This window comes from Streptomyces shaanxiensis, assembly GCF_039537145.1.
Taxonomy (GTDB): domain Bacteria; phylum Actinomycetota; class Actinomycetes; order Streptomycetales; family Streptomycetaceae; genus Streptomyces; species Streptomyces shaanxiensis.
This window is the reverse complement of record NZ_BAAAZY010000008.1, coordinates 195,275-244,109: the sequence shown is the minus strand read 5'-3', so window position 1 is coordinate 244,109 and position 48,835 is coordinate 195,275. Positions and strand designations below refer to the sequence as shown.

Genomic DNA, 48,835 nt, shown 5'->3' with positions numbered 1-48,835 from the left:
TCGACGGCCGACGTGCCGGAGCCGTCGGCCGGGGCCTGGCTCCACCAGGCGTCGGCCGGGTGGCGCCCGGCGCCTTCAGCGGGATGGTGACCCGCGCTGTCGGCCGGACGGCGACCCGTGCCGTCGGCCGGATAGCGACCCGAGCCGTCTGCCGCCCCACGCCCCGCGCTGGCTCCCGAGGACCGCCCCTCCGCATACCCCGCCGGGTCGGCCGGCCCACGCCCCGCGGCTTCTTTCCCCGCGTCCGCCGTGCCCGCCCCGCCCGTCGAGGGCTCGGTGACCAGACCCCGGGCCAGCCGGCCCGCCAGTTCCGGAAGCAGGTCCTGGCAGTCGATGTCCAGCAGGTCCGCGATCCGCAGCAGTGCGAGGGGGCGGCCGGCGGCCGGCTCGCGCTCGTCGGCGATACCGGCACGCAGCGCGGGCGCCAGATCCCGGGCCAGCGCGGCCTGGGCCTCCGCCGTCAGCGACCCGGCACGCAGCGCCGGAATCGGCCCACGCCCCCGTATGGCCGCGGCCAGCACCCGTGCCGCGAGCGGCGCTGTCACGACGGTCGGCACCTGGCCCTCCAGCCGGGCCAACAGGGCGGCCAGCGCGGCCTGTTCGGCGTCGTCCGGGGCGGACGACATGCTGCCGTGGAGGTCCGAGCGGGCTCCGGCGTGGCCCGCACCCCGGCCGTCGAAGGGCTCGCCGCTCTCGCACAGGGCTCCCACCAGCGCGGTCAACGTGTCGTCGGGGAGCGTGCCCGCGTGATCGACCGCCCACCGTGCGGCCGCCGTACGCCCGACCGCACCCAGCTCGATCCCCGCGACCAGCGCCGCCACCGCCAACGGCCCGGTCTCCGCGGACGTGTCGCGGAACAGGTCGGGTCGTCCGGCACACCAGATGTGCGCGCAGATCCGCGCCCACACGTCGGTCACCGGTGGTGTCGCCGGCGCCGGTCCGGTCGTACAGTCGTGGACCCGGTAGCGGTGGTCGTGGGCGACCGGCTCGGAGGACGGCAGGACGCCGATGATCTGCTGACGGGCCTGTTGCGGGCGGCGGGTGTAGGTGGTGAACGTCAGCCGGTGGGCCTGCTCGCGCGGCAGCACCGCGCAGGCGAGCGCGATCCACTGGGCGACGTCCGCGCTGTCGTGCTCGACGATGACGATCTGGCCGGCGGTGTCGGGCTCCTCCGTCAACGCCCGCAGGTCGGCGAAGAACGCCGCCAGGCGGTCGGACCGGGACACGGCGAACGCGATCAGACCGGCCTTGCGGAGCAGCCCCGACGGCTCGAAACGGTCGACCGGGCCGGGCCGGCCGTCCGGCGGTGTGGTGTCGGCCCAGCGCGGCGACTCCCACGCCGTGATGGGCAGCGCACCGTCCGGCAGCCTGGTGCCCGGCGGCAGATGCAGCGCGTGCGCGTGGAAGTTGCCCCAACGGCCGCTGTAGTCCGCGCCGGTGTAGACGGAACGGCTCAGCAGCCGTCCGCCGTCGGCGAGTTCGGAGAAGCTGAAGGCCTTCGGGAAACTCTTGAGCTGCTCGGCGTCGGGGCGGGCCGGGAAGTCACGCGGGGGCTCGTAGCCGATGAGCTGCTCGGCCTCCCGCAGCAGTCCCTGCGGGACCCCGGCGGTGACCGCCGTGAACCGGAACCCCGAACCGTCGGGCCCGGGCGGCGCCGAGGTGTAGTGCAGCTGGGCGAGGGTCATTTGACACGCCCCTTTCCTACGCGTCCCTTCGCGGTGGACCGCACGGGCAGCACGCCCCTCCGGGCCAGCAGCCACAGCAGCGGGTCCTCCACCCGCACCGGCTGCGGCCCCGACTTCGGTACGTCGGCCGGCGCCTCGGCGGGCGGCGGCGCACCGAGCGCCGACAGGCCGAACAGCGACAACTCGGCGAAGTCCAGCTCGAGTTGCCGTACCAGCGCCCCCGAGTCCCAGTCGGCCATCAGCGACCGGATCTCCTCGTGCACACCGAGCCGGTCGTCCTCGTCGAACCGGCCCTCGGTGTGGGGTGCGTTGCGCAGCAGCGGGGAGTGCGGGTCGAGGAGCGACCTGAGCATGTCCGTCTTGGTGACGGCCACCGCGATCGGCGTGGACACCCGGCCGCGGGAGCCGCCCTTGCCGTGGGCGCGCAGCTGGGCCGCCAGGTCGGCGGCGATCTGCTGCGGCGGGGTCTCGACGACGGGCAGCGGGGGGCCGTCGTGCACCGGCAACCGGTCCCGCACGGAGCCGAGTTGGAGCGGATCGACCAGCATGACTATGCCGTCGGCGGCGCTGAGATAGCGGGTGTAGCGGTCCATCGCCTCGGCGCCGGCGAGGTCCTCGCCCGCCGCGTCGAAGAAGACCAGCGTGGTGTGCCGGGTGCCGGAGCCCGGGCGGCCGCGTCTGGGCACGCTGAGCCGGTACAGGAGCGGGTCGTTGAAGCCGAGCGCGGCCGGGCGGGTGGCGTCCGGCAGCCGCAGCCGCTCGTAGAGGTCCTCGGCCATCTCCTTGTCCCGCTGCTGGGTGGTCTGCCCCATCGCCGCGAGCGAGGCGTGGTAGGCCTGCCCGACACGCTGGTTCAACTCGTTGAGCAGAACGGACACGTAGGTGCTCTTGCCGGAGGCCTTCGCGCCGACCAGGGCGATGATGCGGCTGTCCTGGTCGCAGTAGTCGCTCGGCAGGTCGTTGTGGCAGCCCCGGCACACCCGCACCGGCGTGCGCACCCCGCAGTCGGGACAGGGCACGCTGCTGCCGCCGCGCGGTCCGACGGGCACGGGCAGTGCGGCGAGCCTGCGGGCCGGGGTGAACACGGGGCCGCGCATCCGGGCCGCCGGGGGAGCGCCGGGCCCCATGAACCCCGCCCATATGTCGTCGCGTTGCGGGCCGCAGGGGGTGCCGCCGCGGACGCCGCTCGGGGTCATCAGACAGCGGTAGGGCAGCTTGGCCGCGGACGAGCGGTCGAAGCAGTAGGGGCAGATCACGGTCGTCATGGCTCAGCGCACCACCAGGGTCGCGGGGGACGGTTCTTCGAGACGTACGGCGGTCGCGTGCTCGCCCAGCAGGAAGCCGCGCAGGGTGTAGGGGGCCGGGCAGGGCGCGGCCGGCAGCTCCTGCTCGACCGTGCCGAGGCGGGCCAGATCGGTGCCGGGGATGCGCAGCACGGTGGTGCCCTCGGTCGCGCTGCGCGGGCGGATCGTGCCGCTGCGGGCGACGCACACGAACTCGGGGAGGCCCATGTGGCCTCGGGGAGCGGTCAGGGTGACGCGCAACAGGGTTCGGCCGCGGCCGAGCAACCGGCGTGGTGCGCGTACGAGTTGATAGCCGATCGTGGTGTCCGGCGGCAGCACGACCTCGGCGTCCGCGGCCGGTACGACGACCGCGCCGGGCGCCTGCGGAGCGGTCGAGGCCCGTATCAGCACGCCGCCCGGTCCGACGGGCAGTCGCAGTCCGCTGCGGCGGTAGGCGTGGGCGGTGACGGTACGTCGGCCCCCACTGGCGGTCACGGTGGCCGTGCCGGTGCTCGTGGCCGTACCGACAGTCGTGGCTGTGCCGGTACTTGCGGCGGTGCCGGTGCCGGTGGCCGTGCCGCCGATCTGAAGCCGGCCGCCGGCGTCTCCCGCCCCACCCCCGTCCAGGTGCTCCCAGCTCACGAGCAGATGGCCGACGCCGTCGGGCCAGTCGAGCGTGACCGCGGCGTGTCCCTCCGGGAGGCGCTGGGCGGCGAGCCCCGTCACCGGGCGCAGCACCTCGACGTCGACCGCGGGACCGGCCAGCGCGCGTTCACCGAGTACGGCGACGGCGGCGACCCGCGTGAACCCGGCAGGCGGCGGATCCAGGACCCCGGCCCGCTCGGGCCGGTCGAGCCGCGCCGGAAGTCGGTCGGTGTGCAGCTCGCTGCCGGGGGCGGGGGCCTCGCCGGGCCACCGCACCAGCCGGACCTCGGTGTCCCGCGCGCCGGTCCAGCCGAACCGCAGTGCCGTGCCGTCGGGGTGTGCGGTGAGGGTGCGGACGGCTTCGGGCCAGGGGTGGACGGTGCGGGTGGCGTGGACGCCGGGGGAGGGGACCAGGGCCCCGCCGGGCGCCCGGTAGTGGCAGACGACGCGGAAGGTGTGGGCGCCGGTCGCGAGGCCGGTCGCGGTGAACCCGTCGGCGCGGGGCGGCAGTTGACCGACGGTCCCGTCCGGCCCGGTCCGCTCGACCGTCACCTCAGCGGCACCGCCCGGCCGCCGCCAGGCGGCCTCGATCCGCTCGGGCCCGTCCGTGAGCGTCAGCCCCTCCACCTCGGGCGCGACGAGCACCCGGCGCGAGACGAGCGGCGGCCCGGCGACGCGACCGTCGCGCAACGGGAGCGCGGCATACCGGACGGCGGACCCGAGGGCGACGGAGGTGTCCCGCGCCGCTCCGGCATCCTGCCCCGCCACCTCGCGGACCTTCGGTGTCCCCTTCTCGTCCCGGTACAGGCACAGCAGCAACCAGTCGCCGTTGCCGTCGGCGTCCGTCTCCGGCCAGGTCAACTCGACGTGTTCTGAGGCGAGTTCGGCGTGCAGGGGGGCGTGCCGCCCGGAATCGGGACTGTGGTGACGGACCAGGGCGCGCAGGGCGCGCCGGTCGTCGGCGGCCTCGTGGAGCGCGCGCAGCAACTCCTCGCCCGCCCGCTCGGTGTCCCCGCGCCCCTCGGCCTCTCGAGCCGCCCGCAGCGCCGCCTCCACCACCGCCAACCGGGCGGTCAGCGAGCCCCGCAGCGCATCGAGGGCCGGGTCGGTGCGGTCCTGCGGCAGCCGCTCCAGCAGTGCCCGCACCCGGTGCAGCCGGTGCCGTGCCCAGGCGTCGGCGAGGGACTCGGCGGCGTCGCGCTGCTGCCGGGTGAGGGCGGGCCGCAGCCGGGCCGCCGCCACGAGACCGGCGACCTCGTCCGGGTGCACCCCCAACTCGACGGCGACACGCGGGCGTTCACCTCGGTCCCGGTCCTGCAGCAGGCCGATCAACTGGTACAGCACGACCCTGCGCGGTGCCTGTGGATCACGGCGGTGCAGTGCGGCGAGCAGCCCCGCGAGGGACGCCGTCGGGGTCGCGGCACGGGCGAGGCCGTCCAGCAGCGCGCCGTCCACCCGCTGCCGGCCACGGGGCCCGGAGGGCACGTACAGCCCGTCGAGGACGCGTAACCCGCCGCCGCCCGGGGGCAGCAGCGCCGCGCCCATGTGCCGTAACCCTGCCGCGTGCTGGGCCGTGGCGAGGTCGGCGTAACCGGGTACGAGCGGACTCAACGGCAGCCCGGACAGTGCCCGTGGCAGCCCCAGGTGATGCCCGAACTCGCGCCCAGCCACGTGTGCCGCTCTCCCCCGATAGAACTTCGAGGGACCATCCCAGCAGATCCCCGTGCTCGGGGAGGCGGTTTTTTCGGAATCCGACCAGGTGGGACCGGCAGAGCCCGCCGTCCCGACCCGGCCTCAGGCCCCGACGGCCGCCAGCACCGGCAGCCCGGCCGCGTCGTACCGGTCCAGCAGTACCCGCGCCACCTCGGGCGCCGCTCCGAGCACGTCCGCCAGGACGTCAGCATCGGCCGCGCCCCGCGCGATGCGGTCCGGGAGAAATCCGGGAGCCAGGACGTACGGGGCGACGGCCACCCGCTCGCAGCCGAGTTCGCGGAGCTCACGCACCGCGTCCTCGGTACGGGGGAACCCCGCGGGAGAACCGGCGGAGGCGAACGCAGGCCGCACGGCGCACCAACCGGTGTGCCGCCACTCCCGCGCGATTTCTGCGATCACTGCGATCGCCTCCGGGTCGGTGGACCCCGCCGAGGCCAGCACGACCCCGGTCGAGGACTTGTCGGCGGGCGTCAGCCCGGCCTCGTACAGCCGCCGCTCCAGGGCGGCCAGGAGCAGCGGCGACGGGCCCAGCACCTCCGCCTGCCGGATCCGCAGCTGCGGGGGCGCGGCCCGCAGGACCGCCGGGATGTCGGCCTTCGCGTGGAAGGCGCGGGTCAGCAGCAGGGGCAGCGCCACGACATCCCGCACGCCCTCCGCCGCCAGCGACTCCAGCACGCCTTGCACCGACGGGATGTTGAAGTCCAGGAAGCCGGTCTCCACCCGTACGTCAGGACGCAGCGAGCGCACCCGCCGCACCAGGGCATGCACCGTCGCGGCATGCCGCGGGTCGCGGCTGCCGTGGGCGATGACGAGAAGGACCGGCTTCATGGACATGGGACGTCAGCTCCTTACCGGCAGGCCGCGGCTGCGCAGGACCCGTCGCTGCAGTGGGCTGAAGATGAGCGGGTGGGCACCGGAGATCTCAGAAGTCCCACCCGTCGTCCTCGGCCTCGTCCTTGACCGGCTCCGGCGAGGCGAAGGACTCGCCGACCATGCCCGCGGTGAGCGTGGTGCCGTCGTTCGGGTCGATGAGGATGAAGGAGCCGGTGCGGCGCGAGTCGGCGTAGGAGTCCACCGGCAGCGGTTCGGCGGTGCGGATCTTCACCCGGCCGATGTCGTTGGCGACGAGCTGCCCCGGGTGCGGGTGCAGGGACAGGTCGTCGAGCGTGAGCCGGGACGGGATGTCCTTGACGATCGCCTTGACCGTGCGGGTGCCGTGCTTGAGCAGCACCCGGTGGTTGACGGTCAGCGGCTGGTCGGCGACATGGCAGACCGTGGCCTCGATGTCCTGCGTGGTCGCGGGCGCGTCCTTGGTCGGCACGAGCAGGTCGCCGCGCGAGATGTCGATGTCGTCCTCCAGGAGAACGGTCACCGACTGGGTGGTCCACGCGATGTCGACCGGCTCGCCCAGCAGATCGATGCCGGAGATCTTCGACGTACGGCCCGAGGGCAGCACGGTGACCGACTCGCCGACGCGGAACGAACCGGCGGCGATCTGACCGGCGTAGCCCCGGTAGTCCGGGTGCTCGGCGGTCTGCGGCCGGATCACGTACTGCACGGGCAGCCGGGCGTGGCAGTGGCTCAGGTCGTGGCTGACCGGGACCGTCTCCAGGTGCTCCAGGAAGGTCGGCCCGCCGTACCAGTCCATGTTCGCGGACGGGTCCACCACGTTGTCGCCGGCCAGCGCCGAGATCGGGATCGCGGTGATCTCCGGGACGCCCAGCTCCAGCGCGTACGCCGTGAACTCCTCGGCGATCGCGGCGAAGACGGACTCCTGGTAGTCGACCAGGTCCATCTTGTTCACGGCGAGGACGACGTGCGGCACCCGCAGCAGCGCGGCGATGGCGGCGTGCCGGCGGGTCTGCTCGACGACACCGTTGCGGGCGTCGACGAGGATCACCGTCAGCTCGGCCGTCGAGGCGCCGGTGACCATGTTGCGGGTGTACTGCACATGGCCGGGGGTGTCGGCGAGGATGAACCGGCGCCGGGGCGTGGCGAAGTAACGGTACGCCACGTCGATCGTGATGCCCTGCTCCCGCTCGGCACGCAGGCCGTCCGTCAGCAGCGCGAGGTCCGGGGCCTCCTGCCCGCGGCTCGCCGAGGCGCGCTCCACGGCCTCCAGCTGATCGGTGAGGATCGACTTGGAGTCGTGCAGCAGCCGTCCGACGAGGGTGGACTTGCCGTCGTCGACGGAGCCCGCGGTGGCGAACCGCAGCAGGGTGGTGGCCGAGAGCTCCTCGGTCGTCGTCGTGCTCATGCTTAGAAGTACCCCTCGCGCTTACGGTCTTCCATCGCGGCCTCGGAGAGCTTGTCGTCGGCGCGGGTGGCGCCGCGCTCGGTCAGCCGGGAGGCGGCGATCTCGGTGATGACCTGCTCCAGGCTCACCGCGTCCGAATCGACGGCACCGGTGCAGGACATGTCGCCCACGGTCCGGTAGCGGACGAGCCGCTTCTCGACCGTCTCGCCGTCCTTCGGCCCGCCCCACTCGCCGGCGGTCAGCCACATGCCGCCGCGCTTGAAGACGTCGCGCTCGTGAGCGAAGTAGATCTCCGGCAGCTCGATGCCCTCACGGGCGATGTACTGCCAGACGTCCAGCTCGGTCCAGTTGGAGAGCGGGAACACGCGGACGTGCTCTCCGGGTGCGTGGCGGCCGTTGTACAGGTTCCACAGCTCGGGGCGCTGCCGGCGAGGGTCCCACTGCGAGAACTCGTCGCGCAGGCTGAACACCCGTTCCTTCGCCCGCGCCTTCTCCTCGTCGCGCCGCCCGCCGCCGAACACGGCGTCGAACTTCTCGCTCTGGATCTTCTCGGTCAGCGGGACCGTCTGCAGCGGGTTGCGTGTCCCGTCGGGACGTTCGCGCAGCACACCCCGGTCGATGTAGTCCTGCACCGACGCGACATGCAGCCGCAGGTTGTGCTTCTCGACTGTGCGGTCCCGGTACTCGATGACCTCGGGGAAGTTGTGCCCGGTGTCCACGTGCAGCAGCGAGAAGGGGATCGCCGCGGGGGCGAAGGCCTTCAGCGCCAGGTGCAGCATGACGATGGAGTCCTTGCCGCCGGAGAACAGGATCACCGGCCGCTCGAACTCGCCCGCCACCTCACGGAAGATGTGCACCGCCTCGGACTCCAGCGCGTCCAGGTGCGAGAGGGCGTACGGGGAGTCCGTGCCATCTTCGCCCCCCTTCACCGTGGCGACGGTCGCCGTCATGCCAGTCCCCTTTCGCTGAGCAGGGCGTACACCGACGCCGCGGACTCCTGCACGGTCTGGTTCTGGGACTCGATGCGCAGATCGGGCGACTCGGGCTCCTCGTACGGGTCGTCGACCCCGGTCAGGCCCTTGAGTTCGCCCGCGGCCTGCTTGGCGTACAGACCCTTCACATCGCGCACGGAGCACACCTCGACCGGCGTGGCCACGTGCACCTCGAGGTACGGCGCCCCGCCTTCCTGGTGGCGCTTGCGCACCGCGTCCCGGCTGTCCTGGTAGGGCGCGATGACCGGGACGAGCGCCTTGACGCCGTTACGGGCGAGCAGTTCGGCGAGGAAACCGATGCGCTGCACGTTGGTGTGCCGGTCCTCGCGGCTGAAGCCGAGGCCCGCCGAGATGAACTCGCGGATCTCGTCGCCGTCGAGCACCTCGACGCGGTGGCCCTCCTCGCGCAGCCGGCCGGCCAGCTCGTAGGCGATGGTGGTCTTGCCGGCGCTCGGCAGACCCGTGAGCCAGACGGTGGCTCCGCTCGTCACGTGGTTCTCCAAATTCGTAGCAAGCTCGGTCATGGTCAGCCGTGCAGCCCGCACTCGGTCTTGCCGCGGCCCGCCCAGCGGCCGGCCCGCGCGTCCTCGCCCTCCAGCACCCGGCGGGTGCAGGGCGCGCAGCCGACGGAGGCGTAGCCGTCCATCAGCAGCGGGTTGGTCAGGACACCGTGCTCGGCGACGTACGCGTCCACGTCGTCCTGGGTCCAGCGGGCGATCGGCGAGATCTTCACCTTCTGCCGCTTCTCGTCCCAGCCGACGACCGGGGTGTTCGCCCGGGTCGGGGACTCGTCGCGGCGCAGACCGGTCGCCCAGGCCACATAGCTCTTCAGGCCCCGCTCCAGCGGCTCGACCTTGCGCAGCTTGCAGCACAGGTCGGGGTCGCGGTCGTGCAGCTTCGGGCCGTACTCGGCGTCCTGTTCGGCGACGGTCTGGACGGGGGTGAGGGTGATGACGTTGACGTCCATCACGGCCTCGACCGCGTCGCGGGTGCCGATGGTCTCCTCGAAGTGGTAGCCGGTGTCGAGGAACACGACGTCCACGCCTGGCATGGCGCGGGAGGCGAGGTGGGCGACCACCGCGTCCTCCATGGACGAGGTCACACAGAAGCGCTTGCCGAAGGTGCCGACCGCCCACTGGAGGATCTCCAGCGCGGAGGCGTTCTCCAGATCACGGCCAGCCTGCTCGGCCAGCGCCTTGAGATCCGCCGTCGTGCGCTCTTCCTGTGCCGTCGTCATATCTCGTCTCCCCCTGCGTCGGTGCGCTGAAGACCGCGGGCGAGCAGCCCGAGGAACTTCAGTTGGAAGGCCCGATTGCACGCCGCGCATTCCCATGCGCCATGGCCCTGCTCACCCGGACGCAGGTCCTCGTCACCGCAGTAGGGGCAGTAGAAGGGGGCGGCCCGCTCGCTCATGAGAGGGCCTCCTCGGAGGCGCGCGCCGCCCAGGTCGCGAACCGCTCGCCGTCCTCGCGCTCGTCCTGGAACCGCTTCAGGACGCGCTCGACGTAGTCGGGCAGCTCCTCGGAGGTGACCTTCAGGCCACGCACCTTGCGCCCGAACCCGGCCTCCAGGCCGAGCGCGCCGCCCAGGTGCACCTGGAAGCCCTCGACCTGCTCGCCCTTGTCGTCGAGGACCAGCTGCCCCTTGAGACCGATGTCCGCCACCTGGATACGGGCGCAGGCGTTCGGGCAGCCGTTGATGTTGATGGTGATCGGCTCGTCGAAGTCCGGGATCCGGCGCTCCAGCTCGTCGATCAGCTGGGAGCCGCGCGCCTTGGTCTCGACGATGGCGAGCTTGCAGTACTCGATGCCGGTGCAGGCCATGGTGCCGCGCCGGAAGGGGGACGGCCTGGTGGTCAGGTCCAGGGCCTCCAGGGCCTCGGACAGCGACTCGACCTGCGCCTCCTCGACATCGAGGATGATCATCTTCTGCTCGACGGTGGTACGGACCCGCCCGGAGCCGTGCGCCTCGGCCAGCTCGGCGATCTTCGTGAGGGTCGTGCCGTCGACGCGGCCCACGCGCGGGGCGAACCCGACGTAGAAACGGCCGTCCTGCTGCCGGTGCACACCGACGTGGTCCCGCCAGCGCTCCACGGGCTGCGCGGGCGCGGGGCCGTCGACCAGCTTGCGCTTGAGGTACTCGTCCTCCAGCACCTGACGGAACTTCTCCGCACCCCAGTCGGCGACCAGGAACTTCAGGCGGGCGCGGGTGCGCAGCCGCCGGTAGCCGTAGTCGCGGAAGATCGAGATGACGCCCTCGTAGACGTCCGGCACCTCGTCCAGCGGAACCCAGGCGCCGAGCCGCACGCCGATCTTGGGGTTGGTGGACAGGCCGCCGCCGACCCACAGGTCGAAGCCGGGGCCGTGCTCGGGGTGGTTCACGCCGACGAACGCGACGTCGTTGATCTCGTGCGCCACATCGAGCAGCGGCGAGCCGGAGATCGCGGACTTGAACTTGCGGGGCAGGTTGGAGAACGCCTTGTTGCCGACGATCCGGCGCTGGATCTCGTCGATGGCCGGGGTGCCGTCGATGATCTCGTCCGCGGCGATACCGGCGACCGGGGAGCCGAGGACCACGCGGGGCGTGTCACCGCAGGCCTCGGTGGTGGACAGCCCGACGGCCTCCAGGCGGTTCCAGATCTCGGGCACGTCCTCGATCCGGATCCAGTGGTACTGGACGTTCTGCCGGTCGGTGATGTCCGCGGTGCCGCGCGCGAACTCCTGCGAGATCTCGCCGATGACGCGCAGCTGCTGCGTGGTCAGCCGCCCGCCGTCGATCCGCACGCGCAGCATGAAGTAGGAGTCGTCCAGCTCCTCCGGCTCCAGGATCGCGGTCTTGCCGCCGTCGATCCCCGGGCGACGCTGGGTGTACAGCCCCCACCAGCGCATACGGCCACGCAGATCGTTCGGGTCGATGGAGTCGAAGCCGCGCTTGGAGTAGATCGTCTCAATGCGTGTCCGCACATTGAGACCGTCGTCGTCCTTCTTGAACTGTTCGTTGCCGTTGAGCGGGGTGAAGTGCCCCGCGGCCCACTGGCCCTCACCGCGGTGACGGCTCACCTTGCGGCGGGGAGTCGCGGCGGCAGGCTTCTGCGGGGTGGCGGCCATGGTTGTTACGTCCTTCGGGACAGGCGGGAAAGCGGCTCTGACCTGCGCGTACGGGCGCATGGGCATACATGCGCTTCATTGCGCAGGAATGAGACGAAAGGGGAGTGTCGGGCGCGGATGGACTGTACTCAGCGCGCCGGACAGATGGCGCTGGACATGCGGCCGAGGTCGACGTGCCGCCGACTCACCAAGGCAATTCCAGTTCCAGACATGACGGAAGCGTGGCACGGAGATCTGGACACAGTCCAGCTTTGTCCGTCATGCGGACACCCTTGTCCCGAAGAGCGAGACAAGGGTGTCGTCGGTCACATGGCCCGAATCGGCCGTTTCTGCCCTGGTCAGCCAGGGTACGCCCCCGGCCACGGACCGGGCGTGGCCGTCTCGGCCTCCTCCTCGACCTTGGTGTCGAAGAGCTTGAAGCCGCGCCGCAGATAGTTGTCCATGGCGTGCTCCCCGTCCTTGCTGCACGTATGGAGCCACACCCGCTTGGTCTGCGGCAGTCCGGGCCAGCGCTCCGCGAGGTCCCAGGCGCGGGCCGCGCCGTACGCCAGCAGATGCCCGCCGATCCGCCGTCCGCGGAAGGCCGGGATCAGGCCGAAGTAGACGATCTCCACGACCCCGTCGTCCTGCGGATCCAGCTCCACGTACCCCGCCGGGGTCCCCCGGTCGTAGACGACCCACGTCTCGACACCCGGACGCTCCAGCTGCCGCTGCCACTGCGCGTACGTCCAGCTGAGCCGGTCGATCCACTGGATGTCCCCGCCGACGGAGGCGTACAGGAACCGGCTGAACTCCGGCGAGGGCGCCTCGGCCCGGACGATCCTCACGTCCCCTTCCGGGGCGGCGGCCGGGAGGAGGTCGTCCGGCGAGGTCTGCTCCAGGGACCAGGTGGTCACGGGGATGTTGGTCATGGCCGTCAGGGAATCATCCGAACGGCCGATCTGTCGATCGGCGGCCGGTGCGCCTTCGACGCGACAGCCTCCGCGTCCCTCGGTGGCTACCCCAGCGCCCTGTCGATCGACGTCAGCGGCACCGCGAACAGCGTCCGGCCCGACTGGGACCAGACCTCGCCGGTCGCCTCCCAGTAGGAGAGCGGACCCGCCTGGACACCCCAGCAGCGCGGGGCGTTCTCCGAGCCGCAGCGGGTCGCCTCGGCGCCCTCGGTGTCCTGGCGCCACAGGCTGCCCTGCCGGTCCGTGGCGCCCGGGGCGCGGCCCAGGTACCAGTCGGAGCGGTCCGTCCCGTCGGCCCGGTGCGACAGCAGGCCCCGGATGCCGGACGCCTCCGTCTCGTACGCCTCGACCGCGGACGCGGAACCGGTGGCGTCGGTGGCCGGCAGGCCGGCGCGGGCCGGGTCGTTGCTGAAGTCGTAGCGCCACAGACGGGAGTGCTCCTCGCTGTCCGCCGGCGTCCACTCGCTCGCGACCAGGCTGTCGGGCGCCGTGCTGCGGTCCAGGGAGACGGCCCCGAGGCGGGGTGCGGTGCCCGCGTTGTTCAGGCGGTACGAGCCGACGGCCGGCAGGACGAAGCGCTGCCCGTGCGCCGACCAGCCGCCCCCGACGCGGCCCACGGCGGCGCTGTCGACCGTGGTGCGCTGGACGCGGTTCATGTCGTACACGTACAGCCCGTCGGCGGCGGTCACCAGCAGCTTGTCCTGGTACCAGACCATGCCGGTCAGCCGGGAGGACAGGGCGCGGTAGTCGCGTCCGCCGTCCACCGGGACGACGAGGAGGGCCGAGGCGTACCTGAGGTGGCCCAGGTCGTTCGCGTCGACGAAGGCGACCCGGGCGAGGCCCCGGTCGGCGGTGCCCCGGCTCCAGCCGGAGAGCAGCACGCGGTTGTCGTTCCACCAGCCGTCGTCGTCGGCGTCCCCCGAGGTGGTGACCGCGCCCGCCCGCCAGTTCCGGGTGTCGGCGGCGTCCCAGCAGTACGCGCGGGTGGCGGCCGGCGCGACCGGCAGCGCCGTGCGCTCGTCGGCCGTACAGCCGGACGCGGCACGCAGAGTCCGGTCGGCGCTCTCCAGGACGGCGCGTACACCGACCGGCTTGCCCATCCCGGAGGCGAGTTCGTCGAGCGTGGTCTGCGGGACCAACTGCTCCTGGAGCCGGAGCGCGCGGGTCTCGGCGTCCCTGGTGAGAGGCTCCAGCGCCCCGGGGTTGTCACCGACGGTGGCCTGTGAGGCGCTGATCATCGTGGCGGCGGCGGTGAGTGCCAGGGCGGTTCCGGCCAGGAACGCGCGTACCGCACGCCCCTGCTTTCGTCGACGGTGTCTGCCGCGGTGCTTCATCAAACCTCCCGAGGCGAGCCAACTGCCTCTATTGGTCCGTAGGTTGACCAAAGGAGCAGGTGGGGTGGCTCGTAGAGGGATGCTACGGCAGGTGAGCACGCTTGCGGACTAAGACCCCGCAAATATGCGGATTCTTCGAAACGCCGGTTCGGTCACACCTCGGCCGACGACCTCCCCCTCAGCACCGCCGGTGCCGTCGAATGCGGCAGCAACTCGCGCGGGTCGTCCGGCAGCAGCACCCCGACCTCCGCGTCCTCGCGGAAGCGGTACGGCCGGTGCTCCAGGAACGCCCCGAGATAACGCCGTACGCGGGACATCTCGGCCCGCACCGTCACCGTACGGCCCGCGTCCCCGAACATGTCCTCGGCCAGCCCCGCCGCGCTGCGTCCCGTGCGGTGCAGGGCCAGGAGGTAGAGCAACTCGGCGTGCCGGGGGCTCAGTTCATGGCTCCAGGAACCCGCGCTGCCGGACACCGTCACCGACCAGCGGCGCGGCTGCGTCAGGTCCAGCGCGATCCGCGTCGCCCCGGCCGGCACCGGCTCGTCGGTGGGCCGCAGCAGCCAGCCGCCCGCCAGCGGCTCCACCGAGCACAGGCCGAGCGGCGGCAGCCACCGGCGGCCCGGCGACAGGGACTTGGGCAGCGCGACCCGGTTCGCGTACGGCATCCCGGTCACCGCGGCGGTCCAGCCGTCCCGGTCCACCACGACCGCCCGCCCGGGGATCCGGGCCAGCACCGGCGCCGCCACCGCGCGCAGCCGCTCCAGCGAGGTCAGATGCAGCTCACGCAGCCGGGCCTCGGCCAGCTTGGCCACCGAGTCGACCCAGGCGAGCGTGGCCGGGTGCATGGTCTCCAGCGGCCCGCTGACGTCCACCACACCGATCAGCCGGCCGTCCCGCGGGTCCGTGATGGGGGCGCCGGTGCAGGTCCAGGAGGTCTGGGAGCGCTGGAAGTGCTCGGAGGCGAAGACCTGCACGGGTCGGCGCACCACTGCCGGGGTGCCTACGCCGTTGGTGCCGACGACGCTCTCCCGCCAGTCGGCGCCGAGTTCGAACCCGAGGCCGTCGGCCTTGCGCAGCACGGCGGAGCTGCCCTCCCGCCACAGGACCCGGCCCTCGTCGTCGGCGACGACCATGATGTGGTGGGTGACGTCCGCGACCGACAGCAGCCCCTCCCGCAGCACCGGCAGCGCATGCCTCAGCGCGGTGGTCTCCCGGCGCCGCTGCACCTCCTCCCGGGACAGCAGCCCGGAGCGGACGTCGTGGTCCGGATCGACCCCGCTGCGCAGCATGCGTTCCCAGGACTGCTCGATCACCGGGCGCGGCGCGACGGGCGCGCGCTGCCCCGCGAGCGTGGCGGCGCGGACCTCGCTGAGCACCCGGGCCGCCCGTGCCGAGTCCACGGCGGCCAGCTGTGTCACGTCCGTCGGCGAGAGCGCCAAGGGTCCTCCCGGTTCGGGCTCACACGGGCTGTGTGTCTCATACTGCCGTCCGCCTCTCGCGGAGGCACACACTCCGCACACAGACGCCAACAAGTTGCAACCCCTTGCAACCCTGGTGGTCCGCGCCGGCCTGATTGAAACTTGAGCAACGCCGTCCCGAGCGGCGTTCGAGGGCTCGAACGGGCCTGGGTGGGGGTGGTGCCGTGTCGGCGCAGCACCACCCCCTACCTCCGGTGGTTCAGCCGTTGCGCCTCAGGGGGTGCCGCTTGATGTGCGTTGGCGGCTGCCGGCCGGTTTGTGGTTGGTCGCGCAGTTCCCCGCGCCCCTAGGTTGGCAGGGCTCGGTCCACGATCGATGCGAGGGCGAGGCTGTGGGGCAGCGTGCCGAAGGCCGCGCCTCCGTCGCCTCCCAACCTCGACGCGCAGAACGCGTCCGCGACCTCCGGTGGCGCGAACCGGACCAGCAGGGAGCCCTGGAGCACCAGGGCGAGTCGCTCGGTGAGCCGTCGGGCCCTTGCCTCGATGCCCTCCAGGTCGGCGAGTTCTGTCAGCAGGGCCCTGATCGCGTCGTCGAGCCGGTGGTCGGCGCCCCGTGCCTTGCCGACCTCGCGGAGATAGGCGTCGAGCGCCGCGGGCTCCCGCTGCAACGCCCGCAGTACGTCCAGCGCCTGGACGTTGCCGGCGCCCTCCCAGATCGAGTTCAGCGGTGACTCGCGCACCAGCCGGGGCATCCCGGACTCCTCGACGTACCCGTTGCCGCCCAGGCACTCGGACGCCTCGATCGTCACCGGCGCACACCTTTTGGTCACCCAGTACTTGGCGGCCGGCACCGCGATCCGCAGCAGCGCCCGCTCCTGCTCGCCGCCGTCGTCGTAGGCGGCCGCGAGCCGCAGCGCGAGGGTCGTCGCCGCCTCGGACTCGACGGCCAGGTCGGCCAGTACGTTGCGCATGAGCGGCTTGTCGACGAGCTTCCCGCCGAACGCCTCGCGGTGGGAGCAGTGATGGACCGCCTGTGCGACCGCCTGACGCATCAGTCCCGCCGAGCCGAGGACACAGTCGAGCCGGGTCGCCGCCACCATGTCGATGATGGTGCGCACCCCGCGGCCCTCCTCGCCGACCCGGCGCGCCCATGTCCGTTCGAACTCGACCTCGGCGGAGGCGTTCGAGCGGTTGCCGAGCTTGTCCTTGAGGCGCTGGATCAGGAACACGTTGCGGCTGCCGTCCGCCAGGACGCGCGGCACGAGGAAGCAGGTGAGTCCGCCCGGCGCCTGCGCCAGCACGAGGAACCCGTCCGACATGGGGGCCGAGCAGAACCACTTGTGCCCGGTCAGCTCGTAGGACTCGCCGTCGGGGAGGGGGTGCGCCGCCGTCGTGTTGGCGCGTACGTCGCTGCCGCCCTGCTTCTCCGTCATGCCCATCCCGAACAGCGCCCCGGCCTTCTGCCCCGCGGGCCGCAGCTCGTGTTCGTAGATCCTGGACGTCAGCAGTGGCTCCCACTCGGCGGCGAGGTCGGGCTCCGTCCGCAGCGCGGGCACGGCCGCGTGGGTCATGGACAGCGGGCAGCCGTTGCCGGCCTCGACCTGCGTCCACAGCAGGAAGGCGGCCGCCCGTCGCACATGCCCGCCCGGCCGGCCCCAGGCCGCGGTCAGCCCCGCCGCGACGCCCTTGCCGAGCAGCCGGTGCCAGGACGGATGGAACTCGACGTCGTCGATACGCCGGCCGTAGCGGTCGTGCGTGCGTAGCCACGGCGGGTTCTCGTTGGCCAGGACGGCCCACTCCTGCACCTGCCGCGAGCCGCAGGTCCGGCCGAGCGCGGCCAGCTCGCCTCGGGCCTCGTCCAGCAGTTCCGGGGCGAGATGACGTTCGACGGCCGCGGTCAGGGCCCGGTCGGAGGTGTAGACGTCGTGGCCGATCAGGGGTGGGGGCTGGTTGGTCACGGTGTGCGTGCTGCCTGCCATGCCTGTGAACCTATCCCTCGGTGGGGCGGTGGTTTCCACCCTGACACGTCGGCGGCGCGGGGGACCGGGCAGGTGGCTACGGTGTGCGCACCCGGCGCCGCTATGAATGCGCCCCCATGGGGCGGATACCTTTAGGTCGTGCAGCAGGCAAGTGAATCCCCCCAGCCGAACCCCGGCCGCCTCCACCGGGCGCGTGTCCTCTACCGGAACGTCTCGAAACGCAGGACCGTCTGGCTGTTGCTGAAGGACACCGTCAACTCCTGCATCGAGTACCGCATCCTGGGTCTCGCGGCAGAGGCCGCGTTCTTCACGCTGCTGTCCGTCCCGCCACTGCTGCTCAGCCTCATCGGCCTCCTCGGTTACGTCGACGACTGGACCGGCACCGACACCATCAGCAGCCTGGAGGCCAACCTCCTGGAGGCCTCGCGCACCGTCCTGTCCGACAAGGGCGTGCGCCAGATCGCCCAGCCGATCCTGGACGACGTGATGCACGGCGGCCGCCCCGACGTCATCTCCGTCGGCTTCCTGTTCGCCCTGTGGTCGGGGTCGCGCGCGGTGAACGTCTTCATAGACACCATCACCGTGATGTACGGCCTCGACGGCGTCCGGGGCATCGTCAAGACTCGGCTGGTGGCGTTCCTGCTGTTCATCGCGGCCCTGCTGATCGGCTCGGTGGCGCTGCCGCTGATGGTGGCCGGACCGGACGCGGTCGTACGGATCGTGCCCTGGTCGGAGACCCTGGTGCAGGTCCTGTACTGGCCCGTCGTGATCGTCCTGTCGATCGCGTTCCTGACCACGCTGTACCACGTGTCCGTGCCGGTCCGCTCCCCCTGGATCGAGGACGTGCCCGGCGCGCTGGTCGCCCTCGGCATGTGGGTGCTGGGCAGCTTCCTGCTGCGCATCTACCTGACGAACACGATCGAGGGTGCGTCGATCTACGGCTCCCTCGCCGCCGCCGTCGCCGTGATGCTGTGGATCGGTGTGTCCGCGTTCGCCGTGCTCGTCGGGGCCGCGGTCAACGCCGCGATCGACCGGGTCTGGCCGGCCGCCGCGACGGCCGCGGCCCGCGCCGCCAACGAGCGGCTGCGCGAGGCCCAGGTCGCCGAGTACGTCGCCCGCCACGCCGCCGGCCGCGAGCCCGGGCTCGAGGACCCCGACGACCCCGACATGCCGTCGGAGTTCCCCGAGCGGTGGTCGCGCTTCCTGCCGCCGGAGGACGTGTCGTCACGGCTGCGGACCCATGTGAAGAGCACGCACCACACCCCGCACAAGCCGGAGGACTCGGAGCGGCCCTGAGCGGGTCGGATCCGGGTCGCGAGCAGGACCGGCGACGGAGGACGGACGGCGGAGGGCGGACGGCGGAGGACGGACGACAGCCGCTCAGACCTTCCACGCCCCCGCCGCCGCTGCCTCCCGCACGAAGTCACCGAAGTCGCGCGGCTCACGGCCGAGTACCTCGCGGACGTCGTCCGTGACATGGGCGTTGCGGCCGTCCGTGACACCTGCGAAGACCTCGATCAGGAGCTCCACCTCCTCCGGCGGCAGCCCGAAGCCGGCCAGGACCTCGCCGTAGGCCCGGGTCGGGACCGGTGTGTACGTGATGGTGCTGCCCGTCGCCGCGGAGATCTCCGCGACCGCCTCCCGCCAGGACAGCAGCCGTGGCCCGGTCAGCTCCAGCGTCCGGCCCGCATAGCGGTCCCCGGACGTCAGCACGGCCGTCACCACGTCCGCGATGTCCCGCACGTCGACGAACGGCTCCCGCACCTCGCCCGCCGGGAACACCAGCTCCCCGTGGAGCATCCCCTCCACCAGCGGCCCCTCACTGAAGTTCTGCGAGAACCACGTGGCCCGTACGATCGTCCAGTCCGCGCCGGACGACCTCAGCGCCTCCTCGGCCGGCAGCGCCTGGTCCTCGCCGCGCGCCGACAGCAGCACGAGCCGCCGTACGCCCAGCCCGACCGCCTCCCGGGCGAGTGCCCCGATGCCCTCGGCCGCCGCCGGAAAGCCGATGTCGAACGGGTACATCAGGTACGCCGCGTCCGCGTCCCGCAGGGTCCGAGCCCACGTCGTCGGGTCCTCCCAGTCGAAGCCCTGCGCCCGGGACGCGGCCCGCACCGTGAGCCCCGCCGCGTGTGCCGCCTGCGCCACCCGGCTCCCCGTACGACCCGAGGCACCGGTCACCACTACCGTCATCTGCTGCGTGTTCGCCTTGTCGGCCGCGTTCTGAGTCATGCCTCCAGTCAACGGTCGCGCGCCTCAACGGCCCATCGCTGAACGGCTCATTCCCATGCGCGCGCGTCTACGCTGGCGGCATGGATGCCCTTGCAGGCCTGCTGGAGGGTCCACGCGCGCGTGGCGCCTTCATGATCCGCGCGTGTTTCGAGCCGCCGTGGTCCATCCGGGTCGAGGACCGCGCCCCGCTCACCGTCATGGTCATGGTCCGCGGCGAGGCCTGGGTGATCCCCGACCAGGACCAGGGGGAGCGAAGCGAGATGGGGGTCCCCCCGGCCGAAGGCTGGGGGAGGATCCGGCTGCGCCCCGGCGACCTCGCCATCGCCCGCGGCCCCGACCCCTACACCTGCGCCGACGACCCCGGCACCGCACCCCAGGCCCTGATCCTGCCGGGCGCCGAGTGCCGCTACCCCGACGGACGCGCCCTCAACGGCTCGATGGATCTCGGCGTGCGCACCTGGGGCGACCGGATGGACGGCTCGGCCGTGCTGCTGATCGGCACGTATCTGTGGGAGGGCGAGATCAGCGGGCGGCTGCTGAACGCGTTGCCGCCGCTGCTGGCGCTCACGGCCGACGTGTGGAACTGCCCCCTGACGCCGTACCTCATGGAGGAGATCGTCCGCGACGAGCCCGGTCAGGAGGTCGTCCTGGACCGGCTGCTCGATCTGCTGGTCATCGCCGCGCTCAGGGCCTGGTTCTCCCGTCCGGAGGCGGAGGCGCCGGCCTGGTACCGGGCGCTGGCGGACCCGGTCGTCGGGCGGGTCCTTCGGCTGGTCCAGGACGATCCCGCGCATCCCTGGACGGTCGCCTCGCTGGCCGCGAAGGCGGGGGTGTCGCGGGCCGCGCTGGGGCGGCGCTTCACCGAGCTGGTGGGGGAGCCGCCGATGACGTATCTCACGGGGTGGCGGTTGGCGCTGGCGGCGGACGCGCTGCGGGACACCGGGGACACGTTGGATTCCATTGCGCGCAGGGTCGGCTACGGGAGCGCGTTCGCGTTGTCCAGTGCGTTCAAGCGGGTGTACGGGGTGAGTCCGCAGGAGCATCGGGGGCGGGTGGTTGTGGGGTAGGGCGGGGATCGCGGTGGGGGTGCGTGTCGTCTGCGGGCTGCGCGTACGTTGTGGCTGGTCGCGGTGGCTGGTCGCGCCCACGCGGCGGAGCCGCACATTGACACAGTCCCGCGCCCCTTTGGCGCGTTGCAGCGTAGCCTTGCCTTCGTGTACGCGGAACGGGCGTCCCGGCTGGCTGGTGCTGTGGTCTGGACGAACACCCCGGGTGAGGCCGGCGTAGGGCGTGTCCTCCCTGACGGCTGCATGGATCTGCTCTGGAACGACGGCAGGCTGCTGGTCGCCGGGCCCGACACGCGCGCGCACGTCCCCGAAGGGGAGCCGAGTACCTGGATCGGTGTCCGTTTCCATCCGGGGACCGCGCCCGCCTTTCTCGGCGTGCCCGCGCATGAACTGCGTGACCGGCGGGTCGAGCTCGCGGATCTGTGGCCGGCCTCGGACGTACGGCGACTGCGTGGTCGTATCGGGGCCGCGCCCGACCCCGTGACCGCGCTCGAAGACCTGGCGCTGGAGCGCGCCGCTGACGCCGGGCCGTCCGATCCGCTGCCGCGGCGGGTCGTGGCCGCCCTTGAGGCGGGGCAGCCGGTCGGTGTCACGGCCGACGAACTCGGCCTCGGCGCACGGCAGTTGCACCGCCGGTGTCTGACCGCCTTCGGCTACGGCCCCAAGACGCTGGCCCGGATCCTGCGGCTGCAGCGAGCCCTCGCCCTGGCGCGGGACGGTGTGCCCTTCGCGGACACGGCCGCCCGGGCCGGATTCGCCGATCAGGCCCATCTGGCGCGGGACGTCAAGGAGTTGGCGGGCATGCCGTTGGGTGAGCTACTCGGTCGGCCCGGCGGCTAGCGGGGCGAACAGGTCGACGCCGTTTCCGTCCGGGTCTTGCACGGTGGCGTAGCGCTGGCCCCAGAAGGCGTCCCACGGCTTGAGCTCGCCGTGGTAACCGGCGGCGACCAGTTCCTCGTACACCGTGTCCACCTCACCCGGATCCGCGCACCGCAGGGCCAGCCCGGCCCGGCTGCCGCCAGTGGGCGGCTGCCAGCCGGCATGAAAGGACCGTACGGTCTCCTCGGTGTCGAGCAACAGCCGCAGCCCGCCCGGCAGTTCGGCCTCGGCGTGCGGCTCGGACTCGGAGCCCTGGGGGAAGGCGAAGCCGAGACGGCGGTAGAAGGTGACAGAGGCGGCCATGTCGGAGACGACGAGGCCGATGGCATCGAATCGTGGAGTCATGCGGCCACCGTAGGCAGCCGGGGGGTGGCCGGTCTTGAAGGAATCGGACGCCTCGAGGCCGCCGCTTCAGCGGAAGGTCACCGGGCCTCGGGGTGTGTCCACCGTGAACGACATCCCCACCGGGCCCCTCGTGAGGTCAAGGCTCGTGCCGAGTGCCGTCAGCAGGGGCCGGATCTCGTCCGGGTCGGGGGCGCTCGCGGAGAGGGACAGCAGGGGTGTGCTGGGCAGGCCCGAGGCGGTGGGGTGGAGCGAGGTGCCCCAGTCGATGAGGAACGGGACGAGGCCGGAGGGGTGGGCGTCGTCGCCGTCGGTGAGCCGCCATTCCAGCAGGGTGCCGTCGGGTCTGCGGCGGCTCATCGCCTGCGCGGAGCCGGGGTCGTAGCCCTGGGCTCGGGCGTTCTCGATCGCCGCGTCCAGGTCCGGCGGGCTGATCGCCCAGGTGACCGTGCGCGGGGCGGTGATCCCGTCGACGTCGAAGGGGCGGGGCTGCCCGGGCTCGGACTGCTCGGGGTCGGGGCCGATGATCTCCAGATAGCAGGCGCCACCCAGGGACACCAGATAGTTCCGGGTGCCGAGCCCGATGTGCGTGCCGCCCGGGGCCGGGGTCACGCCCGTGCGCCGGGTGAAGTCGGCGACCGTGGCGGCCAGGTCGGGGGTCGCGAGGACGAGATGATCCAGGAGCGCGGGAATGGCGTTCATCGCAGCCGAGGCTACGCAGAACGGCCCGCGGAATGGAACACCTGTGCGCCGGTAACGGGGCGGGAAGCCCGGTCACTCCTCGTGGATGACCGTGCCGTCGTCCAGCAGCTTCGGGTGGATCTTCATCGGGCCGTACTCGTCGACGTCCGAGGGACGCGGGGTCTCCGGGCCGTCAGGGCCCATACGGAGCATGCGCTCGACACGGCAGACCCGGAGCGTACGCCCCGCCACCCGGGTCTCGTCGGCGCGTTCGAGCGCCCGGAACTCCTCGGCCGCCTTCTCGTAGACGGCCTTCTTGTCGTCGTCGTACTGGTACAGCAGGGGCCACAACTCGACCATCGCGTCATGGAGCACCCGCCGGGCGTCGTGCGGAGTGGACTGGAGCGCCAGGGCCGGTTCCCACCCGGTCCGTTCGCGCTCGACCACGCCGAAACAGACGGGCAGCAGCACGATCCGCGGATGCGAGCGCACCGCACGCTCCGAGTCCCGGCGCACCTCGGCCGGGAACCGCACGCCCCGGTACACGAAGCCGCGCAGCCCCGCCCGCAGGGCGCCCGCCATCGGACCGTCGTCCCCGGAGTCCGGGTCGAGGACGAGGTCGAGGTCGGGGGAGGGGGTGGGAGCGGCGCGCCGCTCCCAAGTGCGCACTGCGGGCTCCGGGTCGGTGGGGCGGGGCGGCTCCAGCCGGTCGTCGCCGTCGCAGCGCGTGAACTCGTCCCCGCGCACGATCCGGTACCGCACCCCGCACGCCTCGACCTCGTTCACCGGCTCCCGCTCCAACACGTCCACGGCGGCCAGCAGTTCACGTCGTACCGCCGGATCGTCGGTGTCGTCCTTCGCGCGGAACCACAGATGGCTGTTCAGCGAGTCCCGGCACATCTGCGGCATCCCGCTCACGACCGGCTTCAGCACCCGCCACTCGGGCCCCACCGCCGGTTCCTGCGCGGCGACCCCGAACACCGGCCCACGCAGGGCGAACCCCGGATAGCGCACCGAGGCGTCCACCGCGTCGGCCTCCCGCACCCAGGCAGCGGGGTCGTCGCGGCGGATCAGCTCGTCGTGGAGCGCGTGGATCTGTTGCTGCCAGTCATGGGTCATGCACGCATTGTCGCGAGGTCGGGGGTGCGCGTGAGGGTGAACCGACCCAACAACGCGGGGTGTTGGGCGGCTCCCGTCCCAGGTGATCCGAAACTTTCGGATCACCGGCGGCAGTGGGCCCCCGCCCCCGGCTCACCTAGGCTCGACCGCATGTCCGCACGGCTCCTCGTCTGCACCCGCACCACCGGCTACCGGCACGAATCCATCCCGGCCGGCGTCGACGCCGTACGCACCATCGGCGACTTCGAGGTGGACCACACCGAGGATCCGCAGGCCTTCGAGAGGTCCCTCGACGGTTACGCGGCCGTCGTGTTCCTCTCCACCAGCGGCGAGGTGCTCACCCCCGCCGGGCGCGAGCGGCTCGCCGCGTACGTCGAGTCGGGCGGCGGCTTCACCGGCGTGCACGCGGCGGCCTGCACGGAGTACGACTGGCCGTACTACGGCGAGCTGCTGGGCGCGCGGTTCGACCGGCACCCCGAGTACCAGCCCGGCAAGGCGGTCGTCGAGGACCGGGACCATCCGGCGACCCGGCATCTGCCCGCCGTATGGGACTTCGTCGACGAGTGGTACGACTTCCGCAGCAACCCCCGGGGCGCGGTACGGGTGTTGGCCTGCGCCGAGGAGTCGTCGTACGACGGAGGCGGCATGGGTGAGGACCACCCGCTGGTGTGGTGCCGCGAGCAGGGATCCGGCCGCGTCTTCTACACGGCCCTGGGCCACGCCGCCGAGGCGTACGACGACCCGGACTTCCGCGCGCATCTGCTGGGCGGCATCAACTGGTCGGCAGGGCTGGGCTAGACACGACGCTGGACACGACGGAGGGCCGCTCGCCGGAGCGGCCCTCCGATCCCTTGCCGTACTACGAAGCGCGTGGCGGCCTGGGGAGTGCGCGGAACTGGGGGCCGTAGGTGTGGCCCGGGGCGTAGGGGATCGGGGTCTCCATCAGTTCCACGGCGGGGCGCTCCAGCCCGCGCATGGCGTGCTCGGCCGCGTTCAGCGCGCGGTGGCCGCCGCCGGACCAGGCCGCGTCGAGGGTGTCCAGCACGGTGCTGTAGGTCGCGTCGAACCGGTACAGGAGCCCGCGGACATGGGCGTCCTGGGGGGTGGGCCAGCCGCCGACCGGAACCGGGGCCATGGGGCGCACGTCGGGGAAGGGCACGGGCCCGCCGACGTACCGCCAGCCTTCTTCGGTCTCGCGCAGCTCACGACCGTGGTAGATCTCGCCGAAGGCGTAGTAGTGCGCCCGCTCGTCGTCCTCGTAGGGGTCGGCCGGGGAACCGGAGGTGCCCTCGCCCTGCTCCCTGATGATCTCGATGGCGCGCTCGACGTGGTCGAGGTTCTCGATCGGCCGCAGGTCGTCGCCGCCGACGTGCTCGGACACCTGTCCTCGCACCGACAGCTCCGGCCGCACGGTCAGGAACGCCTTGAGCATCCCGGCGTAGAACTCGCCGACGGTGGGGGAGGTCTGCGCGTTGCGGGTGAGGGGTTCCTCAGGGGCCTCGATCGCCATCATCACATCGCGGACGTAGGGCTTGCTGAGGCCCGAGAGGTAGACGTTCACGCCGGCCCGCACACCGCCGGGCAGCGGGCCGGGGAAGACGGGCGCGGCGGCCTTGATCTGCGGTCTTCCGCCCACGGCCACGAGCAGGTTGCTGACGATGCTCAGGTGGAACATCTCGTCGCCGACGATGCGCCGGATCATCCGCGCGACCTCGCTGCGGCGGTCCTTGACCGACCACCAGCCGCACAAGTACGGCGGGATGGTGGCGAGTTCGAGTCCCACGGCGACCTGCAGGGACGACCTGAGCCACTCGACGCCGCGCCCGGTCTCGGGAACGGCCATCAGCCGCGCCACGGACCCGAGGGCGGGCTCGGCGAGCGGCCCGCTCTCCGGCAGTGCGGCGGCCTGGGCGGGACCGGCGACCACGGCCGGCGCTCCGGCCGCCACCGCGGCCGACGCCAGGAAACTCCTGCGCTTGAACGGAGCCACCGCCGGCCTGTCCGGCACTTCGCTCATACCCGTCACCCTCGCCTCAGCTCATAGCGATGGTCCCGCCTCGGCTCGCACGCCCCCGGGACCCCTCCGACAGCTCGCGAAGCTAGCAGTCAAAATGATCGCTACCGGGGTATACGGGCCGATAAGCCCAGCGACCACTCTGTCGGTCCAACGTTTGGGTTCCGTTACGGCGTTCGGAATCGGGTTCCTACCGGGCGAGCGCGGCCCGGCGGAGGGTGTCGACGACGCGGAGGACGTCGGGGTTGGCGTCGGCGCCGGGCCGCTGCACGAGGAACAGCGTGTTGAGCGGGGCCTTCTCCGGGTCGCGCAGGACGGCCAGGGGTTTCCGCGGCGAGGTGGTCCTGGCACAGGGAGCGGGGCAGGACGCTGTAGCCGGCGGCCGCGGCGACCGCGGAGACGACCGCGTACAGGTTGGGCACGGTGACGGCGGCCTGGGCGGTGAGCTGCTTGCCGAGGACGAGCCGCCAGCAGCGGCGCACGATGGGCAGGTCCTCGGCGTGGGTGACGAGCGGGACGTCCTTCAGCCGGGCGCAGAGGGCGTCGGGTGCCGGGGCGCCGCCGGTGCGCGGCGTCCATTGCGGCGCCGCGACCAGCACGTACTCCTCGTCCGCGAGCGGCACGAAGAGCAGGGCGCGGCCCCGGGGCGGCGGGTGGCGATCAGCAGGTCGTGCCGGCCCGCGCGCAGCTCCTCGAGGAGCGGTTCGAGTCGAGCGGGGCCGACACCTGGGCGTCGAGTTCGTGGGCGAACGGGGTGGGTTCCACACCGCGCGGGAGCCGGGTGAACAGCTCCCGTCCGGTCTGCTGCTCCAGTGTGCACGCCTGGCTGGTGGAGGACCTGCCCGGCGACCGCGGCCGCGTCCTGACCCAGGAGACCCAGATCGGTCGGCCCGCCGCAGCGCTGGCCGAGGAGCGCCCCACCCCGATGCTCAACGGCCACCAGGCATGGCTGGACGGCCTCGTCCGCGCCGCGTCCGGGAAGATGGAGCCCACACGTTGATCTTGACCGAGCTCGGGGGTGCGCCGGATGTCGATGACGCTCTTCGACGAGAGTGAGCGACTGGTGTGGGCGGGCCGGGGGACCGCTTATGCCGGGAGCTACGCCAGACTGTGCGCCCATCCGGTGCCGAGGCTGCTCGATGTCGCTGAAGTCGGGCAGGGCGTACGGCTGTTGGACGTGGGGACCGGGCCCGGTACGGTCGCTGCCGCCGCGTGCGCCCGGGGTGCGCGGGTGACGGCCGTGGACGCGGAGCCGACCATGGTGGAGCTGGCCGCGCGAGCCGCACCCGAGGCCGATGTGCGGGTCGCGGTCCTCCCCGAACTCCCCTTCGCTGACGGTGAGTTCGACGCGGTCGTGGCCAACTTCGTGCTGAACCACGTCGGCCGGCCCCGGCTCGCCCTGGCCGAACTGCGCCGTGTCGTCAGGCCGAACGGCTGGGTCGCCCTGACGATCTGGGCGGCGCCACCGGCCCCGGGCCAGACTCTGCTCGGCCGCGCGATCCAGGCCGCCGGCGCCGTATGTCCCCCGCACCTCGCCGCCGGACTGGCCCCGGAGGACGACTTCCCCCGTGACGAGAGCGGCCTCACCGGCCTCATGGGCGCGGCAGGACTGCGCGGGGCTGTCTGCGAGACCCTGCGCTGGGACCACCGGGCCAGCGCCGAGGAGTGGTGGAGCGGCCCTGCGGCCGGCGTGGCGTGCGGCGGCCGCACGGTACAGAGCCAAACCCCTGCGATCCGCGCCGAGATCAAGCGCCACTTCGACCTCTTCAGCGAGGAGTTCGCCGACGAGGACGGTGTCCTCACGTTGCCCCACGCCGCGTTGCTCGCCCGAGCACGTGGCTGAGCCACGGGTGGGAACACCTCAACCGGACCACCCCTGGCGCGGCACCGCCGTGCTGCTCCGCTCCACCAGCCGCGTCGACAACTCCGTCCGCGTACTCTCCGGCCGGTCCCCGTCCATCATCCGCACCAGCAGCCGTAGCGCCGTCGCCGCCATCTCCGACAGCGGCTGGCGGACCGTGGTGAGGGCCGGGCTGATCCAGCGGGCCTCCGGCAGGTCGTCGAAGCCGACCACGCTCATGTCGTCCGGCACGCTCAACCCCCGTTCCGCCAGCGCCTGGTAGACGCCGAGGGCCATCCGGTCCGAGCAGACGAAGACGGCCGTCGGCGGGTCGGGCAGGTCGAGGAGGTCCAGCGTGCGGCGGTGGGCGACGCTCTCGTCGAAGCCCGCGTGCCGGACGTACTCGGGACGGTGCCGTATCCCGGCCGAGGCCAGCGCGGAGCGGTAGCCGGCCACCCGGGCGTTGCTGCACATCTTGCGCTGGTGCCCGGCGACGACGGCGATGCGTTCGTGGCCGAGCGCCAGGAGGTGCTCGGTCGCGGTCACCCCGCCGTGCCAGTTCGCCGCGCCCACCGACACCACACCCGGCGGAGGCTCCAGCACCGGGTCGATCATCACGAACGGGATGCGGTGCTGCTCCAGCCACGCGTACTGCGACGCCGTCAGCTCGGCCAGATTGAACAGCACCCCGGACGAACCGCGCGCGATCAGCTTGTCCAGCCAGCCCCGCTCCGGACGGGCGCCCCTGGTACGGGTCAGCCCGGCGGAGACCACGATCTCCAGCCCCGCGTCGTGGGCCGCCGCCTCCACCCCGTGCAGCACCGCACCCGACCAGGAGGTGTCCAGCGAGTGCACGACGAGGTCGACCAGGCCCGGTGTCTTCGCCGCGTCGAAGCGGGGTCTGCGGACATAACCGAGCCGGTCCAGCGCCTCGGTGACCCGGCGGCGGGTCTCCGGGGCCACGTCCTCCCGGCCGTTGACCACCTTGGAAGCGGTCGGCACGGACACCCCGGCCTCGCGCGCGACGACCGCCAGGGTAGGCCCGGCCGCCACGCTCGCACTGCCCGTACGGACCATCGGGAACCACCTCTCCGGCCCGCCCGAGGGCCATGAAAAGTTTCGACCAGCGCGGAAACAGTAAGCGCTTCCTACCCTAGGTTCACCGCGATGAGTCGGGAAGAGGCTGGAGTTCGCAAGGTCCGCACGCACTCTGGCTTTCGAAACTTCGAACGGGGCCGACGCTGCCCGGACTTCGAGCAGGGTCGGGGCTACCGGCAGGTGAGGCGGAATCCCGTGAAGTCGGCCGTGAACGCGGCGTCGACGAGATCCACGGCATGGATGCCCGCCATCGCCCCGGTGAAGCGCAGCTTGGAGCCGTAGTCGTCGGACAGCCTGGTGAAGTCCAACGGCGGCCCGACCGGTGTGCGCACGCCCTGGCGGACGTACCAGAACCGGGCCCGCCCGTCCTCGACCGTCACGCCCAAGGTCAACGGCGCGCTCGCGTCCACCTCCACGACCGCCGCCCGCCGGGTGCCGAACTCCTCCCGCTCCACGAGGCTGAGCACCGTACGGCCGCCCCCTCGCCACTGCTGTCCGTGCTGCCCCTCACCCTCGGGCTCCGCCCAGGTGAGGTCCAGGCTCAGATACGCCTCCGAGTCGTACCGCAGGACCAGCCCGGCGGCCTGCGTGAACGTGCGCGGACTCGCCTCCACCGTGACCTCCGCCTCCGCGCGGTGCTCGGTGATCCGCCGGGCGAGCAGACTGTGCGCCCACCGCGACTCGGGACCGTGCCGGCCGGTCAGCCGGATCCAGCCGGGCCGGGAGGTGGTGTCGGCCCAGCTGGGGTCGGCGTATCCGCGCAGGGTGCTCCAGGGCCATCCCAACGACTCGTCGGGAGCGGCCGGTGGTGGCTCCGGCTCCGGCTCCGCGGACGGTGTCGGTACGTCGACCTCGACCGCCGGCTGCGGGCCCCCATGCCGCAGCCGGGGCCAGCCGGCCTCGTCCCAGGTCACCGCCTGGATCGCCGTCTCCCGGCCGAGGGGGCAGCGCGGGCCGTCGGGAGTCTGCAGCGGACGGGCGGCCAGATGACTCAACACCCAGTCGCCGTCCGGCGTTTGAATCAGCTCACCGTGACCGGCCTTCTGCAACGGCAGCGACGGATCGTCCCGGGACGTCAGCAGCGGGCGGTCGTCGAGATCGTACGGGCCGGTGATACCGCGGCTGCGTGCCACCCGCACTCCGTGCTCGAAACCGGTTCCCCCTTCGGCCAGGACCAGGTGGTACCAGCCGTCCCGGCGCACCAGCTTCGGGCCCTCGATGAGCCGTTCGTGCTGCAGCAGCAGGTGGGTGTCCGCAACCTGGCTCAGGGTGTCCCGATCCAGCTCGGTCAGCACGATCCCGGCGAAACGCCGGCCACCGGGGCGATGGTCGTTCTGGAGGTTGAGCAGCCACAGCCGCCCCTCTTCATGGAAGAGCGCGGGGTCGAATCCGTGGCTCGGGAGTCGACGCGGCGGCGTCCACTCGCCGCCGGCCTCGGTGGCCGTACTGACGTAGGTGTCCACGTCGAAGTAGGGCGTGCCCACCGAGCGCACCACGGAGTAGACCATCCAGAACCGCTCCCCGTCCCAGCTCAGCGACGGCGCCCAGATGCCGCCGGAGTCGGGGACCCCGGCCAGGGAGTCGCCGGGGACGGCGCCGCGCACATGACCCGCGTACTCCCAGTGGGCGAGGTCCCGGGAGCGGTGGATGGGGATGGTCGGGAACCACTCGAACGAACTCGTCGCCACGTAGTACAAGTCGCCGACCCGGACCAGGGAAGGATCCGGAGCGAAACCGCGGATGACGGGGTTGTGCAGCAGGGTCACTTCAGGGCTCCCAAGGTCACGCCGCTCCGCCAGTAGCGCCGCATGGCGACCATCATGATCGCCATCGGGATGATGGACAGCAGCGCACCCGTCAGGACGAGACTGGTCACGTCGATGCCCGACTCCAGGCGTTTGCCGGACCAGTTGTACAGACCGAGATTCAGCGTCCAGTTCTCCTCGCCGCGCAGCACGGTCAGGGGCAGGAAGAAGGCGTTCCAGGTGTTGACGAAGGCGAGCAGGAAGACCGTCGCACCGCCCGTCGTCATCATCCGCAGCACGATGCTGAAGAAGATGCGCAGCTCACCGGCGCCGTCGATGCGGGCCGCCTCCAGCAGCTCGAACGGGATCGTGGCCTCGGTGTACACCTTGGCCAGATAGACACTGAACGGGTTGATCAGACACGGGATCAGCATCGCCCACGGGGTGTCGACCATGCCGATCGCCGAGAACAGCAGGTACAGCGGCAGGGTGAGCAGCGCGATCGGGATCAGGTACGACCCCACCACGGCCGCGAACACCACACCCCGCCCGGGGAAGTCGAAGCGCGCGAGGCCGTAGCCCGTGGCGAGGGCGATGAGCGTGCCGGCGAGCGAGCCGACACCGGCGTACAGCAACGAGTTGGCGGTCCAGCGCAGAAAGATGCCGTCGTCGTACGTCAACACCTGTTGCAGGTTGTCCCAGAGATGCCAGCCCGAGAACCACAGCCCGTTGCTCTGGTACAGCCCCACCCGGTCCTTGGTCGCGGCGATGATCAGCCAGTACACCGGGAACATGCTGTAGACACTGGCCAGGACGAGACCGAGCAGCAGGAAGCGCTGCCCGCCTCGGGAGCGTGCGGCCGGATCGGGTCGCGTACGCCGACGGATGCCACCCCCGCCGGGCGGCGCGGCCGCGGTCCTGGTGCCGTTCTCCTTGCGGTTGGCGGTCAGCGCCATCAGTCCGCCTCCCTCGAGGTCAGCCGGTAGAAGAGGAAGGACACGACACCGAGGATCAGGGCGAGCAGCACCGAAAGGGTCGCGGCGTAGTGGTAGTTGCCGGCGTTGAACGCCTGGTTGTAGATGATCATGATCGGGGTGAAGCTGTCGCTGACGGTCTGCGGAGTCACGTTCCGGAACAGCGCGGGCTCGTTGAAGATCTGCAGCATCTGGATGATCGACAGCAGCGCCGTCAGGACGAGCGCCCCGCGCACGAACGGGATCTTGATGCTCAGCGCGATCCGCAGCTCGGAGGCACCGTCGAGCCGGGCGGCCTCGAACAGATCGCGCGGCACGGCCTGCAGAGCGGCGTAGATGATCACCATGTTGTAGCCGATGCCGTGCCAGGTCAGCAGATTGCCGATGGCCGGCCACACCATGGACGGCGCGAAGAAGTTCCAGTCGAACCCGAACAGTTCACCGAGCGGGGTCAGCGGCCCCACCTCGGGGCTGTACAGGTTGATCCACACAAGGGCGGCGACGACGCCGGGGATCATGTACGGCACCAGCAGCAGAATCCGGAACCGCCCGGCCACCTTGGCGCTGACCGCGTCCAGGAACAGCGCCAGGACCAGACTGACGAGCAGCATGAACGGGATCTGCACACAGGCGAACAGCACGACCCGCAGGATCGAGGTCATGAACGCCGAGTCGGTGAGCCCGTTCCGGTAGTTCTCCAGGCCGACGAACTCCGTGGTCGCACCGCCCAGCCCGAGCCCGGACTGCTTCTGCAGAAACAGCGACTGGTAGACCGCGTAGCCGATCGGGAGCAGATACAGGAAGACGAAGCCGAGCTGGAAGGGCACCGTGAAGGCGGCACCCTTCCAGCGCTGCGAGCGAATCATCGAGTCCGCCGCCTCAGCCCTTGACGCTGATGCCGCGCTGCTTCAGGTCGTTGACCGTCCACTCCTGCATGTGCGCGAGCAGGTCGGTGACCTTCTGCTTCTTGCTGACGACCGCGGCCCACTCGTCCTGCATCTCGGTGAACATCGCGGTCCAGTTCGGCCCGAAGGTCCAGTCGGTGGTGACGGTGCCCAGGCTGTCGGTCACGACCTTCTTCGCGGGCTCGTAGTTCTTCCCGAGCAGCTTGTCGGAGATCGCCTCGGCGACATACGAGTCGCTGTCCGCGAGCGCCGGCATCACACCACTGCCGGTCTCGGGACTCGCCATGGTCTTCACGGCCCCCGTGTCGGTCGACATCCACAGCGCCGCCTTGGCGGCCTGCTCCTTGTACTCGCAGCCCTCGGTCACCAGCGTCAGGTTGCCGCTCTGGTTGGTCCCGGCCGGTGTCTTGGCCGCCTCGCCCTTGAAGGTCGGCCAGGGGGACAGCGCCCAGTCGCCGAAGGACTTGGTGAAGTTCTGCACCATGCCGGACATCTGCCAGGTGGAGATCTGCCGGGTCGCGGTGCCGCCGTTGTCGTAGTTGCGCTGCACGGCGGCGTAATCGGCGAAGGACAGCTTGGAGTTGAGGTCGTTGTCGATGATCTCCTGGATCACCTTCGCGGCCTTGAGGGTGCCCGCGTCCTGGAAGTTCACGACCCACGAATCGCCGTCGATGCCGTACCAGTGCGCCCCGGCCTGCATGGCCAGCACCTCCAGGGTGCTCGGGTCCTCACCGGCGTAGTTGGTGATCTTGATGTCGTGCTTCTTCAGCTCCTTGCCCGCGGCGATGAAGTCGTCCCAGGTCGCCGGGGCCTTGAGCCCGTACTTCGCGAAGAGGTCGGTGCGGTAGATGGTGAAGGCGGGCGCCGAGGCGGTCGGCACCCCGTACGCCTTCCCCTGCACCTGCCCGGTCGCCCACGAGCCCGCGTTGAACTTGTCCTTGTCCGCCTCGACGTACTGGGTGATGTCGGCGAGCGCACCCTGCGAGACCCAACTGGTCACATACTCACCGGTGTTCTGCAGCAGGCACGGCGCGTTGCCCGCCTTGACCGCGTTGGTCAGCTGCTTCTGCATGGTCAGCTGGTCGGTGACCTTCGTGTACTTGAGCTGGACGTCCTTGTGCGAGGCGTTGAACGCCTTGACGACGGCCTCCTGCCCGTTGGCCCAGCCCCAGAAGTCGAGGGTGACCGGGCCGGAGGCCTTGGAGTCGGAGTCCGAGGAGTCGTTCCCGCCACATGCGGCGAGCAGACCTGTCAGGGCGATACCCGCGACGGCGGCGGAGGCGAACCTTCTCCGGGGGCTGGTGAAGTTCATCTGACCGTGATCCTTCGGAATTGGGCGTTCTCAGAACGAGAGGACGGCGGCTCTGTCGTGCTGGCCAGGAACGGCGGCCGGAAACCGTCGGCTCGCGGTTGCGGGGAGTCGGCCAAGCAGAAGCTGTAGTAAGCGGTTGCAGGGACGGTAGGCCGACGGTTCGGGTCATAGCAAGAGGTGCGCGGAAATTTGTTACGGCGGGTTGCCCGCGGAGTTATCTCCGGGCAGGCACGGGGTCCCGGCCGCGACCGGAGACATAACCACAGGTCAGAGGCTATCCGGCAGAACGCGTGCAAGGGATGGGGAGCGCTCCCGAGGTGGCCGTCGCGGCTTGGGAAAGGCCTGGGAAAACGCTTACGAAACGTTCGCTTCCGGCAGCGAACAACGCCCGTCAGTCGCGTCTGGCGGCCGGGGGCCGTACGGAGTTGCGTACGACGACATGGGTGCCCAGGACCAGATGGTCGCCGTCGCTGCCCCGACGGCGACCCGCGGCACCTTCGCGCCGGTCGGCGACGGCACGCAGCGCGACCCGGCCCATCTCCTCGTACGGCACGTGCACGGTGGTGAGTTGGGGCGTGAGCTGGGAAGCGAGCGGAATGTCGTCGTAGCCGACGATCGAGACGTCCTCGGGCACCCGCAGTCCCGCCGCGCGCAGGGCCTGCATGGCGCCCGCGGCGACGACGTCCGTCCCCGCGAGCACCGCGGTGAAGTCGGGTGTCTCCTCCAACGCCGCCTCGACGGCCTCGTACCCGTGCTCGTAGTCGTACGGTCCATGCCGCACCAGGTCCGTCTCGAACGGCACCCCGTACGCCTCGAAGGCACGTTGTGCGCCTCTCAAGCGCCCCTGGGCGGTGGTGAGTTCGGCGTGTCCCGGCAGCACGAGAACCCGCCGGTGGCCGGCCGACAGCAGGTGGCTGGCCATGGCGTAGGCGCCGCCCTCGTTGTCGTAGTCCACCGTCGTCGCCGGCACGTCGCCCTCCAGTGGAGGCCTGCCCACCAGCACCAGATGGGATCCGGCGGCATCGAGGGAGCGGGCGAACCGGGCCATGCGCAGCTGGTACTCGTCGTAGTCGTAGGCGCCGCCGAGCAGCACCACGGCGGCGACACCCTGCTGGCGCATGAGGTTGACCAGGGCGAGCTCCCGCTCGGGATCGTCGCCGGTGGTACCCACCAGCGAGAGCCACCCGCGCAGGGTGGCCGCGCCCTCGACGCCCTTCGCCACATGGGCGAACGCGGCGCCGGTGATGTTGTTGATGAGGATGGCCACGGTGGGCGTACCACCGCCGGCCAGGGAGCGGGCGTGGGCGTTGGTGACGTAGTCCAGGTCCCGGACGACCTTCATCACCCGGCGGCGCAGGTCCTCCGAGACCGGGTAGTTGCCGGACAGCACGCGCGACACGCTGGCGACGGAGACGCCCGCGCGCTCCGCCACGTCCCGGATGGTGGCCCGACCGGCGTCACCGGACGCCTTGCGCTGACTCACCCTTGCGGCTCCTTCACCGTCGCACCTGCCTCACGGAAACCGTATCCCATGGTTTCTCCGGGGCGCTTTGCCTGTATGGGGGTGGGGGTGGGGGTGGGGTGGCCGCCGAGGTGTGCGCAGCGCTGAGTGTCGGCCGACGGGGAGGTCGGCGCCTCGGACGCGGGCCCACAGGAGCCGCACCAACGCCGGGCAAGTGCCCACCAACAGCCACTGTCCCAACGACACCGGCATATGGCGCCCCGTAGGCGAAAGAGCAAGAGATTCGGCACCCCAGCTGCAGGACTCGCCCCGTAACCCCCTCACGACAACAACCCCTCACGCCACCCCCTCAAGCCACCCGAGCCAAATCAGCCAACCGCACCTCATGCACCAGCCCCGCACCCCCCACCACCCGCTCCAACTCCTCCACCACGATCCGCCCCAGCCGCTCCAGCTCGTTCCCCAGCGACCCGGCGATATGGGGCGTGAGAAACACGTTGGGCAGGTGATACAGCGGCGACCCCGCAGGCAGCGGCTCCGGCTCGGTCACGTCGAGCACCGCGTACAGCCGCCCGGAAACAAGTTCGCCCGTCAGCGCCTCGGGATCGATCAGCGCACCCCGGGACGTGTTGATCAGCACCCCGCCGTCGCGGATCAGCCCGAGCCGGTCCGCGTCGAGCATCCGGTACGTCTCGGGGATGTCCGGCGCGTGCAGGCTGACGATGTCGCTGTGCCGCAGCAGGTCCTCCAGTGACAGCAGCTCGGCACCGAGTTCGGCGGCCTCGGCGGCGCTGACGTACGGGTCGTGCAGCAGCACCGTGAAGTCGAACGGCCGCAACAGCTCCAGCAATCGTCGGCCGACCCGGGAGGCGCCGATGACGCCGATGCGGCGCCCGACGTTGCCGGTGGCGGCGGTCTCGGCGTGGGTCGGATAGGTGTGCGTGGTGCGGAAGCGCTCCCGGTGGGTGAAGGTGTCCTTTCCGGCGAGCAGGATCATGGCCAGCGTGTACTCGGCGACCGGCAGTGCGTTGCCGGTCACGGCGCTGGAGACGACGACACCGGCCTTCCACAGGGCGTCGCCGACCAGTGAGCGTACCGAGCCGGCGGCGTGCAGCACCGCCCGCAGTTCGGGCGCGGCGGTGAGGACGTCCGCGTCGAGGCGGGGGCAGCCCCAGCCGGTGATCAGCACCTCGGTGCGGGCGAGGACCTCGGCGGTGGCCGGGTCGGTGAAGTCCCGTACGACGAGCGCCGGGTCGAGCTCGGACGTCTGCCTCAGCCGGGTCATCAGCGGCGGGGGGAAGAGCAGGGGGAGGTGCACCGGATCCATCGCGAACACGGCCCTCGGTGGGAGCGGGCTGGGCATGGCTCTCCTGAGACACTGGACGGAAACATTTTCAGAAAACGCCTTCTACCGTAGATCTGCCGGGAGGGCCGGTCAATCACCAGGTCGACAGGCCGGGTTTCCGACCGCGTGAGCGACGGGCTGCTCGATGCGTCGGCGTTCTGGGGGTGCCGTACCGAAATCGGTTTCCCGGCTTTCCCGGGCGTTTCAGTGCCGAAGCGCCGCATCGTCCCGTCGAACATCGTGGCAACCGGTTCCCGTCATCCGGATCGAACCCGCCGCCCGAACCTCCAGCAACTCTGCAGATCAGGGGCCGTTTCCAAGGCCTCGCAAGGCCCTCTTCACGGTGAAGCCGAGGTTACACAGTCTTTTCGAAAATTCGTCAAGGCTCTTGACGCCGTTTCCGGGCCGCAAGAAGCTCTGCCCCAACGCCACGGCAACCGGTTGCCATACGGCCGGATTCCGGCCGGTGGATGGATCCGGGACGGGTCCGTGGTCGAGATCCCGAACGGACAGAGCAGGAGGTGGTGCGCTCATGCGACGCCCACATGCCGGTGCCCCGCTGAGTCGCCGCCGATTTCTCAGCCTCTCCGCGGGCGGGGCCGCGGCCGGCGCGGCGGCGCTCAGCGGCTGTGCCCTGCTGGTGTCCAACGGGGTCGAGGGCGGCTCGGGGGAGACCGTCACGATGATGGTCAAGCCCGACGACATCACGCCCGACCTGGTCAAGCAGGCCCTGAAGGACACCGGCATCACCATCAGGCGGGTGGAGTTCGACATCACCAAGCTGATCGCGATGCTCACCAGCGGCAACCCGCCGGACCTCGTGCGGGGTGTGGGCGCCCAGGACGCGGCGTACTTCGCGGCCCGCGACGTGATGCAGGAGCTGGACTCGTACTTCGCCCGGAGCACCGTGCTGCGGCTCGACGACCTGGACCCGGTCAACGACCTGTGGCGCTACGACGGGAAGACGCAGGGCAAGGGCCCCCGCTACGGCATGGCGAAGGACTTCTCCCAGGACTCCATGTTCTGGTACAACACCTCGGCCTTCGACAGGAAGGGCCTCGACTATCCGCCGGAGACCGAGCCGGTCACCTACGAGGAGTGGCTGGAGAACGCCCGGCAACTGGTCCAGCGCTCCAAGGGGCAGACGACCGTCTTCGGCGGGAGTTACAACGGGCTGACCAAGGCCACGCTCCTGACGACCTTGACCGCGTCGGCCGGCGGCAGCCTCTTCAGCGACGACTTCTCCCGGGTCGACTTCACCACGCCCGAGGCCCGTAAAGCGCTGGCCTGGTACATCGAGTACTGCAAGACCAAGGTCGGGCCGAGTTCCATCCAGCCCGACCCCAACGGCTGGGACGGACCGACCTTCCAGGCGGGGCGGCTGGCCATGTCGAACAACGGCTACTGGCTGGGCGGCATGATCGGCACCGACAAGAAGCTGGCTGAGGTCTCCCGGCTGGCGCCCGCCCCGATGTTCGCGGGCGGTGAGCGCATCAGTGCCTGCCAGGGCGGCACCGGTCTGTGGATGCCGAGGAAGGCGAAGAACAAGGACGCCGCGTGGCGGATCTTCGAGTGGTTCTTCGGCGAGGCCCCGGCCGGGTCCCGTGCCTCCGGCGGCTGGGGCATCCCCACCCTGAAGTCCCTGCGGTCGCTGATGCCCGCCCAGGAGGACCACCAGAAGCGGGCGTTGAAGGTGCAGGAGAACGAGCTGAAGCACTTCTCGGTGGTCGCCTTCTCCCCGTACACCACGGGGGATTCCTTCGAAGCCCTCTTCAACCAGGCCGCCCCGGCCGCGATGAAGGGCGACATCTCCGTCGACACCCTCGCCGGGAATCTGAACTCGGTCATCAACGAGCAGCTCAAGCGCGGTAAGGAGCAGGTGGGATGACGACCGGACAGATCCCCTCCGTCGCGGACCGGACCGCTCGCCCGACCACGAGCACAGGCCGGGCCCGGTCCGCCGAACGGCCCCGGTCCTCGATGACCGCACGCAGGCACCGCGCGTTCTACCTGTTCACCTCGCCCTGGATCATCGGGTTCCTGCTGCTGACCATCGTGCCGATGGTGTACGCGCTGTGGCTGAGCTTCACCACGTTCGACGGGATCTCGCCCAACTGGAAGTACGTCGGCCTCGGCAACTACCGCGAGCTGCTGAACGACTCGGTGACCTGGGACGCCCTGGGCCGGGCGGGCCTGTTCGCGGTGACCTCGGTGCCGCTGTCGATCGTCGCGGGGCTGGGGCTCGCCGTCCTGGTCAACCGGCCGCTGAGAGCGCGCGGGCTGTTCCGCACCCTGCTGTATCTGCCGGCCGTGGTGCCGCCGGTGGGTGCCGGTATCGCCTTCAAGAACCTCTTCGACCAGAACGCCGGTGCCACCAACGGTGTTCTGACGCTGTTCGGCTTCGACGCCATCGGCTGGCTGGCCGACCCCTACGCCCGCTACGTGCTCATCATGACCGTGCTGTGGGGCGCCGGAAACATCATGATCATCTCGCTGGCCGGGCTCCAGGACGTCCCCCGCGAACTCCACGAGGCGGCCCGTATCGACGGCGCGAGCGCCTGGCGGACCTTCCGCAGCATCACCGTGCCGCTGCTGTCGCCGGTGCTGCTGTTCCAGACCGTGACCGGGGTGATCGCCTCGGTGCAGACGATCATGCCGCTGCTGCTGGCCCCGATCAGCACCACGGGCGGCGTCACCACGGTCCCGCAGTCCAACTACCTCTACATGATCCACGTGTTCGCGCAGTACTTCGCGCTCGGCCGCTACGGCTACGCCTCCGCACTGCTGTGGGTGCTCTTCGTCCTGATCCTCATCGCGACCGGCCTCATCTTCAAGTTCACGTCCGGTGTGGTGTTCTACAACGTCGACCCGGAGGCGAAGAAGTGACCGCCACCAGCCTGACCCCCAAGTCGCCGGCCCGCGTGCGGATACGCACCGACCGCCTCGTCCTCTACACGGTCCTCGTCGTCGTCACCGGGCTGTTCCTCGGCCCCTTCGGCTGGCTGCTCCTCACCGGCCTGAAGGCACCGGAGGAACTGGCCGCGGCGCCCGTGCACTGGCTGCCCGAGCACGTCCAATGGCACAACTTCGCCGACGCCTTCAACCAGATCGACTTCCTCGGCTACGCCCGCAACTCCCTGATCATCGCCGTCATCTACGGCGTGCTCGTCACCCTCAGCTCGGCCTGGGTCGGCTTCGGTTTCGCGCGCCTCGACGCGCCCGGCAAGAAGTGGCTGTTCGGCATCCTGCTCGGCTCGATGATGCTGCCCCAGATGATCACCCTGCTGCCCACCTACCTGATCTTCGCCAAGCTCGGCATGGTCGACACGTACTGGCCGTGGGTGCTGTGGGGTCTGTCGTCCGCCCCGTATCTGGTCTTCCTCTTCCGGCAGTTCTTCGCCGGACTGCCCCGCGAGCTGGAGGAGGCCGCCATCGTCGACGGCTGCGGTTACACGGCGATCTTCTGGCGGATCTTCCTGCCGCAGTCCTGGCCGGTGCTCAGCGCCGGCTTCGTGATCGCCTTCACCTGGACCTGGGGCGACTACATCGCGCCGCAGCTGCTGCTCTCCACCGACAGGTCGACACTGGCCGTCGCCGTGATGTCCACCTACGTCACCACCGGCGGCCAGCCCCTGACCCACCTCCAGGCCGCCGCGTCCGTGATGTACGTCGTCCCCATCCTGCTGATCTTCCTCATCGCCCAGCGCGGCTTCGTCGCCGGGATGTCCACGTCCGGGCTCAAGTAGCCCCTCTTGCCGACCCGTTGTTAGGAGCCCCGTATGAACACGCCCCTGTCCCGCCGCACCGCCCTCCAGGCAGCAGGCGCCACCGTCCTCGCCGCCGGTCTCACCAACCTGTCGGCCACGGCGGCCCGGGCGGAGGAGGCCGCGGCGGAGCCGCAGCTGGTGACCTACCCGGTGCCCTCCGGTGCCCCGGTCAACACCGGAAGCTTCACGGTCAAGGTCCGTGTCCCCGGCGGCAGTTGGCAGACACTCGGCGTCTACCGGCCCACCCTCGCGGAGATCAACCCCACCACGGGCAGCAAGAAGCAGTTCAACTCCTCCCTCGCCTACTTCGACTTCTGCGGTGAGGTCGAGGCCGAGGTGACGTACATCAAGGGCGGGGTGCAGAAGGTGCGGGTGCGGCCGGACTCGTACGGCATCAAGCCCGAAGTCCTCGCCGACACGCTCCGGTTCACCCTGGACAGACCCCGCAACATCGTCGTCCAGATCAATGACGACCTCTTCGACTGTCTGCAGCTGTTCGCTCGCGAGATCGAGAAGAAGCGGCCGAAGGAGGACGACCCCGACGTCATCTACTTCGGCCCGGGCGTCCACACCACGCCCGACGGCTATTTGAACGTCCCATCCGGAAAGACCGTGTACGTCCACGGTGGTGCCCTGCTCAAGGCGACGGTCGTCTTCCAGGACGTGGAGAACGCCCGGCTCATCGGCCGCGGCGTGCTCGCCGGGGCGAAGGCGGGCGGAGCTCTGATCGTCAGTTCGAAGAGCATCTCCATAGGCGCCGTCACCATGCTCAACCCCAACGGCTACGCCGTGCAGATGGGCATGTGCACCAACGTCTCCATCAACGGCATGTGCGCGTTCAGCTCCAAGGGCTGGGGCGACGGCATCGACGTCTTCTCCAGCACCAACGTCACGATCGACGGCGTCTTCATGCGTAACTCCGACGACTGCATCGCGATCTACACCCACCGCTGGGACTACTACGGAGACACCAAGAACGTCACCGTCAAGAACTCCACCCTCTGGGCGGACGTCGCCCACCCCATCAACGTGGGCACGCACGGCAACACCGACAGCCCCGAGGTCCTGGAGAACCTCGCCTTCCGGAACATCGACATCTGCGACCACCGCGAGCCGCAGATGAACTACCAGGGCTGCATCGCCCTCAACCCCGGTGACGCCAACCTGATCAAGAACGTCCGTATCGAGGACATACGGATCGAGGACTTCCGCTGGGGCCAGGTCATCTACATGAAGGTGATGTACAACACGAAGTACAACACCTCGGTCGGCCGCGGCATCGAGGACGTCTACGTCAAGAACCTCACCTACACGGGCACCAACGCCAAGCCGTCCCTGTTCCTCGGCTACGACGCCGAGCACGCCATCAAGAACGTCACCTTCGAGAACCTGGTGATCAACGGCACGGTCATCGCCGACTCGATGAAGAAGCCGAGCTGGTACTACACCACCGACGCGATGCAGTGGTTCTCCAACGAGCACGTGACGAACCTCAAGTTCATCACCACCGCCGAGGCCGAGGCGGCCGCCGCGTCATGAGCACCGCGCGAAGCACCCCCGCACCGAGCCGCCGAGGCTTCCTCGGCGGTGCCGCGGCCGCCCTGCTGCCGGCGTCGGGCACGAGCGGACTGCTCCTGCCCGGTACCGTCAGGGCGGCGGCGGAGAACCGCACCGGCACGAGAGCGTTCACCCATCCGGGACTGCTGCACACCGCCGACGACCTCGCCCGTATGAAGGCGGCGGTCGCCGCGCAGGAGTCCCCGGTCCACGACGGCTACCTCGCGTTCGCGGCCCACGCCCGCTCCAAGTCGACGTACGCCGTCCAGAACACCGGTCAGATCACGTCCTGGGGCCGCGGCCCCACCAACTTCCAGAACCAGGCCGTCGCCGACTCGGCCGCCGCCTACCAGAACGCCCTCATGTGGTGCGTCACCGGAAACCGCGCCCACGCCGACAAGGCCCGGGACATCCTCGACGCCTGGTCGGCGTCCCTGACCATGGTCACCGGCGCCGACGGACCGCTCGGCGCGGGCCTCCAGGTCTTCAAGTTCGTCAACGCGGCCGAGCTGCTGCGGTACAGCGGCTACGACGGCTGGGCGGACGCGGACATCACCCGCTGCGAGCGGTCCTTCCTCGACGTCTGGTATCCGGCGATCTCCGGCTACATGCTCTACGCCAACGGCAACTGGGATCTGACGGCCATTCAGTCCGTCCTGGCCATCGGCGTGTTCTGCGAGGAACGCACCCTCTTCGAGGACGCGCTGCGGTTCGCCGTGGCCGGGGCCGGCAACGGCAGCGTCCGGAACCGGGTCGTCGCCGAATCGGGCCAGGGCCAGGAGAGCGGCCGCGACCAGGGCCACGAGCAGCTCGCCGTCGGCCTGATGGGCGACGCCGCGCAGGTCGCCTGGAACCAGGGCGTCGACCTGTGGGGCTTCGACGGCAATCGCATCCTCGCGAACGCCGAGTACGCCGCGCGCTACAACCTCGGCGGCGACGTCCCCTTCACCCCCGACCTCGACCGCACCGGCAAGTACATCAAGACGACCGTCTCCGACAAGGTCCGCGGCACGCTGCCGCCGGTCTACGAGATGTATTACGCCCACTACGCCGGCGTACGCGGCCTCGACACCCCGTACACCGAGGCGGCCGTCTTCCGTGGCACCGGCGGCGCCCGCTTCGTCGAGGGCAGCAACGACGACCTGCCCGGCTTCGGCACCTTCACCGACGCCGGGACGAAGCCGCCGTCACCGACCGCGCCGACGACCCCGACCGGCGTCACCGCCCTCGGCGACTCCGCCGCCGTCACGCTGGCCTGGCTGCCGTCCGCGTGGGCGATGACGTACACCGTCCGTCGCGCGAGCCGTCCCGAGGGGCCGTACGAGGAGATCGCCGCCGGGACCGACGAGCCGGAGTACAGGGACACCGGCGTACGCGCGGGGCGGACGTACTACTACACGGTCACGGCCGCCAACGCGCAGGGCAGCAGCACCGAATCGAGCCCGGTCGCCGCCACCGCCGGGCTCCCCACCCCCTGGTCCACGCAGGACATCGGCGAGATGAGGATCCCCGGCTCGGCCGCCTTCGACGGTGAACGGTTCGTCCTGGAGGCGTCCGGCACCGCCGACACCTACCGCTGCGTCCACCTGCCACTGCGCGGCGACGGCACGGTCACCGCGCGGATCGTGTTCCCGCTCAGCTCGCAGTACGCCAAGATCGGCGTCACCCTGCGCGACTCCCTCGACGCGGACGCCGCGCACGCCTCGATGCTCATCCAAGGGCTGCCGCTGCACACCTGGAGCGGCGTGTGGACCGTACGGCCCGAGACCGGGGCCGCTGTCTCCGCCACCGGATCCACCCCCGTCCCGCCCTCCCAGCAGCAGGCGATCACCGTGAACGCCTCCTTCCCGATCTCCGACCTCGGCGAGCTGCCCGAGTCGGCGACCCCGTTGGAGGCCCCGTACGTCGAGGGCGCGGGCGACGGCTACCGGCTGCGGGCGCCCTACTGGGTGCGGGTGACCCGCAAGGGCCGCCGCTGCACGGGCGCGATCTCCCCGGACGGCATCCGGTGGACCCAAGTCGGCTCCAGCGAAGTCGAGTTGGGGCAGACCGTGTACGCGGGCCTGGTCCTCACCTCATGCCTCGGCGTCGACGCGCAGTACGCCGAGACCGGCACCGGCGCCTTCGACAACGTCACGGTCACCTCGGCCGCGCACGGCGAGGTGTGGTCCGTGTCCCGTCCCACCCGCACCGCCACCGGCCTGACGGCGTCCACCGGCGCCGACGCGGTGGAGCTGGCCTGGACCGACCCCGACCTCTCCGCCCGCTACAAGGTGTTGCGGTCGAGCGCGGCCCACGGTCCCTACGAGACGATCGCGACCGGCATCGGCCCGGTCGGCTTCGGCACCCGCCTCCGGTACGCGGACGCCACCGGCACCCCGGGGACGACGTACCACTACGCAGTGGCGAAGACCAACTCCGGCGGCCGGGGCCCGCTCTCCGATCCGGCCTCCGCACGGATGCCGTCCCCGGGCGTGCCCCGACTGGCGTCCGCGGCCACCGCGTTCGGCAACAAGGGCGTCCCCTTCCGCCACCTCCTGCGGGGCTCGCACGAGCCGGTTCGGTTCACCGCGGCCGGTCTGCCCGAGGGCCTCCGCCTCGACAGGCGCACCGGCCTGATCTGCGGAACGCCCACGGAGACCGGCGAGTTCACCGTCACCACCACCGCGGGCAACGCGGCGGGCGACGGCACCGGACCGCTCACCCTCACCGTCGGCACACCCCCGCCGACCCCCTGGACCTACGGCGACCTCGGCGATCCGGTCCTCGACGAGCGCGCCTTCGGGACGCTGGGCGTGGTCGCGATCCGTACGCCGGGCAGCACGTCGTACGACGGCGGGACCTTCACCGTGCGCGGCGCGGGCGTCGATCTCACCGTCAACAACCAGGGAATGACGGGACAGTTCGTACGACGGCCCGTCACCGGCGACTGCGAGATCACCGCCCGGCTCGTCTCCCGCACGGGCGCGAGTGCCGACCGGGTGGGGCTGCTGATGGCCAAGTCGCTGTCGCCGTTCGACCAGGCTGCCGGGGCGATCGTCACCGGAGGGACCACCGCGCAGCTCATGCTGCGCACGACCGTCGCCGGAAAGTCGGCCTTCACCGGCAACGGCACGGCCTCCCTCCCCAACCTGCTGCGGCTGAAGCGCGCCGGGACCGCCTTCACCGCAGCCCTGTCCACCGATGACGGCGCCACCTGGACCACCCTCGCCACCGGCGAGATCCCCGGGTTCGGTGACGCCCCCTATCACGTGGGCCTCGTGGTCTGCTCCCGCGACCAACTGGCCCGCTGCACCACCGAGTTCGACGAGGTGAGTATCACCACCGACTGATCCCCCCACGGATTGGAGTCGCACGAGATGAGCCGCACTTCCCCCCACCGGCCCGCCGAACAGGGCGAGCTGAGCCGCCGCGGTCTGCTCAAGGCCGCCGGCGGTCTCACCGCCGCCCTCGCCGTCGGCGCCTCGGCCGCCGCCCTCACGGGCGCCCCGGCCGAGGCGGCCCCGGCCGCCTTCACCCACCCCGGCATGCTGCACGCCTACGGTGAGCTCAACCGGGCCAAGGTCCGGGTCGCCGCGGGCGACGACCCGTGGCTGTCCGGCTGGAACCGCCTGACCGCCAACTCCCACTCCGCGAGCACCTGGCAGCCGAACCCGCAGGCCACGATCATCCGCGGCGGCACGGGCCAGAACTACGGCATCCTGTACAACGACATCCACGCCGCCTACCAGAACGCCCTGCGCTGGAAGGTCGCGGGCACCACCGCCCACGGCGACGCGGCGGTCCGCATCCTCAACGCCTGGTCGGGCACCCTCACCACGGTGACCGGCAACGCCGACCGCTACCTCGCCGCCGGTATCTACGGCTACCAGTTCGCCAACGCCGCCGAACTCATGCGCGGCTACAGCGGATTCGACCTGGACCGGTTCAAGACGATGATGCTCAACGTCTTCTACCCGCTCAACAACCGGTTCCTCAACGAGCACAACGACGCCTGCATCACGAACTACTGGGCCAACTGGGACCTGTGCAACATGAACTCGATCCTCGCGATCGGGATCCTGTGCGACGACGGGGCCAAGTACGACCAGGCGGTGAACTACTTCAAGAACGGCGCGGGCAACGGCGCGATCCGCAAGGCCGTCCCGTTCGTGTACGACAGCGAGGGCCTGGCACAGTGGCAGGAGTCGGGCCGCGACCAGGGCCACAGCGTCATGGGCATCGGCCTGATGGGTGCCTTCTGCGAGATGGCCTGGTCACAGGGCGAGGACCTGTACGGCTACGACAGCAACCGCTTCATGAAGGCCGCCCAGTACGTCGCCAAGTACAACCTGGGCCAGGACGTGCCGTTCACGACGTACACCTGGGGCACCGGGCAGAACTGCGCCCAGCAGAGCCACACGGCGGTCTCGGCCGCGAGCCGTGGGCAGCTCCGTCCGGTGTGGGACATCCTCCACTACCACTACGCACGGCGACGGGGGTTGTCCGTTCCCTACATCACCGCCATGGCCGAGCAGGTCCGTCCGGAGGGCGGGGGCGGTGACTACGGCTCCACCAGCGGCGGCTACGACCAGCTCGGCTTCGGCACATTGATGTACGCCAAGTAGCCGTGTACGCCGAATAGCCCTCACATCCGCTCGTGCGCCGGAATATCGGGCCACAATGAGTTGCTCCGATCTTCACGGTGCACGAGCGCGGTGAGGAGGCTGGTGGACGTATGACGGCAGTCCAGACAGACCCCGTGGTGAGCACGCCATACGGTGCCGTACGGGGCCGGTTCGAACACGGCGTCGCGGTGTTCCGGGGCATCCCGTACGCGGCGCCCCCGTTCGGTCCGAACAGGTTCCGGCCGCCCCTGCCGCCGGAACCCTGGGACGGCGTGCGGGACGCCGGGGCCTTCGGGCCGACCCCGCCGAAACCCCCGTACTCCGAGTCGTTCGCGCAGTACCTGTCCGACCCCGACGTGCCCGGCGACGACTGTCTCAACCTCAACGTCTGGACGCCCGAGCCGGGCCCCGGCGCCCGGCTCCCGGTCATGGTGTGGCTGCACGGCGGCGCCCTGACCAGGGGCTCGGCGGGCATGCCCGTGTACGACGGGCTGGCCTTCGCCCGGGACGGGGTCGTCCTCGTCTCCGTCAACTACCGGCTCGGCGTCGAGGGCTACGGCCTCTTCCCGGACACCCCCGCCAACCCCGGCCTGCGCGACCAGCTCGCCGCCCTGGAGTGGGTGCACGCCTCGATCGAGGCGTTCGGCGGCGACCCCGCCCGCATCACCCTGTTCGGCCAGTCCGCCGGCGCCATCAGCATCGGCGCGCTGCTCGCCGCCCCGCAGGCCCAGGGCCTGGTCCGGCGGGCCATCCTGCAGAGCGGGCCGCCCGAGGCCGCCGAGCGGGACAAGGTACGGCGGATGGTGCGCCGTATGGCCACCCGGCTGAGGATCCCGGCCACCGCCGCGGCCTTCGCGGACGTCGACCGCGAGCTGCTGCTGCGCACCCAGGCCGAGGTGGGGCGGCTCAGCAGTCCCGTGGTGGGCGGGCCCGCGTTCGGGATCGTCGTCGACGGCGACATCGTCCCCCGTGACCCGCTGGAGGCACTCGTCGAAGGCAACGCGGGTGCCGCCGCCTCCGGTATCGACCTGATGACGGGCTGGACCCGCGACGAGTACCGGCTGTGGCTGGTGCCCGGCGGGCTCCTGGAGCGCATCGACCGGCTCGGCGCGGTCGCCCTCGCCGGGGCCATGGCCCGCTGCCGCGTCGGCGCCGACGTGCCCCGCGGCTACCGCACCCTGCACCCGGAGGCCGGCACCGCCGAGATCGTCGGCCAGATGGTCACCGACCACCTGCTCCGCCTCCCCCTGCACCGCCTGGCCGACGCCCACCCCGGGTCGTCGTACGTGTACGAGTTCGCCTGGCCCTCCACCCTCCCCGACCTCGGCTCCTGCCACGCCCTGGAGCTCGGCTTCGTCTTCGACACCGGGGAGGTCCCCGAGTCCCGCAAGCTGGCCGGTGAGGGCGCCCCGAAGGAGCTGGCGGACGAGATGCACCGGGCCTGGGTGCGGTTCGCGGAGGAGGGCGACCCCGGGTGGCAGACGTGGGACGACTCGCATCCGGTGCGGGTCTTCGGCGACGGCCCGACCCACACGGCCTACGGCCCGCGCGACGCCGAACTCGCCCTGTGGGCCGCCGCCGCGCCCGTCAGACCCGGGGAATCCACACCCGCAGCGGCCCTGCCGGACGGTTCGCCCACGCGTAGTACGGAACTGCGGTCGGTCGTACGGCGGCTGCGGCTCCCCGGCGCAGTCCGTCGGCACTGACGACGCTCATGCCACCCAGCAGGTCCGGATCGTGCCGAGCGGTCAGCCGGGCACCGTCGGGGAGGGTGAGCTCGTCGAAGGGGGTGCCGGGCCGGGACGCGTCCGCCGCCGGCCTCGTACACGCCGGTCGCGTACCGTTGCAGTTGCAGGCCCTCGGCGTCCCCGCTCTACGTGTCGAGCGGTGCGACCGAGTTCCGTACCACCACATGGGTGCCCAGCAGCAGGTGCTCGTCCGGGTTCTCCGGGGTGCGGCCCAGCGCGGTGCGTACGGCGAGGCGGCCCAGTTCCTCGTAGGGGACGTGGACGGTCGTCAGGGCGGGGTGCAGGTCGCGGGCGAAGGGGATGTCGTCGTAGCCGGCCAGCGAGACGTCGCCGGGCACGTCCAGGCCCGCCTCGTGCAGGGCGGTGAGCGCGCCGGCGGCGACCATGTCGGTGGCGGCGACCACGGCTGTGAACTCCAGCCCCTGCTCCAGGGCCTTGCGCATCAGGCGGTGCCCGGCGTCGCGGGTGAAGTCGCCGTGCAGGAGCAGCGCCGGGTCGGGCTCCAGGCCGCGGGCGCGATGGGCGGCGAGATAGCCGCGCTCACGGCCCTGGGCGGTGGTGTGGTCGGGCTTGCCGCCGAGGAACAGCACGCGCCGGTGGCCCTGGGTCAGGACGTGGGCGACCAGGGCGTAGGCCCCGCCCTCGTTGTCGTACTCGATGACGGTGACGGGAGCGCCGGGGCCGAGGGGCGGCCGTCCGCACAGCACCAGCCGGGAGCCCGCCGACGCCAGCGAGTCGGCCATACGGCGGGTGCGCTCGCGGTACTCGGGGGTGTC

The 48,835-nt window shown here is 71.2% G+C and carries 43 protein-coding genes; 13 read left to right on the top strand and 30 right to left on the bottom strand.

The genetic code is table 11. From position 1 onward, the window contains the following. The 15 genes from ABD932_RS12745 to ABD932_RS12680 all read right to left on the bottom strand — a co-directional run. A partial coding sequence (locus ABD932_RS12745) for a GTPase-associated protein 1-related protein (RefSeq protein ID WP_345011876.1) occupies positions 1-1,685 on the bottom strand: 1,685 nt, incomplete at its 3' end. Further along, the gene (locus ABD932_RS12740) at positions 1,682-2,950 is read right to left on the bottom strand and encodes a TRAFAC clade GTPase domain-containing protein (RefSeq protein WP_345011874.1); all 1,269 of its coding nucleotides are present in this window, start codon (positions 2,948-2,950) and stop codon (positions 1,682-1,684) included. The genes ABD932_RS12740 and ABD932_RS12745, both read right to left, overlap by 4 nt. Positions 2,951-2,953: 3 nt before the next feature. Further along, positions 2,954-5,284 (bottom strand): hypothetical protein, encoded by a 2,331-nt coding sequence (locus ABD932_RS12735; protein WP_345011872.1) that lies wholly within the window; start codon positions 5,282-5,284, stop codon positions 2,954-2,956. Positions 5,285-5,407: 123 nt separating this feature from the next. Continuing rightward, complete coding sequence (locus ABD932_RS12730; RefSeq protein WP_345011870.1) at positions 5,408-6,160, bottom strand: sirohydrochlorin chelatase; 753 nt, start codon at positions 6,158-6,160, stop codon at positions 5,408-5,410. An 88-nt stretch (positions 6,161-6,248) separates the two neighbouring features. Further along, positions 6,249-7,583: a sulfate adenylyltransferase subunit 1 gene (locus tag ABD932_RS12725; RefSeq protein ID WP_345011868.1), complete on the bottom strand. Its 1,335-nt coding sequence runs from the start codon at positions 7,581-7,583 to the stop codon at positions 6,249-6,251. A gap of 2 nt (positions 7,584-7,585) precedes the next feature. Next, positions 7,586-8,533: a sulfate adenylyltransferase subunit CysD gene (cysD, locus tag ABD932_RS12720; protein WP_345011866.1), complete on the bottom strand. Its 948-nt coding sequence runs from the start codon at positions 8,531-8,533 to the stop codon at positions 7,586-7,588. Continuing rightward, positions 8,530-9,066 (bottom strand): adenylyl-sulfate kinase, encoded by a 537-nt coding sequence (gene cysC, locus ABD932_RS12715; RefSeq protein ID WP_126395933.1) that lies wholly within the window; start codon positions 9,064-9,066, stop codon positions 8,530-8,532. The genes cysD and cysC overlap by 4 nt, the downstream gene beginning before the upstream one ends. A gap of 35 nt (positions 9,067-9,101) precedes the next feature. Further along, the gene (locus tag ABD932_RS12710) at positions 9,102-9,812 is read right to left on the bottom strand and encodes a phosphoadenylyl-sulfate reductase (RefSeq protein ID WP_345011863.1); all 711 of its coding nucleotides are present in this window, start codon (positions 9,810-9,812) and stop codon (positions 9,102-9,104) included. Continuing rightward, a complete protein-coding gene (locus ABD932_RS12705) occupies positions 9,809-9,988 on the bottom strand; it encodes a hypothetical protein (RefSeq protein ID WP_345011861.1) in 180 nt (59 codons plus the stop codon). Before ABD932_RS12705 ends, ABD932_RS12710 begins: the two co-directional genes overlap by 4 nt. Continuing rightward, complete coding sequence (locus tag ABD932_RS12700; protein WP_345011859.1) at positions 9,985-11,682, bottom strand: nitrite/sulfite reductase; 1,698 nt, start codon at positions 11,680-11,682, stop codon at positions 9,985-9,987. Before ABD932_RS12700 ends, ABD932_RS12705 begins: the two co-directional genes overlap by 4 nt. A gap of 128 nt (positions 11,683-11,810) precedes the next feature. After that, positions 11,811-11,894: a putative leader peptide gene (locus ABD932_RS43955; RefSeq protein ID WP_310591794.1), complete on the bottom strand. Its 84-nt coding sequence runs from the start codon at positions 11,892-11,894 to the stop codon at positions 11,811-11,813. Between the two features lie 126 nt (positions 11,895-12,020). Continuing rightward, complete coding sequence (locus ABD932_RS12695) at positions 12,021-12,593, bottom strand: GNAT family N-acetyltransferase (protein WP_345011857.1); 573 nt, start codon at positions 12,591-12,593, stop codon at positions 12,021-12,023. Between the two features lie 86 nt (positions 12,594-12,679). Further along, a complete protein-coding gene (locus tag ABD932_RS12690; protein WP_345011855.1) occupies positions 12,680-13,969 on the bottom strand; it encodes a hypothetical protein in 1,290 nt (429 codons plus the stop codon). A gap of 152 nt (positions 13,970-14,121) precedes the next feature. Further along, positions 14,122-15,408: a GAF domain-containing protein gene (locus ABD932_RS12685; protein ID WP_345011853.1), complete on the bottom strand. Its 1,287-nt coding sequence runs from the start codon at positions 15,406-15,408 to the stop codon at positions 14,122-14,124. A gap of 325 nt (positions 15,409-15,733) precedes the next feature. Beyond that, positions 15,734-17,365, bottom strand: coding sequence for an acyl-CoA dehydrogenase family protein (locus ABD932_RS12680; protein ID WP_345011851.1), 1,632 nt, complete (start codon positions 17,363-17,365; stop codon positions 15,734-15,736). 138 nt (positions 17,366-17,503) lie between these two features. Between ABD932_RS12680 and ABD932_RS12675 the strand changes: the two genes are divergently transcribed. Beyond that, a complete protein-coding gene (locus ABD932_RS12675; protein ID WP_345011849.1) occupies positions 17,504-18,661 on the top strand; it encodes a YihY/virulence factor BrkB family protein in 1,158 nt (385 codons plus the stop codon). Positions 18,662-18,745: 84 nt separating this feature from the next. Here the strand turns inward: ABD932_RS12675 and ABD932_RS12670 are convergent, their stop codons facing one another. After that, complete coding sequence (locus tag ABD932_RS12670) at positions 18,746-19,597, bottom strand: NmrA family NAD(P)-binding protein (RefSeq protein WP_345011847.1); 852 nt, start codon at positions 19,595-19,597, stop codon at positions 18,746-18,748. 80 nt (positions 19,598-19,677) lie between these two features. On the opposite strand from ABD932_RS12670, the gene ABD932_RS12665 reads away from it, so the two are divergent. Together ABD932_RS12665 and ABD932_RS12660 are read left to right on the top strand one after the other, a co-directional pair. Continuing rightward, a complete protein-coding gene (locus ABD932_RS12665) occupies positions 19,678-20,664 on the top strand; it encodes a helix-turn-helix transcriptional regulator (protein ID WP_345011845.1) in 987 nt (328 codons plus the stop codon). 147 nt (positions 20,665-20,811) lie between these two features. After that, positions 20,812-21,504, top strand: a complete 693-nt coding sequence (locus ABD932_RS12660) for a helix-turn-helix domain-containing protein (RefSeq protein ID WP_345011843.1) — start codon at positions 20,812-20,814, stop codon at positions 21,502-21,504. On the opposite strand, the gene ABD932_RS12655 is transcribed toward ABD932_RS12660, so the two are convergent. The 3 genes from ABD932_RS12655 to ABD932_RS12645 all read right to left on the bottom strand — a co-directional run bounded on the left by ABD932_RS12655 (position 21,481) and on the right by ABD932_RS12645 (position 23,685). Further along, on the bottom strand, positions 21,481-21,888 hold the full coding sequence (locus tag ABD932_RS12655) for a VOC family protein (RefSeq protein ID WP_345011841.1): 408 nt from the start codon (positions 21,886-21,888) through the stop codon (positions 21,481-21,483). The genes ABD932_RS12660 and ABD932_RS12655 overlap by 24 nt on opposite strands. Before the next feature lie 66 nt (positions 21,889-21,954). Then, positions 21,955-22,587 carry a VOC family protein gene (locus tag ABD932_RS12650; protein ID WP_345011839.1) on the bottom strand — a complete coding sequence of 211 codons (633 nt, stop codon included), beginning with the start codon at positions 22,585-22,587 and terminating at the stop codon, positions 21,955-21,957. 72 nt (positions 22,588-22,659) lie between these two features. Continuing rightward, positions 22,660-23,685 (bottom strand): DUF5954 family protein, encoded by a 1,026-nt coding sequence (locus tag ABD932_RS12645; RefSeq protein WP_345011837.1) that lies wholly within the window; start codon positions 23,683-23,685, stop codon positions 22,660-22,662. 150 nt (positions 23,686-23,835) lie between these two features. On the opposite strand from ABD932_RS12645, the gene ABD932_RS12640 reads away from it, so the two are divergent. Further along, entirely contained in the window at positions 23,836-24,483 is a 648-nt protein-coding gene (locus tag ABD932_RS12640) for a ThuA domain-containing protein (RefSeq protein WP_345011835.1), read from the top strand. Between the two features lie 61 nt (positions 24,484-24,544). Here ABD932_RS12640 and ABD932_RS12635 read toward each other — a convergent pair whose 3' ends face one another. Then, positions 24,545-25,702, bottom strand: a complete 1,158-nt coding sequence (locus ABD932_RS12635) for a ferritin-like domain-containing protein (RefSeq protein WP_345011833.1) — start codon at positions 25,700-25,702, stop codon at positions 24,545-24,547. A gap of 164 nt (positions 25,703-25,866) precedes the next feature. Then, the gene (locus tag ABD932_RS12630; protein WP_345011831.1) at positions 25,867-26,322 is read right to left on the bottom strand and encodes a LysR substrate-binding domain-containing protein; all 456 of its coding nucleotides are present in this window, start codon (positions 26,320-26,322) and stop codon (positions 25,867-25,869) included. A gap of 47 nt (positions 26,323-26,369) precedes the next feature. On the opposite strand from ABD932_RS12630, the gene ABD932_RS12625 reads away from it, so the two are divergent. Continuing rightward, complete coding sequence (locus ABD932_RS12625) at positions 26,370-26,699, top strand: SRPBCC family protein (RefSeq protein ID WP_345011828.1); 330 nt, start codon at positions 26,370-26,372, stop codon at positions 26,697-26,699. Positions 26,700-26,732: 33 nt separating this feature from the next. Next, positions 26,733-27,542, top strand: coding sequence for a class I SAM-dependent methyltransferase (locus tag ABD932_RS12620; RefSeq protein WP_345012002.1), 810 nt, complete (start codon positions 26,733-26,735; stop codon positions 27,540-27,542). A gap of 18 nt (positions 27,543-27,560) precedes the next feature. Here the strand turns inward: ABD932_RS12620 and ABD932_RS12615 are convergent, their stop codons facing one another. From ABD932_RS12615 to ABD932_RS12585, 7 genes are all read right to left on the bottom strand, one after another. After that, positions 27,561-28,616 carry a LacI family DNA-binding transcriptional regulator gene (locus ABD932_RS12615; RefSeq protein ID WP_345011826.1) on the bottom strand — a complete coding sequence of 352 codons (1,056 nt, stop codon included), beginning with the start codon at positions 28,614-28,616 and terminating at the stop codon, positions 27,561-27,563. A gap of 191 nt (positions 28,617-28,807) precedes the next feature. Beyond that, on the bottom strand, positions 28,808-30,403 hold the full coding sequence (locus ABD932_RS12610; protein WP_345011824.1) for a glycoside hydrolase family 43 protein: 1,596 nt from the start codon (positions 30,401-30,403) through the stop codon (positions 28,808-28,810). Next, positions 30,400-31,338, bottom strand: a complete 939-nt coding sequence (locus ABD932_RS12605) for a carbohydrate ABC transporter permease (RefSeq protein ID WP_345011822.1) — start codon at positions 31,336-31,338, stop codon at positions 30,400-30,402. The genes ABD932_RS12610 and ABD932_RS12605 overlap by 4 nt, the downstream gene beginning before the upstream one ends. Beyond that, positions 31,338-32,222, bottom strand: coding sequence for a carbohydrate ABC transporter permease (locus ABD932_RS12600; RefSeq protein ID WP_345011820.1), 885 nt, complete (start codon positions 32,220-32,222; stop codon positions 31,338-31,340). The genes ABD932_RS12605 and ABD932_RS12600 overlap by 1 nt, the downstream gene beginning before the upstream one ends. A 13-nt stretch (positions 32,223-32,235) precedes the next feature. Further along, complete coding sequence (locus tag ABD932_RS12595) at positions 32,236-33,573, bottom strand: ABC transporter substrate-binding protein (protein ID WP_345011818.1); 1,338 nt, start codon at positions 33,571-33,573, stop codon at positions 32,236-32,238. Between the two features lie 391 nt (positions 33,574-33,964). Then, positions 33,965-35,056, bottom strand: a complete 1,092-nt coding sequence (locus ABD932_RS12590) for a LacI family DNA-binding transcriptional regulator (RefSeq protein ID WP_345011816.1) — start codon at positions 35,054-35,056, stop codon at positions 33,965-33,967. Between the two features lie 328 nt (positions 35,057-35,384). Next, positions 35,385-36,398, bottom strand: coding sequence for a hydroxyacid dehydrogenase (locus ABD932_RS12585; RefSeq protein ID WP_345011814.1), 1,014 nt, complete (start codon positions 36,396-36,398; stop codon positions 35,385-35,387). Between the two features lie 514 nt (positions 36,399-36,912). Here ABD932_RS12585 and ABD932_RS12580 point away from each other — a divergent pair. The 7 genes from ABD932_RS12580 to ABD932_RS12550 all read left to right on the top strand — a co-directional run bounded on the left by ABD932_RS12580 (position 36,913) and on the right by ABD932_RS12550 (position 48,017). Next, on the top strand, positions 36,913-38,268 hold the full coding sequence (locus tag ABD932_RS12580) for an extracellular solute-binding protein (RefSeq protein WP_345011812.1): 1,356 nt from the start codon (positions 36,913-36,915) through the stop codon (positions 38,266-38,268). Beyond that, a complete protein-coding gene (locus ABD932_RS12575) occupies positions 38,265-39,266 on the top strand; it encodes a carbohydrate ABC transporter permease (RefSeq protein ID WP_345011810.1) in 1,002 nt (333 codons plus the stop codon). Before ABD932_RS12580 ends, ABD932_RS12575 begins: the two co-directional genes overlap by 4 nt. Next, the gene (locus ABD932_RS12570) at positions 39,263-40,126 is read left to right on the top strand and encodes a carbohydrate ABC transporter permease (protein ID WP_345011808.1); all 864 of its coding nucleotides are present in this window, start codon (positions 39,263-39,265) and stop codon (positions 40,124-40,126) included. The genes ABD932_RS12575 and ABD932_RS12570 overlap by 4 nt, the downstream gene beginning before the upstream one ends. Positions 40,127-40,159: 33 nt before the next feature. After that, positions 40,160-41,686, top strand: a complete 1,527-nt coding sequence (locus ABD932_RS12565; RefSeq protein ID WP_345011805.1) for a glycosyl hydrolase family 28 protein — start codon at positions 40,160-40,162, stop codon at positions 41,684-41,686. Next, a complete protein-coding gene (locus ABD932_RS12560) occupies positions 41,683-45,036 on the top strand; it encodes an alginate lyase family protein (protein WP_345011802.1) in 3,354 nt (1,117 codons plus the stop codon). The genes ABD932_RS12565 and ABD932_RS12560 overlap by 4 nt, the downstream gene beginning before the upstream one ends. Before the next feature lie 27 nt (positions 45,037-45,063). Beyond that, positions 45,064-46,311 carry an alginate lyase family protein gene (locus tag ABD932_RS12555; protein ID WP_345011800.1) on the top strand — a complete coding sequence of 416 codons (1,248 nt, stop codon included), beginning with the start codon at positions 45,064-45,066 and terminating at the stop codon, positions 46,309-46,311. A 110-nt stretch (positions 46,312-46,421) separates the two neighbouring features. Then, positions 46,422-48,017 carry a carboxylesterase/lipase family protein gene (locus ABD932_RS12550; protein ID WP_345011798.1) on the top strand — a complete coding sequence of 532 codons (1,596 nt, stop codon included), beginning with the start codon at positions 46,422-46,424 and terminating at the stop codon, positions 48,015-48,017. Here the strand turns inward: ABD932_RS12550 and ABD932_RS12545 are convergent. Together ABD932_RS12545 and ABD932_RS12540 are read right to left on the bottom strand one after the other, a co-directional pair. Next, the gene (locus ABD932_RS12545) at positions 47,899-48,225 is read right to left on the bottom strand and encodes a hypothetical protein (RefSeq protein WP_345011796.1); all 327 of its coding nucleotides are present in this window, start codon (positions 48,223-48,225) and stop codon (positions 47,899-47,901) included. The two genes, ABD932_RS12550 and ABD932_RS12545, sit on opposite strands and share 119 nt — an antisense overlap. Continuing rightward, on the bottom strand, positions 48,185-48,835 hold a 651-nt coding region (locus ABD932_RS12540; RefSeq protein ID WP_345011794.1), incomplete at its 5' end, for a LacI family DNA-binding transcriptional regulator. The genes ABD932_RS12540 and ABD932_RS12545, both read right to left, overlap by 41 nt.

Excerpts from the sequence above, each read along its gene's own strand:
- ABD932_RS12580 (WP_345011812.1), top strand. The coding sequence starts at position 36,913 with ATGCGACGCCCACATGCCGGTGCCCCGCTGAGTCGCCGCCGATTTCTC.
- ABD932_RS12655 (WP_345011841.1), bottom strand. The coding sequence starts at position 21,888 with ATGACTCCACGATTCGATGCCATCGGCCTCGTCGTCTCCGACATGGCC.
- ABD932_RS12710 (WP_345011863.1), bottom strand. The coding sequence starts at position 9,812 with ATGACGACGGCACAGGAAGAGCGCACGACGGCGGATCTCAAGGCGCTG.
- ABD932_RS12615 (WP_345011826.1), bottom strand. The coding sequence starts at position 28,616 with ATGGTCCGTACGGGCAGTGCGAGCGTGGCGGCCGGGCCTACCCTGGCG.
- ABD932_RS12565 (WP_345011805.1), top strand. The coding sequence starts at position 40,160 with ATGAACACGCCCCTGTCCCGCCGCACCGCCCTCCAGGCAGCAGGCGCC.
- ABD932_RS12555 (WP_345011800.1), top strand. The coding sequence starts at position 45,064 with ATGAGCCGCACTTCCCCCCACCGGCCCGCCGAACAGGGCGAGCTGAGC.
- ABD932_RS12595 (WP_345011818.1), bottom strand. The coding sequence starts at position 33,573 with ATGAACTTCACCAGCCCCCGGAGAAGGTTCGCCTCCGCCGCCGTCGCG.
- ABD932_RS12705 (WP_345011861.1), bottom strand. The coding sequence starts at position 9,988 with ATGAGCGAGCGGGCCGCCCCCTTCTACTGCCCCTACTGCGGTGACGAG.
- ABD932_RS12650 (WP_345011839.1), bottom strand. The coding sequence starts at position 22,587 with ATGAACGCCATTCCCGCGCTCCTGGATCATCTCGTCCTCGCGACCCCC.
- ABD932_RS12670 (WP_345011847.1), bottom strand. The coding sequence starts at position 19,597 with ATGACTCAGAACGCGGCCGACAAGGCGAACACGCAGCAGATGACGGTA.
- cysD (WP_345011866.1), bottom strand. The coding sequence starts at position 8,533 with ATGACGGCGACCGTCGCCACGGTGAAGGGGGGCGAAGATGGCACGGAC.
- ABD932_RS12575 (WP_345011810.1), top strand. The coding sequence starts at position 38,265 with ATGACGACCGGACAGATCCCCTCCGTCGCGGACCGGACCGCTCGCCCG.
- ABD932_RS12600 (WP_345011820.1), bottom strand. The coding sequence starts at position 32,222 with ATGATTCGCTCGCAGCGCTGGAAGGGTGCCGCCTTCACGGTGCCCTTC.
- ABD932_RS12635 (WP_345011833.1), bottom strand. The coding sequence starts at position 25,702 with ATGAGCGAAGTGCCGGACAGGCCGGCGGTGGCTCCGTTCAAGCGCAGG.
- ABD932_RS12665 (WP_345011845.1), top strand. The coding sequence starts at position 19,678 with ATGGATGCCCTTGCAGGCCTGCTGGAGGGTCCACGCGCGCGTGGCGCC.
- ABD932_RS12695 (WP_345011857.1), bottom strand. The coding sequence starts at position 12,593 with ATGACCAACATCCCCGTGACCACCTGGTCCCTGGAGCAGACCTCGCCG.
- ABD932_RS12730 (WP_345011870.1), bottom strand. The coding sequence starts at position 6,160 with ATGTCCATGAAGCCGGTCCTTCTCGTCATCGCCCACGGCAGCCGCGAC.
- ABD932_RS12560 (WP_345011802.1), top strand. The coding sequence starts at position 41,683 with ATGAGCACCGCGCGAAGCACCCCCGCACCGAGCCGCCGAGGCTTCCTC.
- ABD932_RS12645 (WP_345011837.1), bottom strand. The coding sequence starts at position 23,685 with ATGACCCATGACTGGCAGCAACAGATCCACGCGCTCCACGACGAGCTG.
- ABD932_RS43955 (WP_310591794.1), bottom strand. The coding sequence starts at position 11,894 with ATGTCTGGAACTGGAATTGCCTTGGTGAGTCGGCGGCACGTCGACCTC.
- ABD932_RS12680 (WP_345011851.1), bottom strand. The coding sequence starts at position 17,365 with ATGGCAGGCAGCACGCACACCGTGACCAACCAGCCCCCACCCCTGATC.
- ABD932_RS12700 (WP_345011859.1), bottom strand. The coding sequence starts at position 11,682 with ATGGCCGCCACCCCGCAGAAGCCTGCCGCCGCGACTCCCCGCCGCAAG.
- ABD932_RS12740 (WP_345011874.1), bottom strand. The coding sequence starts at position 2,950 with ATGACGACCGTGATCTGCCCCTACTGCTTCGACCGCTCGTCCGCGGCC.
- ABD932_RS12585 (WP_345011814.1), bottom strand. The coding sequence starts at position 36,398 with ATGCCCAGCCCGCTCCCACCGAGGGCCGTGTTCGCGATGGATCCGGTG.
- ABD932_RS12690 (WP_345011855.1), bottom strand. The coding sequence starts at position 13,969 with ATGAAGCACCGCGGCAGACACCGTCGACGAAAGCAGGGGCGTGCGGTA.
- ABD932_RS12620 (WP_345012002.1), top strand. The coding sequence starts at position 26,733 with ATGACGCTCTTCGACGAGAGTGAGCGACTGGTGTGGGCGGGCCGGGGG.
- ABD932_RS12605 (WP_345011822.1), bottom strand. The coding sequence starts at position 31,338 with ATGGCGCTGACCGCCAACCGCAAGGAGAACGGCACCAGGACCGCGGCC.
- ABD932_RS12545 (WP_345011796.1), bottom strand. The coding sequence starts at position 48,225 with ATGTGGTGGTACGGAACTCGGTCGCACCGCTCGACACGTAGAGCGGGG.
- ABD932_RS12725 (WP_345011868.1), bottom strand. The coding sequence starts at position 7,583 with ATGAGCACGACGACGACCGAGGAGCTCTCGGCCACCACCCTGCTGCGG.
- ABD932_RS12550 (WP_345011798.1), top strand. The coding sequence starts at position 46,422 with ATGACGGCAGTCCAGACAGACCCCGTGGTGAGCACGCCATACGGTGCC.
- ABD932_RS12640 (WP_345011835.1), top strand. The coding sequence starts at position 23,836 with ATGTCCGCACGGCTCCTCGTCTGCACCCGCACCACCGGCTACCGGCAC.